Origin of the sequence: Agrococcus citreus (assembly GCF_039527715.1) — a bacterium.
Taxonomy (GTDB): domain Bacteria; phylum Actinomycetota; class Actinomycetes; order Actinomycetales; family Microbacteriaceae; genus Agrococcus; species Agrococcus citreus.
Genome location: NZ_BAAAKK010000005.1, coordinates 706,506 through 757,162, shown reverse-complemented (window position 1 = coordinate 757,162; position 50,657 = coordinate 706,506). Strand labels below are relative to the sequence as shown.

The 50,657-nt window shown below is 73.3% G+C and carries 42 protein-coding genes, 1 tRNA gene and 1 pseudogene; 16 read left to right on the top strand and 28 right to left on the bottom strand.

Features of this window, described 5'->3' with window-relative positions:
* The 4 genes and pseudogenes from ABD106_RS12495 to glmU form a co-directional block, all read right to left on the bottom strand.
* Positions 1 to 416 (bottom strand): annotated as a pseudogene (locus ABD106_RS12495) (hypothetical protein); the annotation flags it as partial.
* Positions 417 to 421: 5 nt separating this feature from the next.
* Positions 422 to 1,762, bottom strand: a complete 1,341-nt coding sequence (locus ABD106_RS12490; RefSeq protein WP_343920822.1) for a hypothetical protein — start codon at positions 1,760 to 1,762, stop codon at positions 422 to 424.
* Between the two features lie 54 nt (positions 1,763 to 1,816).
* Positions 1,817 to 2,794, bottom strand: coding sequence for a ribose-phosphate diphosphokinase (locus ABD106_RS12485; protein WP_343920820.1), 978 nt, complete (start codon positions 2,792 to 2,794; stop codon positions 1,817 to 1,819).
* Between the two features lie 11 nt (positions 2,795 to 2,805).
* Positions 2,806 to 4,188: a bifunctional UDP-N-acetylglucosamine diphosphorylase/glucosamine-1-phosphate N-acetyltransferase GlmU gene (gene glmU / locus ABD106_RS12480; protein WP_343921085.1), complete on the bottom strand. Its 1,383-nt coding sequence runs from the start codon at positions 4,186 to 4,188 to the stop codon at positions 2,806 to 2,808.
* A 141-nt stretch (positions 4,189 to 4,329) separates the two neighbouring features.
* On the opposite strand from glmU, the gene ABD106_RS12475 reads away from it, so the two are divergent.
* From ABD106_RS12475 to ABD106_RS12465, 3 genes are all read left to right on the top strand, one after another.
* Positions 4,330 to 4,400 (top strand) — tRNA-Gln (locus ABD106_RS12475).
* Between the two features lie 28 nt (positions 4,401 to 4,428).
* Positions 4,429 to 5,028, top strand: coding sequence for a hypothetical protein (locus ABD106_RS12470; protein ID WP_343920818.1), 600 nt, complete (start codon positions 4,429 to 4,431; stop codon positions 5,026 to 5,028).
* Positions 5,029 to 5,049: 21 nt separating this feature from the next.
* Positions 5,050 to 5,529 (top strand): MarR family winged helix-turn-helix transcriptional regulator, encoded by a 480-nt coding sequence (locus ABD106_RS12465; RefSeq protein ID WP_343920816.1) that lies wholly within the window; start codon positions 5,050 to 5,052, stop codon positions 5,527 to 5,529.
* Between the two features lie 88 nt (positions 5,530 to 5,617).
* Here ABD106_RS12465 and ABD106_RS12460 read toward each other — a convergent pair whose 3' ends face one another.
* From ABD106_RS12460 to ABD106_RS12435, 6 genes are all read right to left on the bottom strand, one after another.
* Entirely contained in the window at positions 5,618 to 6,052 is a 435-nt protein-coding gene (locus tag ABD106_RS12460; RefSeq protein WP_343920814.1) for a hypothetical protein, read from the bottom strand.
* A 1-nt stretch (position 6,053) separates the two neighbouring features.
* Complete coding sequence (ahcY, locus tag ABD106_RS12455) at positions 6,054 to 7,499, bottom strand: adenosylhomocysteinase (RefSeq protein ID WP_425545748.1); 1,446 nt, start codon at positions 7,497 to 7,499, stop codon at positions 6,054 to 6,056.
* A 26-nt stretch (positions 7,500 to 7,525) separates the two neighbouring features.
* On the bottom strand, positions 7,526 to 8,959 hold the full coding sequence (locus ABD106_RS12450; protein ID WP_343920810.1) for a sugar nucleotide-binding protein: 1,434 nt from the start codon (positions 8,957 to 8,959) through the stop codon (positions 7,526 to 7,528).
* Positions 8,960 to 8,984: 25 nt separating this feature from the next.
* Positions 8,985 to 9,983 carry a dTDP-glucose 4,6-dehydratase gene (gene rfbB / locus ABD106_RS12445; protein ID WP_343920808.1) on the bottom strand — a complete coding sequence of 333 codons (999 nt, stop codon included), beginning with the start codon at positions 9,981 to 9,983 and terminating at the stop codon, positions 8,985 to 8,987.
* Between the two features lie 67 nt (positions 9,984 to 10,050).
* A complete protein-coding gene (locus tag ABD106_RS12440) occupies positions 10,051 to 11,439 on the bottom strand; it encodes a phosphomannomutase/phosphoglucomutase (RefSeq protein ID WP_343920806.1) in 1,389 nt (462 codons plus the stop codon).
* 34 nt (positions 11,440 to 11,473) lie between these two features.
* Complete coding sequence (locus tag ABD106_RS12435; protein WP_343920804.1) at positions 11,474 to 11,695, bottom strand: DUF3499 family protein; 222 nt, start codon at positions 11,693 to 11,695, stop codon at positions 11,474 to 11,476.
* 56 nt (positions 11,696 to 11,751) lie between these two features.
* Here ABD106_RS12435 and ABD106_RS12430 point away from each other — a divergent pair, with 56 nt between their 5' ends.
* A complete protein-coding gene (locus tag ABD106_RS12430) occupies positions 11,752 to 12,174 on the top strand; it encodes a hypothetical protein (RefSeq protein ID WP_343920802.1) in 423 nt (140 codons plus the stop codon).
* Between the two features lie 56 nt (positions 12,175 to 12,230).
* Here ABD106_RS12430 and ABD106_RS12425 read toward each other — a convergent pair whose 3' ends face one another.
* The 5 genes from ABD106_RS12425 to manA all read right to left on the bottom strand — a co-directional run bounded on the left by ABD106_RS12425 (position 12,231) and on the right by manA (position 19,617).
* A complete protein-coding gene (locus ABD106_RS12425) occupies positions 12,231 to 13,829 on the bottom strand; it encodes a DUF5719 family protein (protein ID WP_343920800.1) in 1,599 nt (532 codons plus the stop codon).
* Complete coding sequence (locus ABD106_RS12420; RefSeq protein ID WP_343920798.1) at positions 13,826 to 16,594, bottom strand: glycosyltransferase; 2,769 nt, start codon at positions 16,592 to 16,594, stop codon at positions 13,826 to 13,828. The genes ABD106_RS12425 and ABD106_RS12420 overlap by 4 nt, the downstream gene beginning before the upstream one ends.
* 83 nt (positions 16,595 to 16,677) lie before the next feature.
* On the bottom strand, positions 16,678 to 17,958 hold the full coding sequence (locus ABD106_RS12415; RefSeq protein ID WP_343920796.1) for a glycosyltransferase family 2 protein: 1,281 nt from the start codon (positions 17,956 to 17,958) through the stop codon (positions 16,678 to 16,680).
* Positions 17,959 to 18,019: 61 nt separating this feature from the next.
* Positions 18,020 to 18,277, bottom strand: a complete 258-nt coding sequence (locus ABD106_RS12410; protein ID WP_343921083.1) for a WhiB family transcriptional regulator — start codon at positions 18,275 to 18,277, stop codon at positions 18,020 to 18,022.
* A gap of 224 nt (positions 18,278 to 18,501) precedes the next feature.
* On the bottom strand, positions 18,502 to 19,617 hold the full coding sequence (gene manA, locus ABD106_RS12405) for a mannose-6-phosphate isomerase, class I (protein WP_343920794.1): 1,116 nt from the start codon (positions 19,615 to 19,617) through the stop codon (positions 18,502 to 18,504).
* Positions 19,618 to 19,731: 114 nt separating this feature from the next.
* Between manA and ABD106_RS12400 the strand changes: the two genes are divergently transcribed.
* From ABD106_RS12400 to ABD106_RS12390, 3 genes are read left to right on the top strand one after another with little or no spacing between them, the layout of a single operon-like run.
* The gene (locus tag ABD106_RS12400) at positions 19,732 to 20,910 is read left to right on the top strand and encodes an acyl-CoA dehydrogenase family protein (RefSeq protein ID WP_343920792.1); all 1,179 of its coding nucleotides are present in this window, start codon (positions 19,732 to 19,734) and stop codon (positions 20,908 to 20,910) included.
* A gap of 58 nt (positions 20,911 to 20,968) precedes the next feature.
* Complete coding sequence (locus ABD106_RS12395) at positions 20,969 to 21,214, top strand: hypothetical protein (protein WP_343920790.1); 246 nt, start codon at positions 20,969 to 20,971, stop codon at positions 21,212 to 21,214.
* Complete coding sequence (locus ABD106_RS12390; RefSeq protein WP_343920788.1) at positions 21,214 to 22,893, top strand: rhamnan synthesis F family protein; 1,680 nt, start codon at positions 21,214 to 21,216, stop codon at positions 22,891 to 22,893. Before ABD106_RS12395 ends, ABD106_RS12390 begins: the two co-directional genes overlap by 1 nt.
* On the opposite strand, the gene ABD106_RS12385 is transcribed toward ABD106_RS12390, so the two are convergent.
* Positions 22,890 to 23,627 (bottom strand): polyprenol monophosphomannose synthase, encoded by a 738-nt coding sequence (locus tag ABD106_RS12385; RefSeq protein WP_343920786.1) that lies wholly within the window; start codon positions 23,625 to 23,627, stop codon positions 22,890 to 22,892. The two genes, ABD106_RS12390 and ABD106_RS12385, sit on opposite strands and share 4 nt — an antisense overlap.
* Positions 23,628 to 23,638: 11 nt before the next feature.
* Positions 23,639 to 24,967 (bottom strand): hypothetical protein, encoded by a 1,329-nt coding sequence (locus ABD106_RS12380; RefSeq protein ID WP_343920784.1) that lies wholly within the window; start codon positions 24,965 to 24,967, stop codon positions 23,639 to 23,641.
* Positions 24,968 to 25,067: 100 nt separating this feature from the next.
* Between ABD106_RS12380 and ABD106_RS12375 the strand changes: the two genes are divergently transcribed.
* From ABD106_RS12375 to ABD106_RS12365, 3 genes are read left to right on the top strand one after another with little or no spacing between them, the layout of a single operon-like run.
* Positions 25,068 to 26,360: an O-antigen ligase family protein gene (locus tag ABD106_RS12375; protein WP_343920782.1), complete on the top strand. Its 1,293-nt coding sequence runs from the start codon at positions 25,068 to 25,070 to the stop codon at positions 26,358 to 26,360.
* A gap of 11 nt (positions 26,361 to 26,371) precedes the next feature.
* Positions 26,372 to 27,229, top strand: a complete 858-nt coding sequence (locus ABD106_RS12370; RefSeq protein WP_343920780.1) for an NAD-dependent epimerase/dehydratase family protein — start codon at positions 26,372 to 26,374, stop codon at positions 27,227 to 27,229.
* Positions 27,226 to 29,346: a glycoside hydrolase family 99-like domain-containing protein gene (locus ABD106_RS12365; protein ID WP_343920778.1), complete on the top strand. Its 2,121-nt coding sequence runs from the start codon at positions 27,226 to 27,228 to the stop codon at positions 29,344 to 29,346. Before ABD106_RS12370 ends, ABD106_RS12365 begins: the two co-directional genes overlap by 4 nt.
* Positions 29,347 to 29,531: 185 nt before the next feature.
* Here ABD106_RS12365 and ABD106_RS12360 read toward each other — a convergent pair whose 3' ends face one another.
* The 6 genes from ABD106_RS12360 to ABD106_RS12335 all read right to left on the bottom strand — a co-directional run bounded on the left by ABD106_RS12360 (position 29,532) and on the right by ABD106_RS12335 (position 38,806).
* Positions 29,532 to 32,327: a hypothetical protein gene (locus ABD106_RS12360; RefSeq protein ID WP_343920776.1), complete on the bottom strand. Its 2,796-nt coding sequence runs from the start codon at positions 32,325 to 32,327 to the stop codon at positions 29,532 to 29,534.
* Between the two features lie 82 nt (positions 32,328 to 32,409).
* Entirely contained in the window at positions 32,410 to 33,612 is a 1,203-nt protein-coding gene (locus ABD106_RS12355) for an ABC transporter ATP-binding protein (protein WP_343920774.1), read from the bottom strand.
* The gene (locus ABD106_RS12350) at positions 33,612 to 34,466 is read right to left on the bottom strand and encodes an ABC transporter permease (protein ID WP_343920772.1); all 855 of its coding nucleotides are present in this window, start codon (positions 34,464 to 34,466) and stop codon (positions 33,612 to 33,614) included. The genes ABD106_RS12355 and ABD106_RS12350 overlap by 1 nt, the downstream gene beginning before the upstream one ends.
* A 73-nt stretch (positions 34,467 to 34,539) precedes the next feature.
* Entirely contained in the window at positions 34,540 to 35,730 is a 1,191-nt protein-coding gene (locus ABD106_RS12345; RefSeq protein ID WP_343920770.1) for an alginate O-acetyltransferase AlgX-related protein, read from the bottom strand.
* The gene (locus ABD106_RS12340) at positions 35,727 to 36,944 is read right to left on the bottom strand and encodes an acyltransferase family protein (protein ID WP_343920768.1); all 1,218 of its coding nucleotides are present in this window, start codon (positions 36,942 to 36,944) and stop codon (positions 35,727 to 35,729) included. Before ABD106_RS12340 ends, ABD106_RS12345 begins: the two co-directional genes overlap by 4 nt.
* Entirely contained in the window at positions 36,941 to 38,806 is a 1,866-nt protein-coding gene (locus ABD106_RS12335; protein WP_343920766.1) for a rhamnan synthesis F family protein, read from the bottom strand. The genes ABD106_RS12340 and ABD106_RS12335 overlap by 4 nt, the downstream gene beginning before the upstream one ends.
* 133 nt (positions 38,807 to 38,939) lie before the next feature.
* On the opposite strand from ABD106_RS12335, the gene ABD106_RS12330 reads away from it, so the two are divergent.
* A complete protein-coding gene (locus tag ABD106_RS12330; RefSeq protein ID WP_343920764.1) occupies positions 38,940 to 39,848 on the top strand; it encodes a glycosyltransferase in 909 nt (302 codons plus the stop codon).
* Between the two features lie 42 nt (positions 39,849 to 39,890).
* Here ABD106_RS12330 and rfbA read toward each other — a convergent pair whose 3' ends face one another.
* The 3 genes from rfbA to ABD106_RS12315 form a co-directional block, all read right to left on the bottom strand.
* Positions 39,891 to 40,769, bottom strand: coding sequence for a glucose-1-phosphate thymidylyltransferase RfbA (gene rfbA, locus ABD106_RS12325; protein WP_343920762.1), 879 nt, complete (start codon positions 40,767 to 40,769; stop codon positions 39,891 to 39,893).
* A 78-nt stretch (positions 40,770 to 40,847) separates the two neighbouring features.
* Positions 40,848 to 41,891: a cell wall-binding repeat-containing protein gene (locus ABD106_RS12320; protein WP_343920760.1), complete on the bottom strand. Its 1,044-nt coding sequence runs from the start codon at positions 41,889 to 41,891 to the stop codon at positions 40,848 to 40,850.
* Positions 41,892 to 41,958: 67 nt separating this feature from the next.
* Positions 41,959 to 42,933 carry a hypothetical protein gene (locus ABD106_RS12315; protein ID WP_343920758.1) on the bottom strand — a complete coding sequence of 325 codons (975 nt, stop codon included), beginning with the start codon at positions 42,931 to 42,933 and terminating at the stop codon, positions 41,959 to 41,961.
* A gap of 108 nt (positions 42,934 to 43,041) precedes the next feature.
* Between ABD106_RS12315 and ABD106_RS12310 the strand changes: the two genes are divergently transcribed.
* The 4 genes from ABD106_RS12310 to ABD106_RS12295 all read left to right on the top strand — a co-directional run bounded on the left by ABD106_RS12310 (position 43,042) and on the right by ABD106_RS12295 (position 47,528).
* Entirely contained in the window at positions 43,042 to 44,409 is a 1,368-nt protein-coding gene (locus ABD106_RS12310) for a cell wall-binding repeat-containing protein (RefSeq protein WP_343920756.1), read from the top strand.
* A 67-nt stretch (positions 44,410 to 44,476) separates the two neighbouring features.
* On the top strand, positions 44,477 to 45,460 hold the full coding sequence (gene rfbB, locus ABD106_RS12305; protein ID WP_343920754.1) for a dTDP-glucose 4,6-dehydratase: 984 nt from the start codon (positions 44,477 to 44,479) through the stop codon (positions 45,458 to 45,460).
* Positions 45,457 to 46,563, top strand: a complete 1,107-nt coding sequence (locus tag ABD106_RS12300) for a glycosyltransferase family protein (RefSeq protein WP_343920752.1) — start codon at positions 45,457 to 45,459, stop codon at positions 46,561 to 46,563. Before rfbB (ABD106_RS12305) ends, ABD106_RS12300 begins: the two co-directional genes overlap by 4 nt.
* Positions 46,560 to 47,528: a glycosyltransferase family 2 protein gene (locus tag ABD106_RS12295; protein WP_343920750.1), complete on the top strand. Its 969-nt coding sequence runs from the start codon at positions 46,560 to 46,562 to the stop codon at positions 47,526 to 47,528. Before ABD106_RS12300 ends, ABD106_RS12295 begins: the two co-directional genes overlap by 4 nt.
* A gap of 9 nt (positions 47,529 to 47,537) precedes the next feature.
* Here ABD106_RS12295 and ABD106_RS12290 read toward each other — a convergent pair whose 3' ends face one another.
* Together ABD106_RS12290 and purE are read right to left on the bottom strand one after the other, a co-directional pair.
* Positions 47,538 to 48,905 carry an LCP family protein gene (locus ABD106_RS12290; protein ID WP_343920748.1) on the bottom strand — a complete coding sequence of 456 codons (1,368 nt, stop codon included), beginning with the start codon at positions 48,903 to 48,905 and terminating at the stop codon, positions 47,538 to 47,540.
* Positions 48,902 to 49,405, bottom strand: a complete 504-nt coding sequence (gene purE / locus ABD106_RS12285) for a 5-(carboxyamino)imidazole ribonucleotide mutase (RefSeq protein ID WP_343920746.1) — start codon at positions 49,403 to 49,405, stop codon at positions 48,902 to 48,904. Before purE ends, ABD106_RS12290 begins: the two co-directional genes overlap by 4 nt.
* A gap of 235 nt (positions 49,406 to 49,640) precedes the next feature.
* On the opposite strand from purE, the gene ABD106_RS12280 reads away from it, so the two are divergent.
* Entirely contained in the window at positions 49,641 to 50,579 is a 939-nt protein-coding gene (locus ABD106_RS12280; RefSeq protein ID WP_343920744.1) for a hypothetical protein, read from the top strand.
* Positions 50,580 to 50,657: the final 78 nt, after the last annotated feature.

Genomic DNA, 50,657 nt, shown 5'->3' with positions numbered 1-50,657 from the left:
CCCCCCGCCGCGAGCGCCGCGCACCAGCCGCCGACCCGGCGCAGCAGCGGCTGCGGGCCGATCGCGAGCGCCCTGCGCTCCGCGGCGGGCGGCGCCACGCGAGGCAGGGCCGCGTCGCGCTCGGCGACGCGCAGCAGCAGCTCGCGCTCGACGGCGAGGCGCACGGGCTCGGCGATGGCAGCCACGAGCGCGAGCAGCAGGAAGGCCGCCATGCCGGCGCGCACGAGGAGGCGCACCGATCGGCCGTCGCCGAGCGCCTCCTCGCTGCTCACGCCGACGACGAGGAGCGTCGCGAACAGCAGCGGTGCGCCGGCGACGGCACCGATCGTGACCGCCCTCGCCCCGCGCACGCGAGCGAGCGCCGACGGCATCGCCAGCGGCGCGACCGAGGCGCCGTCCTCCCGGTGCCACGCCACCGCGGTCAGCTGCCGGAGCGATCGGCGTGCAGCGCGATGTCGCGCACGGCGCCGGCACGGCGATCGGTCGGGGCGCTGGAGTCCTCCGCCGGTCGCGGGTTGCGCGCGAGCACGGCGTGGATGCGAGCACGCCGACGACGCGAGCGCCACGCACCGACGCTGCCGAGCAGCCAAGCGAGCGCGATGCCCGCGATGCCGGGAGCGATGAGCGCCTCGGCCGCGCGCAGCGGTGCCGCTCGCTCGGCGCTCTCGACCGCGCCGGCCCAGCCCGGCGCCCAGCCGAGCGCGAGGACGAGCCAGGCGGCGACACCGAGGGCCCACGCGACCCGCTCGAGCGGGCTGTCGTCGAGGATGATCGCGTCGATGACCTCGAGGCGCACGCGCTCGCCGCGCTCGAGGGCACGCACCGCGCGCCCCTGTGCGATCGCCGCCCAGGCGATGAGCACCGCGCCACCGAGCAGCAGCACGATGACGGCGACCGCCATGATCGTCGTCCCGGTCAGCAGCAGCCCGTCGATCGCGCGCTCGCCCGCGTCTTCGTACTCCCGCTGCTCGGCGAACCGCCCGGGCTGGCGCATGAAGACGCCGCCGAAGAAGACGAACGCGCCGACACCGACGGCGCCGCCCGCCGCGTTGAGCACTCGGAAGCGGCGCTGGCGGTGCGCGCGAGGCACCGACCGCACGCCCCCGGTCCAGCGGCGCATGACCGCCGCGGAGCGCTCGGCCCAGCGCGCGCGGACGCCGCCGCGAGGGCGCATGGCCCACGCGAGCAGGATGCCGCCGAGGAGCCACGCGCCGCTGATGCCGGGCAGCAGGATGCGGGCGAGCAGCGCCTCGCGATCGTCGGTGGCGAGCGCGATGCCGAGCGGCAGCACGAGCCCGCCCGCGATCGCGAGACCGATGCCGAGACCGCGCAGCACACCGATGTGGCCCTTGTCGAGCGCATCGCGCTCGAGCACGGGCGGCATGGTGCGGTCGTCCGCGCGCTCGGCGGCGCGCAGCTGCAGCGCGCGCTCCGCGGCGAGCCGGATCGGCTCCCCCACACCCGCGATGACCGTGAGCGGCAGCAGGCTGCCGATCGCCCCGCGCAGCAGCAGCTGCAGGTCGACGCCGGCCCCGAACACGTCCTCGTCGACGATCCCGACCACCAGGAGGCCGAGCAGCAGGAGCACGGCGGCGAGCGCCGCGCCGAGCGTGCCGACGACGGCCCCGCGGGCCAGCGCACCGCCGGGACCGAGCGCGAGCGGCAGCACGCGCCGGCGCGGGTCGCCTGCGACGCGCCGCGCGACGTCGCCGTCGATCCCGTCGTCGGCCCTCGACGCGCCATCGGCGCGGTGCCACGTCACGAACGGTGCCCGGTCAGGGTCGGTGCCGGGTCGCGCCGCGGCCCGCTGCGCCGGTCACGCCGCGCCGTCGAACAGGCTCGTGACCGAGCCGTCCTCGAAGACCTCGGTGATCGCGCGGGCGAGCAGCGGCGCGATCGAGAGCACCTGCAGCTTCTCGAAGCGCTGCGACTCCTCGAGCGGCAGGGTGTCGGTGACGACCACCTTGTCGATGCACTCGGAGTTCAGGATCTCCGGCGCCGGTCCGGAGAAGATCGCGTGCGTCGCCGCGACGACGACGCTCGTGGCGCCGTTCTTCTTGAGCGCCTCGGCGGCCTTCACGATCGTGCGGCCGGTGTCGATCATGTCGTCCACGAGCAGGCAGACGCGGCCGTCGACCTGGCCGACGATCTCGTGCACGGAGACCTGGTTCGGCACGAGCGGGTCGCGGCGCTTGTGGATGATCGCGAGCGGCGCGCCGAGCTTGTCGCTCCACACGTCGGCGACGCGCACGCGGCCCATGTCGGGCGAGACGACCGTGACGGTGTCGGGGTCGAGCGTCGAGCGGAAGTGCTCGAGCAGCACCGGCATCGCGAAGAGGTGGTCGAAGGGCCCGTCGAAGAAGCCCTGGATCTGCGACGCGTGGATGTCGATCGACATGATGCGGTCGGCGCCGGCGGTCTTGAAGAGGTCGGCGATGAGTCGCGCCGAGATCGGCTCGCGGCCTCGGCCCTTCTTGTCCTGCCGGGAGTAGGGGTAGTACGGCATGACCACGGTGATGCGCTTCGCGGACGCGCGCTTGAGCGCATCCACCATGATGAGCTGCTCCATGAGCCACTCGTTCACGGGGGCGCCGTACGACTGCATGATGAACGCGTCGGAGCCGCGCACCGAGCCCTCGTACCGCGCGTAGATCTCGCCGTTCGAGAACGTGCGGCTGTCGACGTCCATGAGGTCGGCGCCCATCTCGGCGGCCACCGACCGCGCGAGCTCCGGGTGCGACCGGCCGGTCGCGAGCACCAGGTGCTTGCGGTTCTTCGTGACGATCGATGCCACTCGGGTGCCTCCTAGGCGTTCGGTGCTTGCGTGTTCGCCGCCGCTGCCGCGTCGGCTGCCGTCGTCCCGGGGCGATTCGCCGCGACCCAGCCCGGCATGGTGCGCTGCGGTGCGACGTTGATCGCCAGCGCTCCTGGCTCGACGTCCTTGCGGACGACCGTGCCGGCTCCAGTGTAGGCGCCGTCGCCGATCGTCACGGGGGCGACGAAGACGTTGTGGCTGCCGGTGCGCACGTGCGAGCCGACGGTCGTGCGGTGCTTCTGCTGGCCGTCGTAGTTCGCGGTGATGGTGCCGGCGCCGATGTTCGAGCCCTCGCCGACCACCGCGTCGCCGATGTACGACAGGTGCGGCACCTTGCTGCCGGCACCGATCTGGCTGTTCTTCGTCTCCACGAAGGTGCCGACCTTGCCGTCGTCGCCGATCAGCGAGTTCGGCCGCAGGTATGCCCACGGGCCGACGGATGCGCGCGCGCCGATGACCGAGAGGGTCGCGTCGGTGCGCTTCACGACGGCGTCCTCGCCCACCTCCGTGTCGACGAGCGTGGTGTCGGGGCCGATCGTCGCGCCGGCCGCGATCGCCGTCGCGCCGTGCAGCTGCGTGCCCGGCAGGATCGTGACGTCCTCGGCGAGCGTGACGTCGATGTCGATCCACGTGGATGCCGGGTCGGTCACCGTGACGCCCGCCGCCTGCCAGCGGCGGATGATGCGGTCGTTGAGCTCGTGCGCCGCGGCGGCGAGCTGGATCCGGTCGTTGATGCCCCAGATCGCCCAGATGTCGCCGGCGGGGACGGCCTGGATGCGGCCGCCCGTCGACTGGATGCGCGTGGCCGCGTCGGTGAGGTACATCTCGCCCTGCGCGTTGTCGCGACCGATGCTGCCGAGCGCCCGGCGCAGCGCCGCGGCGTCGAAGACGTAGATGCCGCCGTTGACCTCGTCGATCGCGCGCTCGGCGTCGCTCGCGTCCTTCTGCTCGACGATGCGCACGAAGGCGCCGGCCTCGTCGCGCACGATGCGGCCGAGCCCGGTCGGGTCGCCGAGGTGCGCGGAGAGCAGCGTCATCTGGTTGCCCTCGCGCTCGTGGCGCTCGACGAGGGCCTGGAGCGTCTCGGCGTCGATGAGCGGCACGTCGCCCGAGAGCACGACGACGTGGCCCTCGAAGCCCTCGAGCGCCTCGAGCCCCTGCTCGACCGCGCGGCCGGTGCCGGGCACCTCGTCCTGGTCGGCGATGCGCACGTGCGGGGCGAACTCGAGCACGGCCTCGGCCATCCGCTCGCGCTCGTGCCGGACGACCGCGACGATCGCCTCGGGGTGCAGCTCGCCGGCGGTGCGCAGCACATGCGCGATGAGCGGCTTGCCCGCGAGCGGGTGCAGTGGCTTCGGCGTGCGGCTCTTCATGCGCGTGCCGGCGCCTGCAGCGAGCACGATGACGGCGATCGAGGCCACGGGGTCTCCCAACGGTGTGCGGTGTGCCCCTCCAGGCTATCGGCGTCGAGCGCACGGACGGCGCGCTCGCCCGCAGTACCCTGAGTGCTGCGATCCGCCATGGTGTAACGGCAGCACAGCGGCCTTTGGAGCCGTTTGTCCAGGTTCGAATCCTGGTGGCGGAGCAGCAGCCCAGCCCACCACCCTGTTGAGGTGCCGACCCCGATGCTCACCGCCCACGCGCATCCCAGTCGCCGCTGGGCATCGGGCTTCGGTCGCGCGCTCAGCTGGCTCGGCGTCGTCATCCTCGCGCCGCTCGCGCTGGTGAGCGCCGGGTGGACGGTGCTCTTCGTCGTCGCGATGGCGATGAGCATCGCGGTGCACGTGCGCACGCAGCGGCGGCGCTGGGAGCTCGACGAGCCCGGCGCAGACGCCCGCTTCCGGTTCGGCGCCCGCGCCTCCCGCAGCGTGCGGCTCGTCGACCTCGCCGGCGTCGTGGTCGTCCACGCACCGGGCGCCTCGTCGCGCGGCATACCCATCACGCGCGACGCGGCGCGGTGGTGGCTCGTCGACGACGCCGGCCGCGCGCTCGGGCAGGCCAACACCGAGGGGATCGACCCCGTCGACGTCGAGCGCTTCCGCAGCGCGCTCGGCGTGCCGTTCGTGCCGCTCGCTCTCGCCCGGCGCGCCGACGCGGTGCCCGAGGGCATGCCGTGGCACCAGCGGCACCCCGCCGGCGCGCTCGCCGTCGCGATCCCCGCCACGGCCGCCGTCATGATCGCGGTCGTGCTCGTGCCGCCGTACTGGTCGTGAGCCGGATGCGAGGATGAGCGCATGACCGACGACGTCGACCGCATCATGGCGCAGTGGATGCGCGTGCGCCCCGACGCCGACGTGTCGCCGCTCGCGGTGCTGAGCCGCATGACGCGCATCTCGCGGCAGCTCGGCCGCGTGCGCGCGGAGGCGTTCCAGCTCGCTGGGCTCGAGCCGTGGCAGTGGGACGTGCTCGCGGCGCTCCGCCGGCAGGACGGCCCGCTCAGCCCGAAGGACCTCATCGCGCAGACGATGGTGACGAGCGGCACGATGACGAATCGCATCGACAACCTCGTCGCAAGCGGCCTCGTCGAGCGCGTCGACGGCTCGACCGACCGTCGCGTGCGGCTCGTCGGGCTCACCGACGAGGGCATCGACCGCGTCGACGTCGCGCTCGACGCGCTGCTCGAGGCCGAGCGCCGGCTGCTGCGGGGCATCCCCGCCGACGACCAGGCGCGCTTGGCCGAGCTCCTGCGCGTGCTCGCCGACGCGATGGTCTGACCAGGACGAGCTCTCGACATCGAACTCCCCGAACTCGGGGTTCTCGGCGTCGAAACCCTCGGTTCGGGGAAGTTCGGCGTTCTGAGGTTCAGGCTCGCTCGAGCGGGACGTGCCGCAGCCGCAGCTCGGTCTCGAGCGCACGCATGCCCTCGTGGTGCAGCCCCAGGTCGGCGCCGCGGGCGAGCACCGCGCCGTCGGCGCCGACCGCCTCCCAGACGTCGTAGGAGGGGCCTCGACCGCCGCTCACGCCCCGCCGTCGCACCGCCGCGACCGCGGCGAGCGGCACGCGCGAGCGACCGAACGCGCTGCCGAGCTCGAGCACGGGCTCTGGCGTCAGCAGGAGCGCGAAGCGCACAGTGCCCGCACGCACCGAGAGCAGCGCGAACGTGACGACGAGCGCCCCGAACGCGAGCGCGAGCGGCCACAGCTCCGTGGGCACGAGGACCGCCGCGAAGCCCGCGCACACGACGGCGAGCACGATGTAGACGACCGGCGGCCTGCCGGTCAGCCGCACGTCCCGCACGTCAGTAGCGGTAGTGCTCGGGCTTGAAGGGGCCCTCGACCGGCACGCCGATGTAGGCGGCCTGCTCGGGGCTCAGCGTCGTGAGGCGGGCGCCGAGCGCGTCGAGGTGGAGGCGCGCGACCTCCTCGTCGAGCACCTTCGGCAGCCGGAAGACGCCGAGCTCGTAGTCCTTCGTCGCGAGCTCGATCTGTGCGAGCACCTGGTTCGAGAACGAGTTCGACATCACGAACGAGGGGTGGCCCGTCGCGTTGCCGAGGTTCATGAGCCGACCCTCGGAGAGCACGAGGATCGCGCGGCCCGACGGCATGCGCCACTCGTGCACCTGCGGCTTGATCTCGATGCGCTCGGCGCCCGAGCGCTCGAGCGCGGCGATGTCGATCTCGTTGTCGAAGTGGCCGACGTTCGCGACGATCGCGAGGTGCTTCATGCCCTGGAGGTGCTCGAGCGTGATGACGTGCTCGTTGCCGGTCGTGGTGACCCAGATGTCGGCCTCGCCGAGCGCGTCCTCGACGCGCGCGACCTGGAAGCCGTCCATCGCCGCCTGCAGCGCGCAGATCGGGTCGACCTCGCTCACGACCACGCGGGCGCCCTGGCCCCGGAGCGCCTCGGCGGCGCCCTTGCCGACGTCGCCGTAGCCGACCACGAAGGCGGTCTTGCCGCCGATCAGCACGTCGGTCGCGCGGTTGAGGCCGTCGGGCAGCGAGTGGCGGATGCCGTAGCGGTTGTCGAACTTCGACTTCGTCACCGAGTCGTTCACGTTGATCGCGGGGAAGAGCAGGCCGCCGGCCGCGAACAGCTGCTCGAGCCGGTGCACGCCGGTCGTGGTCTCCTCCGTGACGCCGCGCAGCTGCTCGGCGATGCGCGTCCAGCGCTGCGGGGCCTCCTCGAGGGTGCGCGCGATGAGCGCGTCGATGACGCGCAGCTCGTCGGGCGCGCCCTCGGGCGTGACGGGCGCGGCACCGGCGAGCTCGGCATCGCGGCCGCGGTGGACGAGCATGGTCGCGTCGCCGCCGTCGTCGAGGATGAGCGTCGGCCCCTCCGGGAAGTCGAAGATGCGGGTCGTGCACGCCCAGTACTCCTCGAGCGTCTCGCCCTTCCAGGCGAACACCGGCACGCCGGCGGGCGCGTCGGGGGTGCCGGCGCCGACGACGATCGCCGCCGCCGCCTCGTCCTGCGTCGAGAAGATGTTGCAGCTCGCCCAGCGCACGTCGGCGCCGAGCGCGACGAGCGTCTCGATGAGCACGGCCGTCTGCACGGTCATGTGCAGGCTGCCGGCGATGCGCTGCCCCGCGAGCGGCTGCTCGTCGGCGTAGCGGCGGCGAAGCTCCATGAGCCCGGGCATCTCGTGCTCGGCGAGGCGGATCTGGTGGCGGCCGGCCTCGGCGAGGGCGAGGTCGCGCACGTGGTGCTCGAGGGTGCGGGAGGCGGTGTCGGTCATGCCGACCATCCTCCCACTCCCGTCGGACGCGGCGCTCAGGCGGTCGGCAGCGCCCGCACGTACTCCTCGAGCATCGCGAACTGGTCGCGCGGCGCGAAGCCCGTCGACTCGAGCTTCGCGAGCCGCATGGCGCTGTGCCGCGGCCGGGGTGCGATGCCGGTCTTCGTCGAGAAGTACTCGTCGGTCGAGACGGGCGACACCTTCGAGCCGTCGCTGCCCGCGAGCTCGAACACGCGCCGCGCGATCGTCGCCCAGCTCACCGGCTCGCCACTGTTGGAGACGTTGTAGAGGCCGTGGGGCGCGCCGCTCACGAGCAGGTGGTCGATCGCGCGCGCGAGCTCGCTCGCGAAGGTGAGCCTGCCGATCTGGTCGTCGACGACCTGCGGAGCGGTGCCGCGCCGCGCGAGCGACGCCATCGTCGAGACGAAGTTGCGCCCCTCGCCGACCACCCATGAGGTGCGCACGATGTAGTGCTTCGGTGCCGCGGTGACGGCGAGGTCGCCCGCCGCCTTCGTCTGGGCGTACACGCCCAGCGGGCCGAGCGCATCCTGCTCGTCGCGCTCCCCCTCGCAGTCGTCGAACACGTAGTCGCTCGAGACGTGCACGAGCGTCAGGCGGTGCTGGGCCGCGATCTCGGCGAGCCTCGCCGGGCCGCTCGCGTTCACGGCCCACGCGTCGCGCCGCCCCTGCGCGGTCTCGGCGCCGTCGACGTCGGTGTAGCCGGCGGCGTTGACGATCGTCTCGTAGGCCGACCAGCGGATGCCGTCGAGCGACTCGGGTGCCGCGAGGTCGACCCGGTCGCGGCCGGCGTAGTCGACGTCGTGGCGGTCGGCCCAGAGCGATCGGAGCGCGCGACCGAGCTGGCCGGTCGCGCCGATCACGAGCGTGCGCCGTGGCGGCATGGGCGTGACGTCGGCGAGCATCGGGTGCGCGCGGTCCTTGTCGCTCAGCTCGGCCTGCTCGAGCGGGATCGGCCACGCGATCGCCGCGGTCGGGTCGGCGAGGTTGAGGAACGTGTACTCGACCTGCGCCTCGGCGGACCAGTGGTCGTTCACGAGGTAGGAGTAGGCGGTGTCTGCCTCGAGCGCCTGGAACGCGTTGCCGACGCCGCGCGGCACGAACACGGCGATCGACGGGTCGATCTCGATGCTGAAGGTCGCGCCGAACGACGGCCCCTCGCGCAGGTCGACCCACGCGCCGAAGACGCGACCCGAGGCGACCGAGATGTACTTGTCCCACGGCTCGGCGTGGATGCCCCGCGTCACGCCGGGCGCGGCGTTGAACGAGATGTTGTTCTGCACCGGCCCGAAGTCGGGCAGGCCGAGCGCGAGCTGCTTCTCGCGCTGCCAGTTCTCCTTGAACCAGCCGCGGTTGTCGCCGTGCACCGGCAGGTCGATGACCTTGAAGCCGGGGATCGGCGTCTCGCGCACGGCGAGCTGCTTGCCGGTCTGCATAGGCTGCGGCTGCATGGGCTCCGTCGTCACGCCCGGGCCCTCAGTGCCCGGCCTGGGCGTACTTCGCCTCGGCGTCGGCCTTCTGCTTCCGCCACCACGCCTCGTTCGCGCGGTACCACTCGATCGTGTCGGCGAGCCCGGCCTCGAAGTCGGTGAACGCCGGCTCCCACTCGAGCTCGTCGCGCAGCTTCGAGGCGTCGATCGCGTAGCGGAGGTCGTGGCCGGCACGGTCCTTCACGTGGTCGAACGCGTCGGGCTCCTGGCCCATGAGGCGCAGGATCGCCTGCACGACCTCGAGGTTGTTCTTCTCGCCGTCGGCGCCGATCAGGTAGGTCTCGCCCGTGCGGCCGCGCTCGAGGATGCGGAGCACCGCGCTCGAGTGGTCGTCGGCGTGGATCCAGTCGCGCACGTTCTCGCCGGCGCCGTAGAGGCGCGGGCGGACGCCGTCGATGACGTTCGTGATCTGGCGCGGGATGAACTTCTCGACGTGCTGGCGCGGCCCGTAGTTGTTCGAGCAGTTCGAGATGGTCGCCTCGAGCCCGAACGAGCGCACCCACGCGCGCACGAGCAGGTCGGAGCCGGCCTTCGTCGACGAGTACGGGCTCGACGGGTTGTACGGCGTCTCGGGCGTGAACTTCGCGGGGTCGTCGAGCTCGAGGTCGCCGTAGACCTCGTCGGTCGAGATGTGGTGGAAGCGCGTGCCGTGCCGGCGGGCCGCCTCGAGCAGCGTGAACGTGCCGATCAGGTTCGTGTGGATGAACGGGGCCGGGTCGTGCAGCGAGTTGTCGTTGTGCGACTCGGCGGCGTAGTGCACGACCGCGTCGGTCTCGGCGACGAGCGGGTCGACGGTCTCCGCATCGGCGATGTCGCCCACGACGAGCCGCACGCGGTCCTCGGGCAGGCCCTCGAGCGTCGCCCGGTCGCCCGCGTACGTGAGCTTGTCGAGCACCACCACGTCGTGGTCGGTGTTCGCGACGACGTAGTGGACGAAGTTCGAGCCGATGAATCCGGCGCCGCCGGTGACCAGGAGCTTGCTCATGGGTCCAGCGTACTGGCCACGATCGTCGTGCCCAGGTCGCCGGGCCCGCATCGTCCGGCCCGGGTCGTCAGGCCCGGATGAGGGCGAGCACCTCGTCGCGGATCGCGTCGAGCGTCGCCTGCTGCTCCGCCTCGGCGTTGAGGCGCAGCAGCGGCTCGGTGTTCGACGGGCGCACCGAGAACCACCATGCGCCGTCGGGCGCCGTCACGGTGAGTCCGTCGAGCTCGTCGAACTCGCCCCGCCCGGCGAAGGCCTCGACGATGCGCGTGTACGCGGCCGGCACGTCGGCGACGGTCGAGTTGATCTCGCCGGACGCGGCGTACGGCGAGTAGCGGGCGGCGAGCTCGGACATCGGCTCGGCGTCGGCGCCGAGCGTCGCGAGCACGTGCATCGCGGCGAGCATGCCGTTGTCGGCGCCCCAGAAGTCGCGGAAGTAGTAGTGCGCGGAGTGCTCGCCCCCGAACACGGCCCCGGTCTCGGCCATCTTGTCCTTGATGAGCGAGTGCCCGACCCGGGTGCGCACGGGTGTGGCACCGGCGGCGGCGATGACCTCGGGCACGACGCGGCTCGTGATGAGGTTGTGCAGCACGACGATGTCGGTCTCGCCCTCGGCGCGCACGCGCGCGATCTCGCGCTCGGCGACGATCGCCGCGACCGCCGACGGCGACACCGCGCCCCCGCGCTCGTCGATCACGAAGCAGCGGTCGGCGTCGCCGTCGAAGGCGAGCCCGAGGTCGGCGCCGTGCTCGACGACGGCGGCCTGCAGGTCGACGAGGTTCTTGGGGTCGAGCGGGTTCGCCTCGTGGTTGGGGAAGGTGCCGTCGAGCTCGAAGTAGAGCGGCACGATCTCGAGCGGCAGCGCGCCGAGGCCCGCGGCGTCGCCGAGCACCGCGGGCACGGTCAGCCCGCCCATGCCGTTGGCCGCGTCCACCACGACCTTGAGCGGCCGGATGCGCGACAGGTCGACGAGCGAGCGCACGTGGGCGGCGTAGTCGGCGAGCACGTCGCGCTCGGCGATGTCGCCGCGGCGCGGCGCCTCGGGGATGCCGGCGTCGAGGTAGCGCTGCGCGCCGTCGCGGATGGTGGCGAGCCCCGTGTCGAGGCTCACGCCGCGGGCGCCCGCGCGCGAGAACTTGATGCCGTTGTAGGCGGCGGGGTTGTGGGATGCGGTGAACATCATCGCGGGCGCGTCGAGCGCGCCGGACGCGAAGTAGGTGCCGTCGGTCGAGCAGAGCCCGATGAGCAGCACGTCGGCGCCGCGGGTGCGCGCGCCGTCGGCGGCAGCCGCGGCGAGGACGGGCGACGAGGGGCGCATGTCGTGGCCGATCACGATCGGGGCGGCGGTGCCCACCTCGTCGGCGAAGGCGGCACCCAGCGCGCGCACGACCTCCTCGGTCAGCTGACCGTCGACGAGGCCTCGCACGTCGTAGGCCTTCACGATGTCGGTCAGCGCCATGGTTCCTCTTCGGTCTCTCGGGTCTCGGGCAGGGTCAGCGTGCGCGGTCGGGCTCGTGGCGCACGACCTGCCAGCCGCTCGGGCCCGACGCGCGGTCGGCGTGCGGGTCGCACAGGTCGTAGCTGCCCTCGATCGCACCCCGCCGGCTGGCGGGCTGCAGCGGCCCGACGACGAGCAGCTGCGCTGCGTAGTCGACGGTGACGGTGCGGTCGGCGTACCGGCGGCAGCCGGGCCGGGAGCACATCGCGACATCCATCCGCCCCAGGGTAGCGGCGCCCGGCCGGGCCGCCGGGCGACACGTAGGATGGCGCCATGCATGCGCGCACGCACTCCCGCGGCTCCCGCCACGGCCGCGAGATGCGCTCGTCGGTCGCGGGTCCCGTGCTGCCGTTCCTCTCCTCGCGCGAGACGCGCTTCGAGGACATCGCGGCGGATGCGGCCGACTACGTGATGGCGCTGTGGCCGGCCGAGCTCGGCGACGTGCTGTTCCAGTGGGCCGACATGCCGCCGCGGTCGATCGCCGATCGCGTCGACGAGGTGCCCGAGTGGGCGGTCGACACGGCGCAGCGCACGATCACGATCTACCGGCTGCCGCTGCAGCGCCTCCCGCGCGTGCACGTCGACGACCCGTGGCACCGGCAGGTCGCCATCGAGGGCGCCGTCTTCCGCGCGGCCGCGGAGCTGCTCGGGCGCGACCCGTGGGAGGTCGCCCCCGACCGCTGGCGGCACCACTAGCCAGCGGCTGGTCGAGCCTCACGGCCGCGCCAGCGGCCAGCAGCTGGTCGAGGAGGTCAGTGCAGGACGAGCACGCCCTCGGCGGCCGGCCCCTGCGGGCTCGCCGTGAAGCCGCCCACCTCGCTCTCGCTGCGATAGCCGACGCCGATCACGAGCTGCTCGCCCTCGACCTCGACCTCGACGGAGCCGGGCTCGACCCGCTGCTCGAGCACGCCGTCCGCGCCGATCGTCAGCGGTTCGCCGTCGACGGTGATCTGCTGCTCCGCGTCGGACAGGCTCACGATGTGGAGCGTCGCCTCAGGCCCGGGCGGCACCGCGATCGCCGACAGGCCGGAGCGCGCCTGACCGCCGGCGACCCAGTCGAAGTCGAGGCCCTCGCTCGAGGTGGCGACCGTCCGCGCGCCGGCCACGACCGGCGCATCCGCCTCGACGCGGATCGCGAGCGTGCCGGCGGGCAGCTCGTCGAGCGGGAAGTCGGTGACGATGCCGGCCTCGAGCTCGCCCTGCGACTTGAGCACCGTGCCGTCGCCCGACTGGAACGCGAGCCGCAGCGCGCCGCCGGTGGGCGAGAGCACGCGCAGCACCGGCACGGTGTCGTGGAAGCCGGTCTGCGTCTCGAGGCCCGACGGCTCGTCGATGCGCACGCCCGGCAGCACGGCCGAGGTGCCGATCACGACGGGGTCGATGACGTCGAAGCCACCGCGCTCGAGGCCTCGCGTCGTGGTCTGCTGCAGGTGCGCCGCGACGGGTGCGCCGCTCGCGGCGACGTGCACGACGGCGTCGGCGACCCCGGGCGCGATCGCGGCGAGGTCGAGCACGGTCTCGGTGCCCGGCGCGATGGCGAGGCCGGTCGATCCGACCGACTCGACGGGCCCGTCCGGGCCGTACACCGTGACGTCGACGCTCGCGCCGACCTCGGAGGCGTTGGCGATCGTGAGGACCGTCTGCCGGCCCGTGCGGGTCGATCCACCGACGAGCCACTGGTCGAGCCGGGTCTCGGCGCACTCGCTCGCCGCGAACCCGGCGACCGCCGGGACGTCGACGTCGAGCGACTGCGCGGCCGACAGCGTCGACGCCTCGCCGCGCTGCGCGATCGCGTCGCCGCCGCTCAGACCCTCGACGCTCGGCACGACGAGCTGCGCCTCGGTCACCTCGCCGCCGCGGCTGCCGATCGCCACCTCGGCGTCGGCGAGCGGGGCGATCGCGAGCGCGTCCTCTCCGTCGGCGGTGCCGACGCGCAGCGCCGGCCCCGCGCACACGCGCGACTGCAGCGGCGAGGCGGGCTGCACGAGCGTCGAGGGCGCGGTCGAGGCGACGCGGAGGTCGTCGGGCAGGGCGTTCGCGCCCAGCACCGCGCCGACGCCGAGCGCGAGCGCGGCGACCCCGGCCGCGCCTCGAGCGCTCCAGCGCGCGAGGTCGCGGCGGCCTCGGCGGCGCCCGGTCTCGGCCGCGTCGTTCGCGGCGGCCTCGCGGTCGGTGAGCGCGACGTCGCTCGCGATGTCGCCCTCGACCGCTGCCTCGGCGGCCTCCGCCTCGACGGCGAGCTCCTCGGCGGTCGGCTCGTGCACTCGCGGGGGCTCCGGCTCGCCGATCGGCGACGGGTCGTCGAACTCCTGCGAATCGTCGAGCGGTGCGCCCTCGTCCCGATCGGTCACTGCCACTCCCCCGCTCCCTCGAGCCGCTTCGTGCGCACCCGCGCGCCGCGCCGCAGCGACGGCAGCGCGGTGACGACGGCGGCGCCGAGCGCCACGAGCTGGCCGAGCAGCAGCCAGCCGGCCCACGTCGGCCGCTCGATCGGCGCCGCCGGCACGGCCTCGAGCCGCTGCCACAGCAGTCCTGCCTCGGTCTGGCCGATCGTCTGCAGGTCGCCGCGCGCGTCGAGCGATCGCTGCGCGCGGTCGTGGAGCCCCGCTGCTCCCTCGCGCTCCTGCTCGAGCAGCACGAACCGCACGCCCTGCGCGTCGAGCAGCGCGTCGACGTCGACGTCGGCGCCCGAGGCGAGGTCGACCGTCGCTTGCGCGAGCTCGGTGTCGAGCGGGTCGGCGGCGGTGCGGACGAGCTCCGCCGTCGCGAGGTCGTCGAGCGTCGTGCCGTGCCCGCGCTCGAGGTCGACCGCGAGCGTGCCCTCGGCGAGCGGATGCAGCACGAGCGTGCCCACCCTCGGGTCGTCGGCGGTCGCCGCGTCGACGAAGGCCGGCATCCGTCGGTCGGGCGCGGGGCCCACGACGTCGGGCGCGAGGAACGTCGCGACGACGACGGGCACGGCCGCGACGACGGCGACGAGCGCCACGAGGCCACCCGGCACGCTCGCGCGGCGGTCGTCCGCGTCTGCCGCGGTGACCGCGAGCGCGATGAGCGCCGCGAGCGCGAGCGACGCGCCGGAGCCCGCCCAGACCGTCACGGGCTCGCCGTCGATGCTCGTGAGCGCGAGCCGCGACGCGGTGATGGCGGTGGCGTAGCCCGCGAGGAGCAGCACGACCCACGGCCACGCGCGCGCCGGTCGCAGCACGATGCCCGCGAGCGCCGCGAGCGCGAGCGGGGCGAGCAGGGCGAGCGCGAACCAGGTGGCGTCGAGCCCCGCGAGCGCGACGGCGCCCTCGAGCCCGGCGAGCGCGCTGTCGGGCGAGAGGAGCGCAGCCTCCACCGGGGTCGGCGGTGCGGATGCGCGAGGCAGCCCGGGATCGGCGAGCGCGGCGAGCGGCGTTCCGGCCATCCACCGCGCGACGACGACTGGCGCGAGCAGGGCGAGCGCCGGGAGCAGCGCCGCGAGCGGGCGGAGCGGCGCGCGCCAGCCGACGCCGATGCCGAGCACGACGAGCAGCAGCATCGCGGGCAGCAGCACGGGCGCCGCGGCGACGACGATGGCGAGCGGGATGGCGGCGGCGCCGGCCGCGCGCCACGACCGGTGCGCGAGCAGCACGCCGGCGGTCGCGAGCGGCAGCGCGAGGTGCGCGAGCACGGCGCCGAGCCGGCCGTCGACGACGGCGACGAGGAGCGTCGGCGACAGCGACCACACGGCCGCCGCGACCGCGGGCACCCAGCGCGAGTCGGTCATCCGCCGCACGGAGAAGAACGCCGTGATCGCGGCGATGGTCGGCGCGAGGAAGAGCACGAGCACGATCGCCGTCGAGGGCTGCCACGGCGTGAGCGTGCCGAGCAGCGCGAGCAGGATCGTGAACGGGTCGGCCGGCCCGACGACCTGGCCGAGCGCGTCGCGCGGGCCGGCGAGCGCGTTCGCCCACAGGTCGCCGAGCGAGTCGGAGAGCGGCAGCAGCGCGCCACCGGTCGCCGCGGCCGCGCCGAGCAGCTGCGGGTGAAGCACGACGCCGACGATGAGCGCCGCGGCCGCGACCCAGAGCCCTGCTCCCTCGACGAAGCCGACCCGCTCGTCGGCGGCGTGATGCATGCGCTCGGGGTCGCCCACGGCGCGGCGGTGGGAGCGGACGGTGCGCCACGACGCGCGCAGCGGCCGCAGCGTCGACCACCCGGCCGCGCGCGAGCGGGCGATGCGGCGGCGCGCGCGGAAGACGGCGGGGAGGTCGACGAGTGCGAGCAGCGTCGCGCGCCACTCGGCGAGCACGGCAGCCGGCCGCTTGGCGAGCAGGTGCGCGATCGAGCGCAGCACGCCGTTCGGCAGCAGCAGCAGCCAGTGCACGACGAGCGCGAGCGGGTTGGCGTAGGCGAGCCTCCGGTGGAGCTGCGCCCGCCTGGCGACGGCGACGCGACCGGCGTCGCTCACGGCGCGCGCCGAGAAGTGCTCGGGGCCGCCCGCGCGCCGCACGCGCGCTCGCGGCTCGACGGCCACGCGGTGCCCCGCGAGGCGGGCGCGCACGCCGAGGTCGAGGCCCGCGTCGATCGATCGCAGCACGGGATCGAAGCCGCCGAGCGCCTCGAAGACGTCGCGGCGCACGAGCATGCCCGTCTCGGCCACGCCCAGCCGGTCGGAGTCGTCGTCGTGCTGGCCCTGGTCGAGCTCGCCCTCGTGCAGCAGCAGGCTGCGGCCGAACGGCGTCATCGACTGCCCGAACTCGGCGAAGCGGTCGGGCTCGTCCGCGCGCATGACCTTCGCGCCGACGACGGCGACGCTCGGGTGCGACTCGACGTGCGCGAGCAGCGCCTCGAGCGCTCGCGGGTGGGGCGCGGCGTCGTGCGCGAGCAGCCAGAGCCAGTCGCCGGGCTCGGCGGCTGGCAGCGCCGCCACGCCCTTCGCGATCAGCGCGCCGTACGCGAGCCGCGGAGCGACGACGACGCTCGACGCGTGCGAGGCCTCGAGCAGGGCCCGCGAGTCGTCACGGGATGTTCCATCGACGGCGACGAGCCGCTCGGGCGCCGTCGACTGCGCCGCGAGCGCCGCGAGGGTCGCCGGCAGGTACGCGGCGCCATCGCTGGCCGCGAGCACGGCGAAGACCCTCGGATGCACCCGGCAAGGCTAGGTGCGATCGTCGCGCAGGCCGGGGGTTGCCGGCGGTGTGCCGCCCTATCCGTCCGCGCTGGCCGCTCCACTCAGGTGCGGCGCACGACGCGCTGCAGGGCTCCCGCGGCCCGCAGCGCGGGGTGCGACCGGAGTCGCTGCAACTGGGATGCCGCCTGATCGCGAGCGGCGGTCGCGCGTGCCGTCTGCTCGCGCGCGTCGGCGAGCTGGCCCTCGAGCGCGCGGCGGGCCGGCAGCGCGGCCTCGAGGCCGGCGAGCCAGGCCTCCTCGCGCTCCGCAGCGATCCGCGCCGCGACGCCGGGGATGGCGTCGAGCGTCTCGCGCTCGAGTCGCAGCCGGTACAGCTCGGTGTTGCGCGCGTCGAGCTCCTCGCGGAGCGCGACGATGTCGTCCTGCGCGACCTGGTCGAGCGGCGCGAGCAGCTCGGCGAGCGCGCGCAGTTCCTCGATCTCGGCCGTCGTGAACGGCTCGTCCGAGCGGTCGTCGAGCGCCGCGGCGAAGTGCTCGGGCAGCAGCGGCTCGAGCCGCTCGAGGCTCTCGAGCAGCGACGCGTCGTCGCGGTAGCCGGGCACGTCGAGCTCGTCGGCGGTCGGCATCCGCCGGGCCAGGAACGGCATGAGCACGCCGGCCCGCATGCGCCGCCAGTCGCGCATCCCGTGGTGGTTCGCGCTCGGCCGCAGGTCGGGGTTCTGCTCGTACGCGCGACCCATGTTCTCGGTCTTGCGCTCGAACTGCGACGACGAGCGCCACGGCAGGTGCAGCACCTCGAGCGCCGCGTCGGCGGGCGGCTCGCCCTGCTGCTCGATCGAGACGAAGTGGTTGCCGTGCGCGACCTCGACGTCGGCGCTGCCGACGTGGATCGCATTCGGGGTCGGGTGCGCGTGCACGCCCGCGGCGCGGAGCGCCTCGAGGGTGCGCTCGTCGCGGCGCACGAGGCGACGCAGGCCCGAGCCCCGGCGCGCCATGGGGCCGACGAGGTTGACGACCGGCACCGTGAACGCACCGACCTCCTGCGGGGTGCGCGCGAGCGCCTCCGCGACGGTGAGCGAGGGATCGACGGCGCGCACGAACTCGTCGGCGTCGCCGTTGACGACCCAGTCCGCGCCGTGCTCCTCGAACGCGAGCCGAGCCATCCGCGTGACGACCTGCGCCTGCTGCTTGCGGTGCTCCGGGTCGTCGAAGATCGTGATCGGCGCGACGGCGGCGTACGCCTCGAGGATCTCCCTCGTGCCGTCGACGGATGCGTTGTCGGTCACGAGGATGCGGTCGATCCCCTGGGCGAGGTGGTGCTCGATCGTGGCGGCGATGATGTCCGCCTCGTCGCGCACCATCATGGTCATCACGACGGTCATGGGCTGAGCCTAATGGTGGATGAGCCGCGCTCAGCGACGACTCGAGCAGGGTTTCTCGGACTCAGGCGAGCTTGCGCAGCTTGCGCCGCTCGCGCTCGGAGAGACCGCCCCAGATGCCGAAGCGCTCGTCGTTCTCGAGCGCGTAGTCGAGGCACTGCTGCCGCACGTCGCACGACTCGCAGATGCGCTTGGCGTCGCGGGTCGAGCCGCCCTTCTCGGGGAAGAACGCCTCGGGGTCGGTCTGCGCGCACAGCGCGTCGGCCTGCCAGGCGAGGGGTGCGTCGTCGACGTCGCTGCGCACTCCAGGGACGCCGAGCATGACCGGGTCGACGAACCAGTCTCCCGGCACTCCGCGACGCAGGCCGCTCTCGTCGATGGCCTGCGCTGCAGTGCTGCGCTGCACTCCTTCTCGCATGGCGATTCCCCCGGCTCCTGCAGGACCCCGGCCGGGCCTGCGCTGCACCAATTACACCGGTGTAGTTCGCCTCGCGTCAAGTCGGAGATTCTAGGAGTGTCGCGGCCCGTCGCCCCGGCACCACGCCGTCACGGCGTGTCGAGCTCGAGCGCGAGCCAGGCCTCAGCCGCCTCGACGCGGAACGGCGTCGCGGTGTCGATCCAGGCGGCGTCCGCGCGTCGCAACCGGTGCTCCTCGCCGTCGACCGTCGCGGTGCCCCCGGAGACGACGAGCAGCAGCCCCCGACCGCCCGCGACCTCGTGCGCGCCCGAGACCCGTCGCAGCTCGAACGGCGCAGCCGGCCGGTAGGCGGTCGCGCCGTCGAGCTGCTCGGCGGGCAGCCGCGGATCGTCGAGCGGCGTCGGGTCGACGACCGCGAGCAGCTCGGCGACGTCGACGTGCTTCGGCGTGAGCCCGCCGCGCAGCACGTTGTCGCTCGGCCCCATGAGCTCCATGCCGAGCCCCGAGAGGTAGGCGTGCAGGTTGCCGGCGGGCAGGAAGAGCGCCTCGCCGGGCGCGAGCGACACCCGGTTGAGCAGCAGCGCCACGAGGATGCCGGGGTCGCCGGGGTGCGTGGCGGCGAGCCTCGCGATCGTGTCGGCCTCGACGGGATGCGAGCGGGCGAGCAGCGGTGCGGCCGCCACGACCGCGTCGACGAGCGGCGCGACCGCCGGCGCACCCGAGAGCAGCCACGGCAGCGCGTCGCCCGCGGCGACGTGCTCGAGCAGGGCACGGGCGCGCTCGTCCGCCTCGGTGAGCGCAGCCGCGACGGCCGTCGCCTCGGCCGTCGACCGGAAGCCGCTCAGCGCCTCGAAGGGCGTGACGGCCACGATGATCTCGGGCTTCGGATGCGGGTCGCGGTAGTTGCGGTGCGGTGCGTCGCGCGCGATGCCGGCCGCGTCCTCGCGCTCGAAGCCCTCCCTCGCGCGGGCCGCGTCGGGGTGCGCCTGGAGCGAGAGCGGCTCGGCCGCCGCGAGCACCTTGAGCAGCATCCCCGGCTGCCGCCCTCCCTCGGCCTCGATCGCGGCACCGAGCGCGGCGCCCTCGTGCGGGCCGCCGGTCACGACCGCGGGCGAGCCCGCGTGCGCGCCGAGCCACAGCTCCGCCTCGGGCCCGCCGCTCGCCTCGCGACCGAGGTACGACGCGAGCAGGGTCGAGCTGCCCCAGGCGTAGTCCCTCGGCTCGTTGGCGATCGGCACAAACACGGCCGCGGTCTCCTTCCGGCAGTTTGGCTCGAGCGTACCAACGGCCACGGCTGCATCCCCCGGTCGGTCATAGCCTTGCCGCGACGGCCAGGTCGGCCGGAAGGAAGAGGAGCCATGACGTTCACCCCGCTCGCGAGCGACTTCTACGGGTTCGCCGCCGACCTGACCGACGCAGAGCTCGCGTCGCTCGCCGAGATCCGTGCCTTCATGGAGGAGCGCGTCCGCCCCGTCATCCTCGACCACTGGCACCGCGACGCCTTCCCGACCGAGCTCATCCCCGAGCTCGGCGCCCTCGGGATCGTCGGCGCCGCGTGGCCCGAGACGGCGCCGTTCGAGAACTCGGCCGTCTACCGCGGCTGGGTCGCGCTCGAGATGAGCCGGGTCGACGCATCCGTCTCGACGTTCATCGGGGTGCAGAACGGTCTCGTGGCGGGCACGATCGGCGTGACCGGCAGCGCCGAGCAGCGCGCCGAGTGGCTGCCTCGCCTCGCCGACTGCTCGGTCGTCGGCGCGTTCGGGCTCACCGAGCCGCTCTCCGGCTCCGACTCCGCGCAGGGCCTCCGCACCACCGCGCGGCGCGAGGGCGACGAGTGGGTGCTCGACGGCGAGAAGCGCTGGATCGGCAACGCGACGCACGCCGACATCGTCGTCATCTGGGCGAAGGACGTCGAGGACGGCCGCGTGAAGGGCTTCATCGTGCCCACCGAGACGCCCGGCTTCTCGGCGACGAAGATCGAGCGCAAGATCTCGCTCCGGATGGTCCAGAACGCCGACATCGTGCTCGAGGGCGTGCGGGTGCCCGAGTCGATGCGGCTGCAGGGGGCGAACAGCTTCCGCGACACCGCGCAGGTGCTGCGCCTCACGCGCGCCGAGGTCGCATGGAGCGCCGTGGGCGTGATGATGGGCGCGTACGAGGCGGCCGTCCGCTACACGACCGAGCGGGTGCAGTTCGGCAAGCCCATCGCCGGCCACCAGCTCGTGCAGGACATGCTCGCGAAGTCGCTCGGTCACATCACCGCGTCGATCGCGCTGTGCGTGCAGGTGTCGCGCATGCTCGACGAGGAGCGCCAGGAGGACGCGCACTCCGCGCTCGCCAAGGCGTACGTGACGAGCCGGATGCGCGAGGTCGTCGGCTGGTGCCGCGAGGTGTGCGGTGGCAACGGCATCGTCACCGACTACGAGGTGGCGCGCTTCTTCGCCGACGCCGAGGCGCTCTACACGTACGAGGGCACGGCGCAGATGAACGCGCTCATCGTCGGCCGGGCGATCACGGGGCAGTCCGCCTTCGCGTGAGCCGCGCGCGGCCGGCCCGCGCGGTCGGCCCGCGCGGTCGGCGATTAGGCTGACCGGCATGGATGCGAACGCGCCCGCTGGGCCCGAGATCGAGCGACTGCGGAGCGAGCTGTCGCGGCTCGAGCGCGAGCGCGCCGCCGAGGTCGCGCAGCTGCGCTCCGCGCAGCACCGCGTGATGGAGCTCGAGGCGCAGCTCGCGGCGAGCCGCGACCGGCTGCCGCACCCGCGCGCGATGGCGGTGCGCGCGAAGCGCGTCGCCCGTCGCACGGTCGGGTCGCTGCTGCCCCGGCTGCGGAACCGCTAGTGCGGCTCGCGAACCCCGACGCGGTGCGCCGCGTCGTCGTCTTCTTCTTCTACGACGGCGACGGGGTCGCCGACGAGACGGTGCGCGTGCTGCTCGACGGCGTGCAGCCGCACTTCGAGCGCACGATCGTCGTCGTCAACGGCGCGCTCGACGACGCGAGCCGCGCCGAGTTCGCGCGCCGGCCCGGCACCGAGCTGCTGCAGCGCGACAACCGCGGCTTCGACTCGTGGGCGTACAAGACGGCGATCGAGCACATCGGCTGGGACGCCATGGCCGAGATCGACGAGCTCGTGCTCTACAACTTCACGATCCTCGGACCGGTCGCGAGCGTCGACGCGATGTTCGCCGACATGGATGCGCGCGACCTCGACTTCTGGGGGCTCACCGTGCACCACGGCGCCCCGTTCGACCCGTGGGGGCTGCTCGAGACGCCGACGCTGCCCGAGCACCTGCAGTCGCACTGGATCGCCGTGCGCGCGTCGATGCTGCAGTCGGAGCCGTTCCGCCGCTACTGGGACGAGCTGCCGCCCATCCCCGACTACGCGCACGCGGTCGCCAAGCACGAGGCGCGCTTCACGCACCACTTCTCGTCGTTCGGGTTCCGCTGGGAGCCGTTCGTCGACACCGCCGACCTGCGGCAGACCACCTTCTACCCGCTCAACTCGATGCCCGTCGAGCTCATCCGCGACCGCGGCTGCCCCGTGTTCAAGCGGAAGACGCTGTTCGCGGGCATCGACTCGGTCATCGACGAGCACGCGACCGGCAACGCGCGCGAGCTGTACCGGTTCCTCGCCGCATCGGGCCGCTACGACATGGGCGTGCTCGACCGGCACCTGGCGCGCTCGACGGATCAGCGGGACGTCTTCGAGACGATGCACGAGTGGCGGATCCTCGCGCCCGCGCTGGCACCCAAGCCCTCGACGGTCGCGCTCGTCGAGGCCTCCGAGGGCTGGCCGGAGCGCGTCGCCGCCGTGCGCGCCGCCGACCGCATCGTGCTCGCCGGCGCGCCCGGCACCCTCGCCGCGATCCAGGCGCGCGGCGACGTCCCCGACGGCGTCGAGCTCGCGGGCGTGCGCGCGCACCCGCTCGAGGCCCTCGCCGACGCCGAGGAGGAGCTCGCGATCCTCGCGCTCGCCGACGGCATCCCCGCAGAGCTGCCGGGGCTCGACCGCGACGACCGCCGCGCCGACGCGCTCGAGTCGCTCGGCCTCCCCGACCGCTTCGCCGATGCCGCCGCCGCCTTCGACGACGCATGGGTCGGCGCGCTCGTGACCGCGCCCGCGCTGCAGCGCGGCTGGTTCGGCGAGCTCGGCCACGAGGCCGAGGGCTCGACCGCCCGCCTCGAGCACGCGGCGAACCGCCTCGCGATCCGAGCGCGCTCGAACGCGCCGGTCGTGCCGCAAGCGGGCTCGGCGATCCTGCGCGGCCGCATCGCCACATCCCTCGGCGCTCGCGTGCGCGACGCCGCCGTCGACCTTCCCCGGCTGTCGGTCGACGAGTGGGCGCGGCTCATCGCGCTCGCCGTGCAGGACGAGGGGATGCGACCGCGCGTGTCGATCTCGCCTCGGCTCGCCGAGCAGCGGCTCTCGGTGATGCAGCACCAGCTGCGCGGGCTCGCTGGCGCCGTCGGGCGCGGCAGCGGCGAGTCCTACACGCAGCTGCTCGGCCGGCTCCGCTAGCGCGGCAGGAGCGCCCGCAGCTGGGCGGCGCGGCGGCCGATGCCCCAGCCTGTGACCTTCGTCAGCGCCTCGCCGATGATCGAGCCCGACATCTTCGACTCGCCCGCCTCGCGGTCGCGGAACTGGATGGGCACCTCGCTGATCGCCGCACCGGCATCGTGCGAGCGCACCGTCATGTCGATCTGGAAGCAGTAGCCGCGGCTCTCGAGCGAGTCGAGGTCGAGCCGCCGCAGCAGCGCGACGCTGTAGACGCGGTAGCCCGCCGTCATGTCGTGGGCGGGCACGCCGAGCATGAGCCGGGCGTAGAGGTTCGCGCCGCGGCTGAGCGCCTCGCGGCGCTTGGGCCAGTCGACGACGCTGCCGCCGGGCATCCATCGCGAGCCGATCACGAGCTCGTCGCCGGCGGCGGCGCGGTCGAGCATCGCGCGCAGCCGCTCCGGCGGGTGCGAGCCGTCGGCGTCGATCTCGATCACGTGCGTGTAGCCGCGCTCCATCGCGATCGAGAAGCCGTCGAGGTACGCCGCGCCGAGACCGAGCTTGCCGGGGCGGTGCCGCACGGTGATGCGCGGGTCGACGGCGGCCATGCGATCGGCGAGCGCGCCCGTGCCGTCGGGGCTCGCATCGTCGAGGATGAGCACGTCGAGCTCCGGCACCGCGGCGAGCAGCCGGTCGACCAGCACCGGGAGCGACTCGATCTCGTCGTAGGTGGGGATGAGCGCGAGCGCCTTGATCATGGATGGTCCCTTCATGGCTCATCGACGATCGTGCGGCAGTCGAGCGCCAGCTCACGATTGTACGGGGCGATGAGCAGGAGCTCCGGCCCCTGGCCGCTCCCGCAGCGCGCGGCCTGGCGCTCCACCTGCTCGCTCCAGGGCTCGACGCCGATGCGGTGGGAGCCGGTGTCGGGGGACTGCCACGCCATCGCGCCGATGAACGCGGCGAGGCCGAGCGCGAGCACGGGGCGGCCGATCGCGCGCCACCGGCCCGCGAGGCGCTCCGCGATGACCGACGCCGCGATCGGCACGATCGCCGCGAGCAGCATGCCGGCCGCGCCGCCGTAGCGGAGGTCGACGATCGCGGTCAGCCAGTCGTCGCCCTGCATCGAGGCGTACTGGAACTGCTCGATGGGCGACGCGAGCAGCGAGCCGCCGAACGACGAGGCCGAGGCGAGCAGCACGACCGCGCCGGCGATGCGCGCTCGCCACGAGCCGAGCACGATGACGACGAGCGCCGCGACCGCGAAGCCCGCGAGGATCGGGGCGGCCGCGAGCGGGCCCTGGCTCGCGAACGCCTCGCGGATGCCCTGCTCGGTCGGGCGCAGCGTCGGCATCACGACGTTGGCGAGCCAGCCCACGACGACGTCGGGGATGCCGATCGGCACCCCGTCGTAGCCGGCGCGCGGGGCGAGCAGCCAGGACAGCGCCTGCCCGGCGAGCCCGAGCAGGAAGCCGCCGATCACCGGCCACAGCAGCGGTCGGCGCACGTGGATGCGCAGCAGCAGCACCGGGAGCATGAGCAGCAGCTGCACCTCGGTCATCGCCGCGACGAACGCCGCGACCGCGACGACCCACGACTCGACGCGCGTCGCCGGCATCGAGAGCGCGATCCACACGCCGAGCCAGAGCATGAAGGTGTGGAGGTCGGCGAGGTTGCCGATGATCTCGGGCGCGACGAGCGGCACCACGACCGGCACGAGGCCGAGCGCGATCCGAGCGGGCAGCCACGGCACGGCCCAGCGCGCGAGCGGGATCGTCGCCGCGCAGACGAGCGCCGCGATGATCGCGCTCGACCAGAAGACGACGGCCGCGTAGCCGGCGAGCGGAGCGAGCGCGACGATCGCGCCCGCGAGCAGCCGCGGCAGCAGGTGCTGGTAGCCGGCGTAGGGCGCGAGGATCGACCCGGCCGGGTCCTCGAGCGCGCCGCGCAGGAAGATCGCCCCGTCCTCGGCCCAGACGACGTCGTGCTCGAGCGCGGGGATGCGCGCGACCTGGAAGGCGAGCGCGGCGGCGAAGACGGCGGCGGCGGCGGCCCACGCGAGCCACGGCCTGCGTGCGGTGCCCGACTCACGATCCAACGCCTGCTCCATCCGGTCCCGCTCCGATCGGAGCGCTTCGGCTCCCCGGCGAGACTACGACACGGCGGTCGCTCGACCGCCGCGTGCGAGAATCGCCGTCATGCTCGTGCGCGCCCCCCATCGGCTGCTCGCGACCTTCATCGTCCTGCAGCTCGCGTGCGGCGACCTCGTCCGGAACCTCATCGGCTGGCAGCTGTGGGCGGCGCTGAGCGCGGCGACGCTGCTGTGGGCGCTCATCGCCCTGCGCCAGAGCGGCGCGACCTGGCGGTGGCTGCCGGCGCCGCTGCTCACCTTCATCGGCGTCGCCGTCGCGACGCTCATCGTGACCCCGTATCCGCTCGCGACGCTCCTGGGGATCGCGCTGCTGCTCGTCCACGTGCTCGTCGCCGTCGTGCTCGCCACGCTGCCCCTCGACGCGCTGCTCGAGGTGCTCCATCGCTGCCTCCAGGGCCTGCTCATCGCGTCGCTCGCCTTCGAGGTCGGCGTCGCGCTCTTCGTGCAGGGGCCCGTCTACCCGATCTGGCTCGTGCAGGGCAGCGGCCTGCCGATGATCCCGTGGTCGACCGGCGGCATCTTCTGGGGCCACCGCATCCAGGGCATCACGGGCAACCCCAACCTGACCGCCATGCTCGCGCTGCTCGCCCTCATCATCGCGATCGGCCGGCACCGCGCGGGCCTCGATCGCAGGCTCTGGTGGGTGTGGACGGCGCTGCCCGTGATCGTGCTCGCCCTCACGCGCTCCATGACGGTGCTCGTGGCCGCGGTCGTCGTGCTGCTCTCGTTCTGGCTCGTCTACACCTGGCGCCGCCGCCCGCGGGGAGCCTTCCGGCCCGCCGTCGTGGTCGCGGCGGGGCTCATGGCCGTGCTCACCGCGTGGGCGATCAGCAACTGGGACCGCGTCGTCGAGGCACTCGGCCGCGAGGCGTCGATGGAGGACCGCTTCCAGATCTGGGCCGCGGCGCTCGACTGGTGGCGCGGCTCACCGCTGCTCGGCCGCGGCTGGCTCAGCTACTGGATGCCGTGGGTCGAGCCGTACGACCGGCTCGGGCTGCAGGACGGCATCCTCTACCTGCAGGCGCACAGCGTCTGGATCGACGTGCTCATGCAGGCGGGCATCCTCGGCGTGCTCGCGTGGGCGTGGCTCCTCGGTTCGACGATGCGCGGCGCAGGTCGCGAGCTCGCCGAGGCACCTGCCGGCGCCGGCCCGATCGCGGCCGTGCCGCTCATGATCCTCGTCGCCGAGGCCGTGCAGGGGCTCGCCGAGTCGCGCCCCCTCATCGAGCTCGGCATGGTGCTGCTGCTCGTGTTCGCGGTGCGCCAGGAACGGGCGCGCGTCGAGGTGGGGAGGCTGCGCACGATGGCCCTCCCGCTCCCCCTGCAGCACGACGAGTAGCATCGACGGTGATGGAGAACACCCAGACTGCGCAGCACATCCTCGTCACCGGCGCGGGCGGCTACGTCGGGCGGCATGTCGTCGCGGCGCTGCTCGACCGGGGCGCTCGCGTGACCGCCGTGGTCCGCCACTTCCGCGCGTACCGCATCGACGAGCGGGCGACCGTCGTCGAGGCCGACCTGCTCGACCCGAGCACCGACCTCGACGCGCTCATCGAGGACCGACCGGATGCCGTCGTGCACCTCGCGTGGGAGGCGGGCTTCGCCCACAACTCCCCCGTGCACATGCTGCGGCTCTCCGACCACTTCCGCGTGCTGCGGCACTTCGCGCACGCCGGGATCACGCGCCTCGCGATCCTCGGCACGATGCACGAGATCGGCCGCCACGAGGGCGCGATCACGGCCGAGACGCCGACCGCTCCAGCCTCGCTCTACGGCATCGCGAAGGACGCGCTGCGTCGCGCCGTGTTCGCCGACCTCGGCGACGCGACGATCCAGTGGCTGCGGGCGTACTACATCTACGGCGACGACCGGAACAACCAGTCGATCTTCACGAAGCTGCTCGAGGCGGCCGAGCAGGGCAAGCGCACCTTCCCCTTCACCTCCGGCAAGAACGAGTTCGACTTCATCCACGTCGATGAGCTGGGCCGCCAGATCGCCGCGGTCGCGATGCAGGACGAGCTCGCCGGGGTCGTCAACGTCTGCTCCGGCGAGCCGGTCTCGCTCGGCACGCAGGTCGAGCGCTTCATCGCCGACCACGGGCTCGACATCCAGCTCGAGTACGGCGCCTTCCCCGACCGCCCGTACGACTCGAAGGTCGTCTACGGCGACGCCACGGAGATCCGCGCCCTGATGGCGAAGCAGGCATGACCGAAGCCGGCGACCGCGACCGGATCGAGCTGCAGCAGCAGATCGACAGCCTGCGGGCGCAGCTCGAGCAGGCGGAGGCCCGCGCCGAGCGGCCCGACGCGTGGGACCCCAAGGTGTGGGCGTCGCGAGCGAGCCGGATCGGCTCGATGGGCGCGCGCGCCGTGCGCCGGGCGAAGGCGGCGGCGAGCGGACCGCGCGCGAAGCGCGCCACCGACCGCAGCCGGCCGTCGTCGTTCCCCGCGTGGCAGCGCCGGCTCGAGGGCGCACGCTTCGTGGGCTTCCCGACGCACTGGCGCGAGCGCACAGGCCCTGCTGCGCCCGCCCCGATCGCGGTCGTGCTGCACTGCCACTACGCCGAGCTGCTCGACGAGCTCCTCGCGGCGCTGCCGACCATCGGCGAGCCCTTCGACCTCTACGTCACGAACTCCTCCGGCGAGACCATCACGGCCGCGCGGCTCGCCGCCGCCGGCGCCGCGCACGCCGAGGTGCTCACCGTCGAGAACCACGGCCGCGACATCTGGCCGCTCGTGCAGGTCGTGAACGCCGGCATCCTCGATGCCTACGACGTCGTGCTCAAGGTGCACACGAAGCGCAGCGAGTGGCGCGAGTCTCACGGCGAGCTCTCGGGATCCGGCGAGGAGTGGCGCGCGGCGCTCGTCGGCTCGCTGCTCGGCTCGCCCGAGCGCACGTCCGCGATCGTCGAGGCGTTCCGGCGCGACCGGTCGATCGGGATCGTGACCGCCGACGGCAGCGTCGCCGGCCCGGAGCACTGGGGCTCGAACCTCGACCTCGTGCGCGGCTTCCTCGAGCGCCTGTCGATGCCGCTCGAGCCCGACGACCTGCGCTTCGCGGCCGGCTCGATGTACTGGATCCGCGGGTTCCTGCTCCAGTCGCTCCGCGCGCTGCGCATCGATCGCGCCGACTTCGAGGAGGAGGCCGGCCAGATCGACGGCACGGCCGCGCACGCCGTCGAGCGCATCATCGGCATCGGCGCGGTCGAGGCCGGCATGGACGTGCTCGAGCTGCACGACCTCGACGGTCGCGGCGATCGCGCATCCGTCGACGGCCGAGTGGTCGCCTTCTACCTGCCGCAGTTCCACCGCACCGCCGAGAACGACCGGTGGTGGGGCGCCGGCTTCACGGAGTGGGCGAACGTCGCGAAGGCGAAGCCGCTCTACCCCGGCCACCTCGTGCCGCTCATGCCGGGCGAGCTGGGCTTCTACGACCTCGCGCTCGACGAGGTGCGGCAGCGCCAGCGCGACCTCGCGGCCGCGCACGGCATCGCGGGCTTCATGTACTACCACTACTGGTTCGCCGGGCGACGCGTGCTGGGGCTGCCGCTCCAGCGGCTCGCCGACGGCGATGTCGACCAGCCGTTCTGCGTCATGTGGGCGAACGAGAACTGGACGAGGCGCTGGGACGGGCTCGACGCCGACGTGCTGGTCGGCCAGGACTACGACCGCGTGCCGGCGACCGAGTTCATCGAGGACATCCTGCCGATGCTGCGCGACCCGCGCTGGATGCGCGTCGACGGCGCCGCGATCGTCGCCGTCTACAAGATCGGCACGGTCCCGGATGCCGCAGCCACGATCGCGCACTGGCGCGAGCGGGCGCGCGCGGAGGGCGCGGGCGAGCTGCACGTGCTCGCCGTCGACATCGGCGAGCAGATGGGCGGCCTCCCCCGCCCCGAGCTCGTCGACCTCGCCGACGGCACGCTCACCTTCGCGCCGCACAACCTGCCGTGGATCGCGTCGGATCGCGCCGCCGAGGTGGACGAGCGATTCGCCGGCAACCTCATGGGGTACCGCGGCACGGCGGACGCCGCGATCGCGCAGCTGGCCGACCTCGACGAGCACCACCACCCCGGCGTGATGGTGACGTTCGACAACACCGCGCGCAAGCAGTGGACGCCGATGGCGTTCACGGGCGCGAACCCGTGGACGTTCCGGCGTTGGCTTGCCGCCGCGCTCGAGGCGCAGGCGGATCGGCCGCTCGAGCGCCGCATCGTCTTCGTCAACGCGTGGAACGAGTGGGCCGAGTCGGCCGTGCTCGAGCCCACCGAGCAGTTCGGGCAGACCTACCTGCTCGCCTGCCGGCAGGTCGCGCCGCCGCGCTGACCGGGGGCGTCGAGCTCCCGTCATCGCCGCCTGCGACGCGGCTACCGCAGAGAGAGGGCGATGCGCTCGAAACTCGCGCGCATGCGAGCGCATCGCCGTATCCCTGTCTGGCGGAGGCGCGCCTCCACGCGCTGCCCGCGAAGGGGCCGCCGGCGACGCCGGCGACCCCTCTCACTGCGCGGTGGTCAGTTCGACCAGGTGGCGCCGTTCGGGATCGCGTTGATGATCGTGCGGTCGACGTCGACGATGCGGTTCCAGCCGTTCAGGCGCGTGAGCGCCGGCCCGCCGAGCCAGTGGCGCACGCCTGCCTCGACGTAGTACACGCGGCCGTCGGCGCCACGGATGAACGGCGTCATCGGCGTCGTCGAGATGCGGAGGCGCTCGCACAGCCCGGCGCTCAGCTGCGTGAACGCGGCCGCCGGGTAGAGTGCCCGCACGTCGGCCGCCATCGGGCGCAGCGATCCGCCCACGGCCGCGTAGGCCGTCGTGCCGCACAGCAGCAGCGAGGAGGGCAGCTTCGGCGCGGTCGGGAACGCCGCGATCGCCTGGTTCGGCATGCGCGTGCTGTCGGTCGTCAGGCCCATCGATCGCGCCGTGGCGAAGTCGCCCAGGTGCAGCAGCCGGTCGCCGTCGGCCATCCAGACCTCGCCGCGGCCCTCGGTCGTGACGAGCGAGCCGGGCGTGTAGACGGGCCGCACCCACGCACCCTCGGGGATGCGCTGCATGAGCGCCGCGGGCAGCAGGATCCTCGGCGTCGTGCTCCCGCCGACGGCCGCGAAGGTCGCGCCCGAGTCGATGTAGCGGCGCTGGCCCGCCTCGAGCAGGTACGTGCGCCCGGCCGCGTCGTAGATGAGCGGCGTCGCCGCCTGGGTCGAGATCGTGAGGCTCGAGCCGAGGCTCGAGAGCGTGATCTCGCGCAGGCCCCACGCCGACTTGACCGCGGTCGACGAGAACGGGTGGAGGCTGCCGTTCACGGCGACGTACGAGACCTCGCCGATGCGGATGCCGGCCGAGTTGAGCACGCCCTGGCGGCTCTCGAGCCCGTTGATGATGCCGGCCGAGACCTCGGTGATGCGGGTCGGCAGGCCCAGCGCCGTGACGAAGTCCATGCTCGCGACGTGGATGCCGTTGCCGCCGTCCATGAGGTACACGGCTCCCGAGGGTCCGCGCACGAGCGTGCCGTCGGCGTACGAGGAGCGCATGGGGACCGCGTCGATCGCGTTCCGCGACACCTCCCACACCTTCGACGGGACTGCGAAGTTGCGCACGTACCAGTCCATCGCCGTCGCCGACATCTCCTCGGCGTAGCCGTGCGAGAGCAGGTAGGTCGTGCTGGAGCCGTAGGGGCGCGCGAAGTGCGGACCGGTCGGCGCACCGGCCGTCGCCACGGTGGCGCTCAGCCCGTCGGGCACCTGCGTGAAGTAGTCGGCGCCGCCGTAGTGCTGCGGGTCGACGCGCATCGCGCCGCCCGTCGTCAGCACCCACGAGCCCGAGCTGTCGCGGAAGCGGTCCGGCAGCGCGCCGGCGGTGGCCGGCAGCAGCGCGAGCGAGCGGTCCTCGAACTTCGGCGCGAACCAGAGGAACTCGAGGCCGATGTGCGAGGGGTCGGAGGTGTAGACCCGGCCGTCCGCCGAGACGACGCGGTTCTGCAGCCAGTTGCCGCTGCGCACGACGTCGCCTGCCGCGACCACCGGGTGGCCGATCGGGATCGACGCGATCACCGCGGTGTCGATGCGGCTCGGCGCCGCGCGGTAGCCGAAGGGGGCGACGCGGAGCGGGTCGGTGAGCTGCCTGCGGGTGCCCGACTGCACGAGCCAGAAGGCGCCGTCCTCGGTCGTGACGAGGTCGTTGAGCGTGCCCATCTTGAGCAGGCGCGCCTCGTGCCCGACCTCGAGCGACGGCATGTCGCCGCACTCGAGCTTCCACACGGCCATCTGCGCGCACGACTGGAAGTGGAACAGCTGGCTGTTGTCGACGAGGTAGACCGCGCCGTTCGCGGCGCGCACCGTGCGGCCGAGGTCGGGGCCGGAGGGGATGGCCGCGAGCGCGGCGGGCGTGCGGTCCTCGGAGGCGCCGAGCTGGCGGTACTCGGCGAGGATCGCGGTGCTCGGCACGTAGTACTTGCGGCCCGCGCTCACGAGGAAGATGCGGCCGTTCGACGTGTCTCGGGCGAAGGCGCCGCCGGCGACGGCGGTCGGGTCGCCGAACCAGTCGGTCCACATGCGCCAGGTGTTGCGGTTGCCGTACGCCGAGCACGCGTCGCCCGTGCCGTACAGGTTCGCGAGCGCGGCCGCGTTGGGCTGGTACGGCGTGTAGTTGTAGAGGCCCGCGGTCGCGGTGTTGCGGATGAGCACGGGGCTCGAGCCGCACGCGAAGTTCGGGTTGTAGAGCACGTTGTTCACGACGCCCGCACGGTGGTTGTAGCTGCCCGGATGCGCCGCGTAGCGCTGGAACTGCCGGGCACCGTAGTACACCTGGTAGAAGAAGCCGCCGACGCTCGGGTCGCACGGCGCGGTGTCGGGGCATCCGAACCCGGTGGCCTTCGAGTAGCGCGTCGCGTTCGGTGACCGGTGCGTGACGAGCGACTGCTCCTTCTCGAGCAGCACGAGCAGGAAGCGCTGCGAGATGTCGCACGCCGCGCCGACGCGCGCGATGATGCTCGCGGCGGTCTCGCTCGACAGGCCGGGGAGCGCGTCGCAGTAGGCGTCGGCGCGCATGCTCGGCGTGCCCTGGCGGTAGGTGTCGAGGCACGTGTAGCCGGCGGTGCAGCCCGGGTGCTTGGCATCGATGAACGCCTGCACCTGCGCGGCCGTCATGGCTCCGCCGTCGAAGAACTGCTCGTCCGAGACGATGTAGCCGGGGTCGAAGTTCGAGGCCGTAGCGGCTGCCGCGTCGTCAGCGACGCCGACAGGGGTCACCACCGTCAGGAGCGCGCCGACGAGCGAGGCGACGACCGAGGCGACGATGAGTCGGGGGCGCAAGCGCATCCTTCAACCGTTCATAGAGGGTTAGAGTCGCACTCAGGGTACATGCAGGACGCGGCCTGCCAAGGCATTGCTCCGGCTACTGCGCCGCGCGCGGCATCGTCATCGACGCGTCGAGCACCATCGAGCCGCCCGCGGCCCGCGGATGACCGCTCGTGACCTGGAACCGCAGCGACCGCTCGAGGGCGTCGAACGTGCGCGTCTTGTGGTGGTCCTTGACGTCGGCGTTCACGTCGAAGAGGTCGGGCATGAGCGCGAGCCGGTCGATCTTGATGTCGAGCGAGCCCGAGCCCGCCTCGATGCTGTCGGGCACGGCACCGGCCGCGAGGCCGTCGTAGCTCCACAGGTGCTTGCCGCCCGCGGTCGCGAGGCTCACGCCGAACACGGGGCGCTCGACGCGCTGCCGCGCCGTGTAGCGCACGCGCAGCGCGACGGCGGAGCCGGTCGGCGCCGACTCGATCGGCTGCCCCTCGGCGTCGAGCAGGTGGATGTCGTCGATGCGGATCTCGCCCGTGCCGTAGCGCTTCCCGCCGCCGACCGCCTCCTCGGCGCCGTGGCCGACGTCGGAGTAGCGGTCGACGATGTCGGACGCGTCGCCGATCGCCTGCAGCGTGCCGTGGTCGAGCCACGCGGCCTGATCGCAGAAGCTGCGCATCTGCTCGACGCCGTGGCTCACGACGACGACGGTGCGGCCCTCGTCGCGGAACTGCGCGAACTTGTCGAGGCACTTGTCCTGGAACTCCATGTCGCCGACCGCGAGCACCTCGTCGACGAGCAGCACGTCGGGCTCGACGTGGATCGAGACGGCGAAGCCGAGCCGCACGTACATGCCGGACGAGTAGTTCTTGACGGGCTGGTCGATGAACGCTTCGACGCCGGAGAAGTCGACGATCTGGTCGAACTTGCGGTCGATCTCCTGCCGCGACATGCCGAGGATCGAGCCGTTGAGGTAGACGTTCTCCCGCCCCGAGAGCTCGGGGTGGAAGCCGGAGCCGACCTCGAGCATCGCCGCGACCCGGCCGCGGGTCGTGATCGAGCCCGAGTTGGGGTTGAGGATGCGCGCCATGCACTTCAGGAGCGTCGACTTGCCCGAGCCGTTGCGGCCGAGCAGGCCGAACGTCGTGCCCTGCGGCACGTCGAACGTGACGTCCTTGAGCGCCTGGAACGAGTTGTACTTCGCACGGCGACCCGAGAGCACGGTCGCCTTGAGCGACTGGTTGCGGTCGGAGTAGACGCGGAAGTGCTTCGACACGTGATCGACGCTGACAGCGGGCTCGCTCATCAGATCTCCTCGACGATGTTGCGGGCGAGCTTGCGGAACACGAGCGAGCCGATGATGAGCGAGATCGCCGACCAGGCGATCAGCTGCAGCCAGACGTCCCATCCCGGCACGGTGAAGTCGTAGAGCACGTCGCGGTAGGCGGAGAGGAAGCGCTCGGCCGGGTTCAGCTCGAAGAGCGTCACGAGCGGGAGCGAGAGCCCGTTCTCCTCCTCGAGCGCTCGCTCGGCGCCGCGGACGATGTCGACCGAGAACATGACGCCGGAGGCGTACATCCACACCTGCGCGAGGATCGTCCAGAGGTGCTGCAGGTCGCGGAAGTACACGCTCGCGACCGACAGCAGCAGGCCGATGCCGAGCGCGAAGATGCACGTGAGGACGAGCAGCGGCACGAGCAGCACCGCGTAGAGGAGCACCGCGGGGCCGCCGATGACGAGCATGATCACGAGCAGCACGAGCAGCTCGGTCGCGAAGGTCGACGCCTTCGCGAGCACCGTCGAGACGACGAGCACCCAGCGCGGGAAGTAGACCTTGGTCAGCAGCCCGGCGTTGCTCATGAGCGAGCCCATGCCGGCCGAGATCGAGCCCGAGATGAAGCCCCAGACGATGACGCCGACGCCGATCCAGGCGGGGAAGAACTCGATGCCCGAGTTCTCGCCGGGCGCGACCTGCACGCGCAGGATGAGCCCGAAGACGAGGGAGTACACCGCGATCTGCGCGACGGGGTTGATGAGCGACCACACGCGTCCGAGGGCGGTGCGCTTGTACTCGGCTCGGATCTCACGCAGCGTCAGGTTCTTGAGCAGGTTGAACGTGATGTCGCGCTCGGCGCGCGAGCCTGGCTTCGTGTCGGTCATCGTCCTCCGTAGGGCGCCCGGAAGCGCGCGCACGATCGATCAGACTAGCACCGGGGTCCCGGCGCCCGGCAGGTCACGGCACCGGGCCGACCCCCGGCACGAGCGCGAGGTACCGCTCGGTCATCACGAGCAGCACGACATCCGCGTCGATCTCGGCCGCGAGCGCGCGCACGTCCGGCATGTCGGCGGGCCGGTCGAGCGCGTGCTCGACCTGCATCGTCTCGGCGAAGGTCGCGTGCAGCGGCGGGCCGAGGGCGTTGCCGGTCGAGTCCCGCAGCACGAGGGCGACGTGATCGGTCGCGGCGCCGTCGGTGCGGGTCGTCGCGGGCAGCTGCAGCATGTCGAGCTGCGCGTTCGCGTCGAGCTGCTCGGTGGTGCCGTCCGCGAGCGAGACCTCCATCGGCGGGACGGGCTCGGCGTAGGTCGGCACCGTCCAGTCGGGGCCGGGCTCCCCCGTCCAGCCGGCACCCCCGTACTCGCTGTGATCGGTCGTGCGCGTGACGCCCTCGACCTCGGGAGCCGTGACATCCGCGAGCGAGGGCGAGACCTCGCGCATGCAGTCGGCGAGCGCCTCGAACGCGACCTGCGCGCCGTAGTCGGTCCAGTGGCTGTTGAGCGGGCTGTAGAGGGGGTGCTCATCGTCGGCCGCCTCCATCGCGGCGCGCACGTCGACGATCGGCAGCTCCGGATGCGCTGCGAGCAGCTGGTCGAGCACGGTCGGTCCGAGCAGTCCCTCCGTCCACGCCGGCAGCGCCTCGGGCACCGTCTCCCACTTCGCCGGGGCCACGAGCACGAGCAGCTCCCGGCCGTCGGCGTCGAGCTCTGCCCGCAGGTTCGCGAGGTGGCCGTTCCATGCTGCCACGCGGTCGTCGGTCAGCTCGAAGCGACCGAGCGCCTGCGAGATGTTCTCGGAGTGCGGCTCGCCGAGCAGCAGGTGCCCGCCCTGGCCCTCGACGAAGTAGCCCTGCAGCCCAGCGGCGTGCTGCTGGAAGGCCGCCTCGGCGGCGGCGGGGTCGGCGTCCCAGGGGTCGGCGGCACCCTCGCGCTCGAAGGCGGGCGAGCAGGACTCGGGCAGCGGCTCCCCCGGCGGCGCGGTCGGGCTCGGCAGCGCGACCCCGTACGGGTGCGCGGCCTTCCAGACGTAGCCGCCGACGAGCGCGACCGCGGCGGCGAGGAACAGCACGATGAGCGGCACGAGGCGGAGCCGCGACCAGTGGGACGGCCGCACCTCCTGGTCGGGCGGCAGCTCGCGCAGCGCGCTCACGACGAGGCCTCGGCGCGCATGCGGGCCGCGCGCGGCGTCGACGAGAACCGCGGGTCGACGAGCCCATCGGCGAGCCGGTTCCACGCCGGATCGACCCACCGGTCGAGCAGCGACCGCAACCATCGCGGCGTCCAGTTCTTGAGGCTCATCGCCGGCTTCTCGATCAGGTGCCACGAGCCGAAGGCGAACACGTGCACGACCGCGACGATCACGAGGTGGTAGACGAACCAGCCGAGGTTGTGGAGCCCCGCGGCCGCGCCGACCTGCATGAGCGGCCAGGCGAAGATGTACACGCCGTAGCTGAGGTCGCCGTGCTTCTCCCAGTGCTGCAGCTTCGTCGCGCGCACGGCGAACCACATGAGGAAGTACGAGAAGGCGTGCATGCCCCAGATGTTCCAGCCGCCGAAGGCGTACGCGGCGATCGCGAGGCCGAGCGCGCCGAGGGCGAGCCGGTCGTCGATCGGGATCACGTGCTGCCAGATCGCGAAGAGCATCCCGAACGCGAACGGCCCGAGGAACATGAGCATGAACGGGTCGGCGAAGATCGGGAACCACGCGGCCACGTCGCCGGCGCCCGACCACTGGAGCGCGTTCAGCAGCAGGATGATCGTGGCGAACGCCGTCGTCAGCCAGCGGTAGGCGAGCACGCCGACGAGCCCGAGCAGGCCGACGATGATGTACGCGAAGAACTCGTACTGCAGGGTCCAGGCGGAGCCGTTCCAGTCGTAGCCGCCGTGGAGCTGCGCGTACGGCAGCGTCGACCCGGCCTCGGCGATGTTCCGCTGGCCGAGCATGAGCCAGACGTTCGACAGGAAGTACGTGAACGGCGACTGGGTCGGCGCATCCCAGTACCCGTCGATCGACCCGGTCTCGAGCACCCACGCGACCGGCCCGAACAGGAACGCGGTCGCGAGCAGCGCCGCCCAGAAGGCCGGGAAGATGCGCATCGCCCGACGCCACATGTAGCGGAAGATCGTCGATCGGCCCATGCGCGAGAGCGTGATGAGGAAGCCGGAGAAGAAGAAGAACCCGGCGACGGCGACGCCGCCGAGCGACTGCTCGTCGGAGATCTGCGAGCCGAGGTCGTGCCCGCCGTAGAAGCCGCCGAGGGGTCCCGCGTGGCTGAAGATGACGGCGAACGCGAGCAGCCACCGGAGGAAGCCGATGCTGTTGCCGCGAGGGTCGAACGACTCCTTGAGGGTCGTGGCGGTCACCTGCCGAGCACCCGTCGAGCGCCGCGGCGGGCCACGCGGGCGGCGCGCAGCGGCACGAGCAGCGCGCGCGCCGTGCTCGGGCTCGCGTCGGCGATCGCGCGCTTGATCCCGGCGATGCCGTTCGAGCCGCGCACGTGCGCCTGCACCCACGCGATCTGCTCGCTCGGCCAGCCCGGCACGCCCTCCGACATCGCGTCGAGCTTGTACTCGAGCCGCGAGTGGCTGACCGCCGCGTTGCGCGTCGTCATCACCGTGCGCACCTCGAAGCCCGCGCCGAGCACCGCGTAGGCGAAGAGCCGCTCGAGCGTGTGCGGGAGGCCGCCGTCCTCGTAGCCGGCCTCGGTCGGGAAGTCCTCCCACGAGAAGCCGGCGTCGACGAGCAGCCGCAGCGCCTCCGGGCGGGCGATGAACATCGAGCCGTACGCGGCGAGCGGGCTGCGGTCGTCGATCGGCACCGCGATGCCGAGCTGCGCGGCGAGGCGCGCGGCGGGCTCGCGGTTGGCGAACCAGCCGCGGCCCATGGTCGGGAAGCCCGAGTGGATCATGGGCGGGAACACCATGCCGAGGCCGGGCCGCTCGACGAACAGCCGCAGCAGGTTGCGCACGTAGCCCGGCGAGCCGAGCAGGTTCTCGAACAGGTGCGCCTTGAAGTGGGCGGCGGGGCTCGCGCCGTTCTGCGGGCTCCGCTTGGAGTGGAGCTTGACGATGAGATCGAACCGGTCGGAGCGCAGCACGTCGCCGCAGCCGAGCAGGAAGGCCGAGACGTCGCGCCCGCGGTTCGAGTCGACGACGCGCACCTCGTCGCCCGAGCGGCCCGCTGCCTCCAGCGCCGCCTCGAGCCGCTCGCGCTTCTCGTCGGTGTCGGTCGTCGCGATGAGCGTCCAGCCCGCAGGGAGCCTGCTCGCCTGCAGCAGGATCTCGTCGAGCATGTCGTCGTAGTAGAGGTGCGCGAGCACGCCGATGCGCAGGCCAGAGACGTCGGCGTCACCGGTGTCGACATCCGGCATGATCTCGAGCGTCGCGAGGTTCGTCGCGAGGTCGCGCGGCTTCGACGTGCGCGCCATGTCGCGGTAGACGAGCTCCATCGGGTAGCCCGCGGCGACCATCCGGTCCTCGACGTCGCGCGGCATGACCGCGAGCCCGTCGTGGTAGAGCGGGTCGTGGAAGAACAGGCGCCGCTTCACGATCGGCAGGCCGTCGTCGATCATCTGCGTCGGCACGTCGAAGACCGGGTGCTGGGCGCCGTAGTCGGAGGCGGGGAACGCCGTCGCCGAGCCGAAGCCGCGCGCCTCGAACCAGCTCGTGAAGCGCGACTCGTGCTGGGTGATCGACGCCTCGTACGAGTCGATCACCGGCATCGTCGACCAGTACTCGCGCCAGGCGTCGCTCGTGACCATGCGCCGGCGCACGGCGATCCAGTGCGACTGGATGTGCCGCGGCATGACGCCGGTGCCGGTGTACGGATGCGGTCGCACCTCCGCGTGGTCGGTGACGCCCCAGAAGTCGACGTCGGTCGCGTCCATCCGGGCGAAGAGCTCGTCGTACGAGCCGATGGGCCCGTAGAACGTGTAGTTCATGAGCACGATCTCGTCGAAGTCGGCGAGCCGGTCGGCGTTCCGCTCGAGGATGTCGCGGTACGCGCCGACGTCGAAGCCGGTGTTCTCGCGCTCCCACACGCTGTCGGCGACCTGCTCGAGCGCGACGCGGCTCTCGGTCGTGAGGGCGGAGTTCGAGACGATCGCGATCTCGTCGGCGTGCGGGCGCAGCGCGCGCAGATGGTGGGTCACGTGCTCGCCGACGAGGCCGTCGGGGTCGTAGACCAGGAAGAACACCGCTCGGCGCATGAAGGGGACCTCGCTCACCGGCGCGAATCGCTCGCGCCGCCCTCCAGGGTACCGACCGCCCGGAACCCCACCGACTAGGCTTGACGGGCCCGCGGGACCCGCTCGAGCGGGCCGCGTGGGCCACGTCGCTGGCCGGACAACTGGGGGTGCCGTGCAGGATCGACCGCTGGTCGTCGTGCTGCTCGCGACCCACAACGGCGCAGCCTTCCTCGGCGAGCAGCTCGACTCGATCCTCGCGCAGCGCGACGTCGACGTGCGGATCGTCGTCTCCGACGACGGATCGACCGACGCGACGCCGGCGCTCCTCGCGGGCTACGCCGCCGATCCGCGCATCGAGCTGCTGCCGGCCGGCGCCTACGGCTCCGCGCACGCGAACTTCCTGCGGCTCATCCGCGACGCCCCCGTCGAGGGCGCGGCGGCGATCGCCTTCTCCGACCAGGACGACGTCTGGAACGACGAGCGGCTCGCGAAGCAGCTAGAGCAGCTCGAGACCGCGGACGCGGTGAGCGCGAACGTCATCGCGGTCTTCGAGGACCGCCGCGTGCTGCTCGACAAGGCCCAGCCGCAGCGCGAGCTCGACTTCGTGCTCGAGAGCGCCGGTCCCGGCTGCACGTTCGTGCTCTCCCCCGCCGCGTTCGAGCTCGTGCGGCACGTCGTGCGCACCGACCCGGAGGCCGGGGCCGCGCCGATGCACGACTGGCTCGTCTACGCCGTCGTGCGCGCGGCGGGCATGCGCTGGCACATCGACCCTGCCCCCGTGATCGACTACCGCCAGCACGCCTCGAACGTGACCGGCGCGAACGTCGGCTGGCGCCAGGCCCGCACGCGGCTGCAGCGGATGCGGTCCGGCGGCTTCCGCAGGCAGGCCGCGGTCGTCGCGCGCATCGCGTCGCGCGTCGCCGAGGGCGACGCCCGCGCGCGGCTCGTCGCGCTCGCGGCGCTGCTCGAGCGCGATGACGCCCGCGCGCGCCTCACCCTCCTGCGCGGCGTCGGCAGCCTGCGGCGACGCGCGTCCGAGCGCGTCGCGCTCGCGGGCATGCTGCTGCTCGGCGTCTGGTGAGCCGCTCCGCCGCCCCGCGCTGGGACCGTGGAGCTGCGCGCGTCAGCGCTGGGCGCGGGAGCGCTCCAGCAGCCGCACGAGGTAGCGGCCGTACCCGCTCTTCACGAGCGGCTGCGCGAGCTGCTCGAGCTGCGCGTCGTCGATCCACCCGGCACGCCAGGCGATCTCCTCGATGCATCCGATCTTGAAGCCCTGACGGTCCTCGATGACCCGCACATACTCGCTCGCCTGCATCATCGACTCGAAGGTGCCGGTGTCGAGCCACGCGACGCCCCGGTCGAGCACCTGCACCTGCAGCTTGCCCGCCTCGAGGTAGCGCTCGTTGACCGTCGAGATCTCGAGCTCGCCGCGAGCCGACGGCTCGATCGTCTTCGCGATCTCGATCACGTCGTTGTCGTAGAAGTAGAGGCCCGGCACGGCGTAGTCGCTCTTCGGCTGCACCGGCTTCTCCTCGATGGAGAGCGCCTTGAAGTCGTCGTCGAACTCGACCACGCCGTAGGCGGTCGGGTCGGCCACCTGGTAGGCGAAGATGACGCCGCCGTCGACCTCGTTGTGCGTGCGCAGGCTCGAGCCGAGGCCCGTGCCGTGGAAGATGTTGTCGCCGAGCACGAGCGCGACCGAGTCGTCGGCGATGAACTCCTCGCCGATGATGAACGCCTGCGCGAGGCCGTCGGGCGAGGGCTGGACGGCGTACTGGATGTCCATGCCGAGGCCAGATCCGTCGCCGAGCAGCGCCTTGAACTGGTCGTGGTACTCGGGCGTCGTGATCACGAGCACCTCGCGGATGCCGGCCATCATGAGCGTCGACAGCGGGTAGTAGACCATCGGCTTGTCGTAGATGGGCATCAGCTGCTTGGAGATGCCCTTCGTGATCGGCCACAGCCTCGTGCCCGAGCCGCCAGCCAGGATGATGCCGCGCACGTGCCCTGCCCCTCTGCGACCACCCGGCCGCGTCCGAGCGAGTCTAACCCGCGAGCTCGCGGGCGATCCGTCGACCGCTCAGCCGCAGCGCGCGTACGCGGCGGTCGCCTGGCCGAGGGTCGGCTCGCCGCCGAGCAGGATGACCCGGTCGGGCCGCAGCTCGAGGAGCGCGTCGAGCGTCGCGCCCGGCATGCAGTCGCGCCGGGCGAGGAGCATCGGCACGCCCTCCGCACCGGCCGCCGCGGCGCCGGCGAGCGCGTCGGCGTAGGTCTCGCCGCTCGCGATGTAGACGGTGTCGACGGGCGGGAACAGCGCGGTCAGCAGCGCGGCCGTCTCGAACCGATCGGCTCCCGCGAACCGCTCGACCTCCGCGCCCGGCGGGATGCCGAGGAACGTGCCGTTGCCGAGCGCATCCTCACCGCCCAGCAGGGCGACGTAGTCGGGGTCGATGTGCTGGAGCGCATCCCACGGCATCGACGGGGGCTCGATCCTGCCGCCGTCGCTCAGCAGCATCGGGGCATCCAGCAGCGCCGCCGCCGGCCCGCCGGCGAGCCCGTCGGGGAAGCGGAAGGCGTTGGTCAGGAACGCCGCGGACGTCTCCGCATCGGGGTAGACCCGCTGCCAGAGGAAGGAGTTCGTGTCGAAGCGGCCGCCGCCCTGCACCCGGACGACCTCGCGGGTGGGATCGAGCTCCCGCACCGCGTCCTCCGCCGCGATCGAGACGCTCGGCCAGCTGCCGACGATCACGACCGTCGACGGGTCGAGCCGCTGGATCTCGGCGGCCGTCGCCGGCGCCAGGCTCGCTCCCGGCGTCAGGAGCACGGGGCCGCCCTCCTCCGCGGCGGCGGGGCCCGCCATGATGCCGTCGACGAACCCCTCGCCGGTGACGAGGTAGGCGATGTCTGCGCCGTCGGGGAAGACGTGCTCCGAGACGCGCGCGGCGGTCTGGTAGCGGTCCGGAGCGGCCAGCCGCTCCGTCGCGGGCAGCGCGGCCATCGCGTCGGCCGCCGGCGGCGCCGCTGCGAGCGCGGACGCGAGCACCGCGACCGCGAGCACCGCGCCTGCGACCGCTCTCCCTCGACGCGGGTGGGATGGGCTGTGGGATGTCGAGCGGTCGAGCACGGCGAACCTCCTCGTCGAGATCCTGCGCGCATCGTAGCGTTCTTGGACGGCGTCCGGAATCCCCGGATCAGCCCTCGCGCGCCGCCTTGAGCGCCGCGAAGTCGGCGCAGATGCGGGCGACGTCCGCGGGCTCGAGCGACTGCGCGAGCTGCTCGTCGTTGGCCCGTCCCGCGACGTTGAGCTGGTAGAGCCCGGTCGCCTGCGTCGCGGGCACGAAGGGGAAGTTGCGGGCCTGCTCCTCGACCTGCGCGGTGCGGATGCCCATGCCCACCGCGGTCGCGTTGATCCACACGTCGTCGGCGCGCGGAGCGCGCTCGAGGAAGGCCTCGCCGCGCTCGCGCAGCCGGTCGAGCAGCGCTGGCGGCAGGATCTGCCCCGAGACGCCGGTGCCGAAGTGGGCGAAGCTCGGCGACGTCCCCGAGGCCGGCATCCACAGGTGGTACGGCCAGACCGCGCCGTCGGAGCACTGCATCTCGTGCACCCGGAAGCCGTGCACGAGCTCAGGCCGCGCGCGGTGCGCCTCGACGAGCACGCGCAGCCACCGCCGCGGGTAGATCATGTCGTCGTCGGCGACCGTGAGCGGCAGCTCGTGCGAGGCCGTCGCCGCGACGTGCGGCCAGTACTTCGCGTGCACGCGCAGCCCCGGCTTCGCGGGCAGGATCTCGAGCCCGCGCCGCTGCAGCCGGCGCAGCGGACCGGGCAGCGGTGCGGCGAGCTCCGCCTCGTCGAGGAACAGCACGAGCCGCCGCGGCAGCCGCTCCCCGCGCGCGATCGACTCGAGGGCGACCCAGACGAGCCGGATGCGCGGGCCGTGCGTCGTCATCGAGACGACGGCCTCGCCGCGCGGGTCGACGACGCGCCGCCTCGAGGTCGCGTTGGCGACGCGGAGGCCGGCGATCTCGCGCAGCAGCTCGGGGCTCGGGCGATCGTCCTGCGCGGCCGACGGATGCTCCTCGAGCGGCACGCCGATCGCCCGGGCGGCCACGCGCCGAGCGCTCGATCGCACCCGCGCACGGGCGCCGCGGAGGAGCGGTTGCAGCATGCGACCACGATATCCATGCCATGTCCGGCACTTGACAACGCTGAGAACCAGCCGAGAGAGTTGCCGGGTTGCCCGCCCCCCGCGTGTCACGAACGAGGAGAGCCCATCGTGCGCTACGCACTTGCCACCGTCGCCATGCTCGGCGTCATCGCGTCGACGCTGCTGGGCCCCGCCCCCGCCGCAGAGGCCGCGACCGCTCGCCTCGACGGCGACGACCGCTTCCAGACGAGCGTGCTCGCCTCGCAGCGACTCCCCGCGGGACGCGCGGTCTTCCTCGCATCCGGCACCGCCTTCCCCGACGCCCTCGCCGCAGCGCCGGTCGCGGCGGCGGAGGGCGCGCACCTCCTGCTCGTGCGCCCCGAGGGCATCCCACAGGTCGTCGCCGACGAGATCCAGCGGCTCGCGCCGAGCGAGGTCGTGCTCGTCGGCGCGGAGGCATCGCTCTCGGCAGCCGTCGCGCAGCAGGCGGCCGCGCCCGGGCGCACCGTCACCCGCATCGGCGGCACCGACCGCGTCGAGACCTCCATGCTCCTGCTCGACCGGATGCGCACCATGGGCTCGACGGTCACCGACGTCTGGGTCGCGAGCGGCAACGGCTTCCCCGACGCGCTCGCCGCGGGCGCCGTCGCCGCGAGGGAGGGCCACGCGCTCGTCCTCACGCAGGGCGCGAGCGCGTCGTTCGCGCAGCGCATCGCCGCCCGCGTCGCGGGCGTCCAGCGCTTCCACATCCCCGGCAGCACCACGAGCGTCGGCGCCGACGTCGAGGCGGTGCTCGCGGGCACCGGCCGCACGGTCGCGCGCTTCCCTGGCGCCGATCGCTACGAGACCGCCGTGCAGATTAACCGCGCGTTCACGCCCGCCGGCAGCGGCGGCCAGCTCGTGCTCACGAGCGGCGCGGACTTCCCCGACGGGCTCGTCGGTGCCGTCTATGCCGGCATCCGCGGCGAGGCGCTCTACCTCACCGACCCGAGCTGCGCGACGAGCGGCTCGGTCGCCGCGGAGCAGCGCCGCGTCGGCACCACCGGCACGATGGTGCTCGGCGGCGTCAGCACCGTCTCGCCCGTGGCTGCCGAGCTCGTGCCGTGCGCGGCCGTCAACGCATCCGTCGACGATCTGCTCGAGCGCATCAACGCGGAGCGCGCGCTCGTCGGCCGCCAGGCGCTCGCGATCGACCCCTGCCTCTCGCGGATGGCGGGCGGCTGGGCGTCTGCCATGGCCGCCGGCAGCCTCGCCGGCAGCGCGCACAACCCGTCGCTCACCCCCGAGGCGCGCGCGTGCGCCGTCAAGGGCTGGGGCGAGAACGTCGGCCGCACCGTGGGCACGAACCCCGACACCGCCAGGATGATGACGACGTGGATGAACTCCGAGGGGCACCGCCTCAACATCCAGCGCGCGAGCTTCACCCACATCGGCATCGGCATCGACCGCGGGCCGAACGGCTCCTGGTACTACGTGCTCGACTTCGGCACGCGCTGATCCCGGGCTCCGGCCGCGACGACTAGACTCGGCCGGACGTGACCCAGACCGTTAGGCCAGCCTCCTCGTGAAGATCCTCCTGACCGGCGGCGCCGGCTTCATCGGCTCCAACTTCGTGCGGATGGCGCTCGAGGACCGCCTGCCCGGGCTCGAGGGCGCATCCATCACGGTGCTCGACGCCCTCACCTACTCGGGCAACCCGGCCAACCTGCTCTCCGTCGCGGGCCACCCGCACTACGCGTTCGTGCACGGCGACATCCGCGACATCGGGCTCCTCGACCGCATCATGCCGGGCATCGACGCCGTCGTGCACCTCGCGGCCGAGAGCCACGTCGACCGCTCGGTGCGCGACGCATCCGTCTTCGTCGAGACGAACGTCGTCGGCACGCAGCGGCTGCTCGACGCGGCGCTGCGGCACGACGTGCGCCGCTTCGTGCACGTCTCCACCGACGAGGTCTACGGCTCGATCGACGAGGGCTCGTGGGACGAGCAGAGCCCGCTCGAGCCGAACAGCCCGTACTCGGCGTCGAAGGCGGGCAGCGACCTGCTCGCGCGCTCGTACCACCGCACCCACGGCCTCGACGTGCGCATCACGCGCTGCTCGAACAACTACGGGCCCTTCCACTTCCCCGAGAAGCTCGTGCCGCTGTTCGTCACGAACCTCATCGACGGGCTCGACGTGCCGCTCTACGGCGACGGCGAGCACGTGCGCGACTGGCTGCACGTCGACGACCACTGCCGCGGCATCGCGCTCGTGCTCACCGGCGGGCGGCCCGGCGAGGTCTACAACATCGGCGGCGGCACCGAGCTGACGAACCGCAGGCTCACCGAGCTGCTGCTCGAGGCGACCGGTCGCGACTGGTCGTCGGTGCGGCAGGCCGAGGACCGCTTGGGCCACGACCGCCGCTACTCCGTCGACATCGCGAAGATCCAGGGCGAGCTCGGCTACGCGCCGCAGGTGCCGTTCGAGCAGGGCATCGCCGACGTCGTGCAGTGGTACCGCGACCACCGCAGCTGGTGGGAGCCGCTCAAGGAGCGGGCGGCACTGTGACGGGCGTGCTCACGGTCGTGCTCGACGAGGTCGGCGAGCGCAGCCCCACCCCGGTCGGCCGCTACTCCGCCGCGCTCACCCACGCGCTCACGGCGAGCGCCCCCTCGGGCTTCGACGTCACCGCGCTCTCGGCCAAGGTGAGCGACAGCCGGCAGGCGCGCATCCGCGACCTGCTGCCCGGCCTCGCCGAGCTGCGCCAGACCGCCGTGTCGGCGCGCGAGCTGCGCCAGGCGTGGCTCCACTCGCTCACGACGCTGCCCGTGCACGGGCTCGTCCACGCGACGAGCCTGCTCGCGCCGCTCGTGCGCGAGCCGGAGCCCGGCGACCAGGTGACCGTCACCGTGCACGGCCTGCAGTCGCTCTCCGACCGCTCCGAGCGCAAGCAGCGCTGGTTCGACCGCGCGCTGCGGCGGGCGCTGCTGCGCGCCGACGGCATCGTCGTGCCCACCACCGCGGTGGCCGAGGACCTCCAGCTGCTCCACGACGTCGGCGACCGCGTGCGCGTCGTGCACCCCGCTCCCGTCGCGGCGTTCTCGCTGCCGGCCGACGAGGGCGCCGCGAGCACGCTCTCGCTGCCCGACGAGTACGTGCTCGCGACGACCGCGCCCGGGGCGCGGGCGCAGGCCGAGGCGCTCATCGAGACGGTCGCGAGCGCATCCATGCCGGATGTCCGGGTCGTCGTGGCCGGACCCGTGCAGTGGGGCGAGGCGACGCTCGCCGCGATGGCGGTCGAGGCGGGGCTGCGCCCCGGTCGGCTCGTCATGCTCGGCGACCTCGACGAGACCGACCTCGCCGTCGCCCACCGCCGCTCGCTCGCGCACCTGCACGTCGCCGAGACCGACGCGCTCGGCCTCAGCCTGCTCGACGCCGCCGCGCTCGGCTCGGTGACCGTGCACCCGGGCACGCGCTCGCTGCGAGAGATCGCCGGCGGCGCGAGCGTGCCGGTCGAGGGCGGACCGCACGAGCTCGCCGCCGCGCTCGCAGGGCTGCTCGCCGACGACGAGGAGCGCGCGCAGCTGGGCCTCCACGCGCAGGACCGCGCTCGCGCCTTCACGTGGGAGGCCGCCGCGCAGCAGGTGTGGCGGCTGCACGCGGAGCTGTGAGCGTGCGGGTCTCGGTCGCGCTCTGCACCCACCAGGGCGAGCGCTGGATCGAGGAGCAGCTGCGCAGCATCCTCGCCCAGTCGGTGCCCGTGGCCGAGATCGTCGTCGGCGACGACGCCTCGACCGACCGCACGCTCGAGATCGTGCGCGCCGTCGCCTCCGAGACCGACGTGCCCGTGCGCATCCGCGAGCACGAGGTCGCGCTCGGCGTCGCGGCCAACTTCGCCGACGCGATCGCCGCGACGACGGGCGACGTCGTCGCGCTCTCGGACCAGGACGACGTCTGGCACCCCGATCGGCTCGAGCGGCTGCTGCCGCACCTCGACGGCGTCGCGCTCGTGCACTCCGACGCGCGGCTCGTCGACGCCGACGGGCGGCCGCTCGGCGCGACGCTCGCCGACTCGCTCGAGATGAGCGCGTGGGAGCGCGCCGCGATGACCGACGGCCGTGCGCTCGAGGCGCTGCTGCGCCGCAACCTCGTCACCGGCGCGACCGCGATCGTGCGGCGCGACGCCGCGCTCGCCGCGCTGCCGGTGCCGGTGGGCTGGATCCACGACGAGTGGATCGCGATGTGCGCCGCGCTCGGCGACGGCGTGCGGTTCGTGCCCGAGCAGACCATCGACTACCGCCAGCACGGCGGCAACCAGATCGGCGTGCAGCGGCTCGGGCTCGGCGACAAGGTGCGACGGGTGCTCGAGGCCGACTCGGGCAAGCACGCGCTCAAGGCCGAGCGCGCGACGTCGCTCGCCACCGAGGCCGCCCGCCGCGGGCTCGCGACCGGCGCGGCGCTCGACGCGCTCGTCGAGAAGGCGCGCCACGAGCGGGACCGCGCGCGGCTCCCCCGCCCGCGGCTGCTGCGCGTGCCGCGCGTGCTCCGCGGCATCGCCGCGGGGCGCTATCGCCGCTACTCGCGCGGCGCGATCGACATCGCCCGCGACCTGCTCGAGGGGCACGGCACGGCCTGAGCCGCGCGGCTACGGCTGCGGCGACTCGGTCGGCGGCTCGAGCGCGGCCGCCTCCGCGAGCGCCGCCTGCACCATGGCGTGGATCTGCTCGAAGTCGGGGTCGCCGGTGTTGACGCCCGAGTCCGGCACGAGCTCGAGGTTCGTGATGGGCAGCTGCCTCGTCTGCAGCGCGAGCTGCGACAGCCCGCCGATCATCGACTGCGGCACATCCGTCTGCACCATGTCCTGGCCCGCGCTCGAGAGCTCGGAGTACTTCGTCAGCAGCGTCTCGGGCGTGAACTGCGAGATGACCGCCTCCTGGACCTGCCGCTGCCGCTCCATGCGCGCGTAGTCGGAGGAGCCGGCGCGGCTGCGGGCGTACCAGAGCGCGTGGTAGCCGTCCATGCGCTGCACGCCCGGCTCGATCCACTCCTCGACCGGACCGCCCTCGATCGCGATCGGCACGCGGTTCGTCACCTCGAGCTCGACGCCGCCCAGCGCATCCACGAGGTCGGAGAAGCCGTGCATGTCGACGAGCACGAAGAACTGCAGCTCGAGTCCCGTCACGCCCTCGACCGCATCCCTCGTCGCCTCGATGCCGGGGCTCGAGCCGTTCGCGACCGCGTCGGGGTAGAGCTCGGGGTGCGCCTCGCCGTAGGTGTAGGTGCCGTTGAGGTAGCAGTCGCTCGACTCGCAGTCGAAGCCGTTCGGGTACGGCCCCCACATGGGCGAGCCGGCCGAGAAGGGCGCGTTGCGCATGTTGCGCGGCACGCCGATCATCGTCGCGGCGCCGGAGTCGGCGTCGACCGTCACGACCGTCATGGAGTCGGCGCGCAGCCCCTGTCGGTCCTCGCCGGCATCGCCGCCGAGCAGCAGGAACGTGTAGCGCCCGTCGATCGGGTCGACCGCAGGTCGCGCGAAGTCGAACAGGCCCGAGACGAGGCCGCGCGACGCGTCGACGAGCGTCGCGCCGTAGCCCGCCAGCGCGGCCGGGGCGACGGTGAGCAGGATCGAGAGCACCGCGATGCCCGCGCGCGCGCCGCCGCCGACCTTCGGCAGCCGGGCGAGCCGCAGCGTGTCGAAGCCGAGCACGAGCCAGAGGATCGCGTAGCCGATGAGCAGCGCCTCGATCACGAGCAGGCCGATCGAGTTCGCGACGAGGGTGAGCAGCACGCCGCGGGCCGCGAACCAGCCGATCGCGGCGAGCACGAGCAGCACGAGCAGCACGAGCGTCGCGCCGATCCCGAAGCGGCCGAGGCGGCGGCTGCCGGCGAGCACCTGCGCGCTGCCGGGCAGCAGGAAGCCGATCGCGACGAGCCACCAGCCGCGCCGCTGCATGACCTCGGGGCGTGCGGCCTCGGGATGGCGGATGGGTGTGCCGGCCTCCAGCAGCGTCATGCGCCTGCGTCCACGCGGTCGCGCAGCGCTCGCGCCTTGGCGTCGACCTGCTGCTCGAGGTCGGTCGCGAAGGAATCGAGGCGCTCGGCGACGGCGGTGTCCGTCGTGCCGAGGATGCGCGCGGCGAGGATGCCGGCGTTGCGCGCGCCGCCGATGGAGACGGTGGCGACCGGGATGCCCGCGGGCATCTGCACGATGGAGAGGAGGCTGTCGAGGCCGTCGAGGCGGTCGAGCGGTACGGGGACCCCGATGACGGGCAGGCGCGTCATCGACGCGACCATCCCGGGCAGGTGGGCGGCGCCGCCGGCGCCCGCGATGATGACGCGCACGCCGCGGTCGGCTGCGCCGCGCGCGAAGTCGACCATCTTCGCCGGGGTCCGGTGTGCGGACACGACGTCGACCTCGGAGGCGACGCCGAGCTCATCGAGGACGGCCTTCGCCGCCTCCATGACCCGCCAGTCGGAGTCCGAACCCATGATGATGCTGACCTGCGCAGGCATGCGCTCAAGGGTACGCGCGCCACCCACGTTCCTCCGACGCCTTGCCGCCCGCGGGGTGGTCACGACACGCCGCCTCCGCTCGCCAGGGTGGTCACGACACGCCGCGTGTGGTGGGGTTCGTGCGGCGTGTCGTGACCAGCCGCCTGCTGCGGCGGCGCGGGCTGGGAGCGGACGTTCTCCACCGGGGCGGTCGGATGCGCTGCGCGGGCTCGCACGCGCAGGGCACCATGCGCGCGTGGATCGCCCGAACCTGTTCCGAGTCGCAGACGCCCGTGCCTCCGGCATGCGCGCCAGGCAGCTGCGATCCCGCAGCCTCGTCATCCCCACTCGCGGCGTGCGGGCGCTGGGCGAGATCGTCGATGCCGAGACGCTCATGGCCGCCCTCGCGCTCGTCGCCCGCGACGACCACTTCTTCTCGCACACGAGTGCCGCGCGCATCCACGGCATGCCGCTGCCGTGGCTGCCGGGCGACGGCATCCACATCGCGGCGCCCACCGCCGGCAGCCGCATGCGACGTCCGGGGATGATCGCGCACCGGCTGCGCGCCGAGACCGTCGTCGTCGACGGGCTGCGCGTCGAGGCGCCGGTCGACGTCTTCGTCCACCTGGCCGCCATGCTCGACCACGCGTCGCTCGTCGCGATCGCCGACTGGCTGGTCTCCCATCAGCGCGGCGACGCCCGCGTGACACCGGAGGAGCTGCTCGAGCACTGCAGGCGGCGACGCGCGTCGCGCGGCAGCGCTGCCGCACGGCGCGCGGTGCTCGACTGCCGGGTAGGCGTCGAATCGCCGAAGGAGACGGAGTTCCGCCTCGTGCTCGGCGCGCTCGGCATCCGCACGACGGAGCTGAACCTCTCGATCTTCGACGAGCGCGGGACGTTCCTCATGCGACCGGATGGCGGCTGGCCCGAGCTGCGGTGCGCGTGGGAGTACGACGGCGAGCAGCACTTCACCGATCCGCGCCAGGCCGCTCGCGACCTCGACCGGCTCGAGGCGCCGGCCATGCTCGGCTGGCGGACGCGGCGCTTCGCGAAGCAGCACCTCCGCGGCAGGCGCGAGGCCATCGTCGCGTTCGCGGACGAGGTCCGCGAGCGCGCCCGGCTCGCGGCGCTCGCGCCCGTCGAGCGGCGCGGCTACTGGTCGACGTGCCTCGACCCCGGCACCCTGCGCCGCTGACCCTGCCCGCGCATCCGCGCCCCGCCTGCGCTCGCTCGCTCGCTCGGCCGCGCAGGGTGGTCACGACACGCCGTCCGG

Excerpts from the sequence above, each read along its gene's own strand:
- ABD106_RS12370 (WP_343920780.1), top strand. The coding sequence starts at position 26,372 with ATGGAGAACACCCAGACTGCGCAGCACATCCTCGTCACCGGCGCGGGC.
- ABD106_RS12385 (WP_343920786.1), bottom strand. The coding sequence starts at position 23,627 with ATGATCAAGGCGCTCGCGCTCATCCCCACCTACGACGAGATCGAGTCG.
- ABD106_RS12435 (WP_343920804.1), bottom strand. The coding sequence starts at position 11,695 with ATGGATGTCGCGATGTGCTCCCGGCCCGGCTGCCGCCGGTACGCCGAC.
- ABD106_RS12365 (WP_343920778.1), top strand. The coding sequence starts at position 27,226 with ATGACCGAAGCCGGCGACCGCGACCGGATCGAGCTGCAGCAGCAGATC.
- rfbB (WP_343920808.1), bottom strand. The coding sequence starts at position 9,983 with ATGAGCAAGCTCCTGGTCACCGGCGGCGCCGGATTCATCGGCTCGAAC.
- ABD106_RS12465 (WP_343920816.1), top strand. The coding sequence starts at position 5,050 with ATGACCGACGACGTCGACCGCATCATGGCGCAGTGGATGCGCGTGCGC.
- ABD106_RS12290 (WP_343920748.1), bottom strand. The coding sequence starts at position 48,905 with ATGACGCTGCTGGAGGCCGGCACACCCATCCGCCATCCCGAGGCCGCA.
- glmU (WP_343921085.1), bottom strand. The coding sequence starts at position 4,188 with ATGAAGAGCCGCACGCCGAAGCCACTGCACCCGCTCGCGGGCAAGCCG.
- ahcY (WP_425545748.1), bottom strand. The coding sequence starts at position 7,499 with ATGGTCGGCATGACCGACACCGCCTCCCGCACCCTCGAGCACCACGTG.
- purE (WP_343920746.1), bottom strand. The coding sequence starts at position 49,405 with ATGCCTGCGCAGGTCAGCATCATCATGGGTTCGGACTCCGACTGGCGG.
- ABD106_RS12450 (WP_343920810.1), bottom strand. The coding sequence starts at position 8,959 with ATGCAGCCGCAGCCTATGCAGACCGGCAAGCAGCTCGCCGTGCGCGAG.
- ABD106_RS12315 (WP_343920758.1), bottom strand. The coding sequence starts at position 42,933 with ATGCTGCAACCGCTCCTCCGCGGCGCCCGTGCGCGGGTGCGATCGAGC.
- ABD106_RS12410 (WP_343921083.1), bottom strand. The coding sequence starts at position 18,277 with ATGCTCGGCGTCCCTGGAGTGCGCAGCGACGTCGACGACGCACCCCTC.
- ABD106_RS12355 (WP_343920774.1), bottom strand. The coding sequence starts at position 33,612 with ATGAGCGAGCCCGCTGTCAGCGTCGATCACGTGTCGAAGCACTTCCGC.
- ABD106_RS12430 (WP_343920802.1), top strand. The coding sequence starts at position 11,752 with ATGCATGCGCGCACGCACTCCCGCGGCTCCCGCCACGGCCGCGAGATG.
- ABD106_RS12415 (WP_343920796.1), bottom strand. The coding sequence starts at position 17,958 with ATGACCGTCGTGATGACCATGATGGTGCGCGACGAGGCGGACATCATC.
- ABD106_RS12375 (WP_343920782.1), top strand. The coding sequence starts at position 25,068 with ATGCTCGTGCGCGCCCCCCATCGGCTGCTCGCGACCTTCATCGTCCTG.
- ABD106_RS12440 (WP_343920806.1), bottom strand. The coding sequence starts at position 11,439 with ATGGCGCTGACCGACATCGTGAAGGCCTACGACGTGCGAGGCCTCGTC.
- ABD106_RS12350 (WP_343920772.1), bottom strand. The coding sequence starts at position 34,466 with ATGACCGACACGAAGCCAGGCTCGCGCGCCGAGCGCGACATCACGTTC.
- ABD106_RS12400 (WP_343920792.1), top strand. The coding sequence starts at position 19,732 with ATGACGTTCACCCCGCTCGCGAGCGACTTCTACGGGTTCGCCGCCGAC.
- ABD106_RS12395 (WP_343920790.1), top strand. The coding sequence starts at position 20,969 with ATGGATGCGAACGCGCCCGCTGGGCCCGAGATCGAGCGACTGCGGAGC.